51 protein-coding genes (1 of these 51 only partly in view) are annotated in these 56,754 nt (G+C 73.0%); 22 read left to right on the plus strand and 29 right to left on the minus strand.

Going from position 1 to position 56,754, the window contains the following annotated elements; translation table 11 throughout:
- Window positions 1-200 precede the first annotated feature (200 nt).
- The 5 genes from SMA5143A_RS18980 to SMA5143A_RS19000 all read left to right on the plus strand — a co-directional run bounded on the left by SMA5143A_RS18980 (window position 201) and on the right by SMA5143A_RS19000 (window position 6,605).
- Window positions 201-746, plus strand: a complete 546-nt coding sequence (locus SMA5143A_RS18980) for a hypothetical protein (protein ID WP_107464100.1) — start codon at window positions 201-203, stop codon at window positions 744-746.
- 129 nt (window positions 747-875) lie between these two features.
- Window positions 876-4,121 (plus strand): S41 family peptidase, encoded by a 3,246-nt coding sequence (locus SMA5143A_RS18985; RefSeq protein ID WP_107464165.1) that lies wholly within the window; start codon window positions 876-878, stop codon window positions 4,119-4,121.
- 177 nt (window positions 4,122-4,298) lie between these two features.
- Complete coding sequence (locus tag SMA5143A_RS18990; RefSeq protein WP_107464101.1) at window positions 4,299-4,652, plus strand: histidine triad nucleotide-binding protein; 354 nt, start codon at window positions 4,299-4,301, stop codon at window positions 4,650-4,652.
- 6 nt (window positions 4,653-4,658) lie between these two features.
- A complete protein-coding gene (locus tag SMA5143A_RS18995) occupies window positions 4,659-5,567 on the plus strand; it encodes a ribonuclease Z (RefSeq protein ID WP_107464102.1) in 909 nt (302 codons plus the stop codon).
- A gap of 48 nt (window positions 5,568-5,615) precedes the next feature.
- A complete protein-coding gene (locus tag SMA5143A_RS19000) occupies window positions 5,616-6,605 on the plus strand; it encodes an adenosine deaminase (protein ID WP_107464103.1) in 990 nt (329 codons plus the stop codon).
- A gap of 22 nt (window positions 6,606-6,627) precedes the next feature.
- Here SMA5143A_RS19000 and SMA5143A_RS19005 read toward each other — a convergent pair whose 3' ends face one another.
- From SMA5143A_RS19005 to SMA5143A_RS19025, 5 genes are all read right to left on the minus strand, one after another.
- Window positions 6,628-7,821, minus strand: coding sequence for an MFS transporter (locus SMA5143A_RS19005; RefSeq protein ID WP_107464104.1), 1,194 nt, complete (start codon window positions 7,819-7,821; stop codon window positions 6,628-6,630).
- A 257-nt stretch (window positions 7,822-8,078) separates the two neighbouring features.
- A complete protein-coding gene (locus SMA5143A_RS19010) occupies window positions 8,079-9,191 on the minus strand; it encodes a carbohydrate kinase family protein (protein WP_181361927.1) in 1,113 nt (370 codons plus the stop codon).
- 77 nt (window positions 9,192-9,268) lie between these two features.
- On the minus strand, window positions 9,269-10,129 hold the full coding sequence (locus SMA5143A_RS19015; protein ID WP_107464106.1) for a class I SAM-dependent methyltransferase: 861 nt from the start codon (window positions 10,127-10,129) through the stop codon (window positions 9,269-9,271).
- Window positions 10,130-10,210: 81 nt separating this feature from the next.
- Complete coding sequence (locus SMA5143A_RS19020; protein WP_107464107.1) at window positions 10,211-11,512, minus strand: glucarate dehydratase family protein; 1,302 nt, start codon at window positions 11,510-11,512, stop codon at window positions 10,211-10,213.
- A complete protein-coding gene (locus SMA5143A_RS19025; protein ID WP_308812039.1) occupies window positions 11,509-12,537 on the minus strand; it encodes a 5-dehydro-4-deoxyglucarate dehydratase in 1,029 nt (342 codons plus the stop codon). Before SMA5143A_RS19025 ends, SMA5143A_RS19020 begins: the two co-directional genes overlap by 4 nt.
- 106 nt (window positions 12,538-12,643) lie before the next feature.
- On the opposite strand from SMA5143A_RS19025, the gene SMA5143A_RS19030 reads away from it, so the two are divergent.
- The 5 genes from SMA5143A_RS19030 (at window position 12,644) to SMA5143A_RS19050 (ending at window position 16,821) form a co-directional block, all read left to right on the plus strand.
- The gene (locus tag SMA5143A_RS19030; protein ID WP_107464108.1) at window positions 12,644-13,435 is read left to right on the plus strand and encodes an IclR family transcriptional regulator; all 792 of its coding nucleotides are present in this window, start codon (window positions 12,644-12,646) and stop codon (window positions 13,433-13,435) included.
- Window positions 13,436-13,581: 146 nt separating this feature from the next.
- Window positions 13,582-14,649 carry a PhoH family protein gene (locus SMA5143A_RS19035; protein ID WP_107464109.1) on the plus strand — a complete coding sequence of 356 codons (1,068 nt, stop codon included), beginning with the start codon at window positions 13,582-13,584 and terminating at the stop codon, window positions 14,647-14,649.
- Between the two features lie 14 nt (window positions 14,650-14,663).
- Entirely contained in the window at window positions 14,664-15,161 is a 498-nt protein-coding gene (gene ybeY / locus SMA5143A_RS19040) for an rRNA maturation RNase YbeY (RefSeq protein ID WP_055516287.1), read from the plus strand.
- The gene (locus SMA5143A_RS19045; RefSeq protein WP_107464110.1) at window positions 15,158-16,465 is read left to right on the plus strand and encodes a hemolysin family protein; all 1,308 of its coding nucleotides are present in this window, start codon (window positions 15,158-15,160) and stop codon (window positions 16,463-16,465) included. The genes ybeY and SMA5143A_RS19045 overlap by 4 nt, the downstream gene beginning before the upstream one ends.
- On the plus strand, window positions 16,462-16,821 hold the full coding sequence (locus SMA5143A_RS19050; RefSeq protein WP_055539465.1) for an MmcQ/YjbR family DNA-binding protein: 360 nt from the start codon (window positions 16,462-16,464) through the stop codon (window positions 16,819-16,821). Before SMA5143A_RS19045 ends, SMA5143A_RS19050 begins: the two co-directional genes overlap by 4 nt.
- Here SMA5143A_RS19050 and SMA5143A_RS19055 read toward each other — a convergent pair.
- Window positions 16,783-18,225 (minus strand): MFS transporter, encoded by a 1,443-nt coding sequence (locus SMA5143A_RS19055; RefSeq protein ID WP_107464111.1) that lies wholly within the window; start codon window positions 18,223-18,225, stop codon window positions 16,783-16,785. The genes SMA5143A_RS19050 and SMA5143A_RS19055 overlap by 39 nt on opposite strands.
- Window positions 18,226-18,416: 191 nt before the next feature.
- Here SMA5143A_RS19055 and SMA5143A_RS19060 point away from each other — a divergent pair, with 191 nt between their 5' ends.
- The 3 genes from SMA5143A_RS19060 to SMA5143A_RS19070 all read left to right on the plus strand — a co-directional run bounded on the left by SMA5143A_RS19060 (window position 18,417) and on the right by SMA5143A_RS19070 (window position 20,550).
- Window positions 18,417-19,235 carry a helix-turn-helix transcriptional regulator gene (locus SMA5143A_RS19060; RefSeq protein ID WP_181361930.1) on the plus strand — a complete coding sequence of 273 codons (819 nt, stop codon included), beginning with the start codon at window positions 18,417-18,419 and terminating at the stop codon, window positions 19,233-19,235.
- Between the two features lie 38 nt (window positions 19,236-19,273).
- Window positions 19,274-19,627: a cytidine deaminase gene (locus SMA5143A_RS19065; RefSeq protein WP_107464113.1), complete on the plus strand. Its 354-nt coding sequence runs from the start codon at window positions 19,274-19,276 to the stop codon at window positions 19,625-19,627.
- A 446-nt stretch (window positions 19,628-20,073) separates the two neighbouring features.
- Entirely contained in the window at window positions 20,074-20,550 is a 477-nt protein-coding gene (locus SMA5143A_RS19070; RefSeq protein WP_107464114.1) for a hypothetical protein, read from the plus strand.
- Between the two features lie 80 nt (window positions 20,551-20,630).
- Here SMA5143A_RS19070 and SMA5143A_RS19075 read toward each other — a convergent pair whose 3' ends face one another.
- Window positions 20,631-20,969, minus strand: coding sequence for a P-II family nitrogen regulator (locus SMA5143A_RS19075; RefSeq protein ID WP_055539461.1), 339 nt, complete (start codon window positions 20,967-20,969; stop codon window positions 20,631-20,633).
- Window positions 20,966-22,300, minus strand: coding sequence for an ammonium transporter (locus tag SMA5143A_RS19080; protein ID WP_375136516.1), 1,335 nt, complete (start codon window positions 22,298-22,300; stop codon window positions 20,966-20,968). Before SMA5143A_RS19080 ends, SMA5143A_RS19075 begins: the two co-directional genes overlap by 4 nt.
- A 169-nt stretch (window positions 22,301-22,469) precedes the next feature.
- On the opposite strand from SMA5143A_RS19080, the gene era reads away from it, so the two are divergent.
- Complete coding sequence (era, locus tag SMA5143A_RS19085; protein ID WP_107464116.1) at window positions 22,470-23,432, plus strand: GTPase Era; 963 nt, start codon at window positions 22,470-22,472, stop codon at window positions 23,430-23,432.
- Between the two features lie 12 nt (window positions 23,433-23,444).
- Here the strand turns inward: era and SMA5143A_RS19090 are convergent, their stop codons facing one another.
- The 8 genes from SMA5143A_RS19090 to SMA5143A_RS19125 form a co-directional block, all read right to left on the minus strand.
- Window positions 23,445-23,924: a DUF4913 domain-containing protein gene (locus tag SMA5143A_RS19090; RefSeq protein WP_107464117.1), complete on the minus strand. Its 480-nt coding sequence runs from the start codon at window positions 23,922-23,924 to the stop codon at window positions 23,445-23,447.
- Between the two features lie 4 nt (window positions 23,925-23,928).
- Complete coding sequence (locus tag SMA5143A_RS19095) at window positions 23,929-27,918, minus strand: trypsin-like peptidase domain-containing protein (RefSeq protein ID WP_107464118.1); 3,990 nt, start codon at window positions 27,916-27,918, stop codon at window positions 23,929-23,931.
- A gap of 24 nt (window positions 27,919-27,942) precedes the next feature.
- Window positions 27,943-28,251, minus strand: coding sequence for a trypco2 family protein (locus tag SMA5143A_RS19100; protein ID WP_107464119.1), 309 nt, complete (start codon window positions 28,249-28,251; stop codon window positions 27,943-27,945).
- A 169-nt stretch (window positions 28,252-28,420) separates the two neighbouring features.
- Window positions 28,421-30,322: a protein-arginine deiminase domain-containing protein gene (locus tag SMA5143A_RS19105; RefSeq protein WP_181361931.1), complete on the minus strand. Its 1,902-nt coding sequence runs from the start codon at window positions 30,320-30,322 to the stop codon at window positions 28,421-28,423.
- Window positions 30,323-30,500: 178 nt separating this feature from the next.
- Window positions 30,501-31,754 (minus strand): MFS transporter, encoded by a 1,254-nt coding sequence (locus SMA5143A_RS19110; RefSeq protein WP_107464121.1) that lies wholly within the window; start codon window positions 31,752-31,754, stop codon window positions 30,501-30,503.
- Complete coding sequence (locus SMA5143A_RS19115; protein ID WP_107464122.1) at window positions 31,751-33,076, minus strand: GH1 family beta-glucosidase; 1,326 nt, start codon at window positions 33,074-33,076, stop codon at window positions 31,751-31,753. The genes SMA5143A_RS19110 and SMA5143A_RS19115 overlap by 4 nt, the downstream gene beginning before the upstream one ends.
- A gap of 88 nt (window positions 33,077-33,164) precedes the next feature.
- Window positions 33,165-33,431 (minus strand): protealysin inhibitor emfourin, encoded by a 267-nt coding sequence (locus SMA5143A_RS19120; RefSeq protein WP_099964456.1) that lies wholly within the window; start codon window positions 33,429-33,431, stop codon window positions 33,165-33,167.
- A 20-nt stretch (window positions 33,432-33,451) separates the two neighbouring features.
- On the minus strand, window positions 33,452-34,522 hold the full coding sequence (locus SMA5143A_RS19125; RefSeq protein ID WP_107464123.1) for a M4 family metallopeptidase: 1,071 nt from the start codon (window positions 34,520-34,522) through the stop codon (window positions 33,452-33,454).
- Between the two features lie 397 nt (window positions 34,523-34,919).
- Here SMA5143A_RS19125 and leuA point away from each other — a divergent pair, with 397 nt between their 5' ends.
- Window positions 34,920-36,641: a 2-isopropylmalate synthase gene (gene leuA / locus SMA5143A_RS19135; RefSeq protein ID WP_107464124.1), complete on the plus strand. Its 1,722-nt coding sequence runs from the start codon at window positions 34,920-34,922 to the stop codon at window positions 36,639-36,641.
- Window positions 36,642-36,824: 183 nt separating this feature from the next.
- Window positions 36,825-37,577 (plus strand): TerB family tellurite resistance protein, encoded by a 753-nt coding sequence (locus SMA5143A_RS19140; RefSeq protein WP_375136514.1) that lies wholly within the window; start codon window positions 36,825-36,827, stop codon window positions 37,575-37,577.
- A gap of 30 nt (window positions 37,578-37,607) precedes the next feature.
- On the opposite strand, the gene SMA5143A_RS19145 is transcribed toward SMA5143A_RS19140, so the two are convergent.
- The 5 genes from SMA5143A_RS19145 to SMA5143A_RS19165 are packed head-to-tail and all read right to left on the minus strand — an operon-like array spanning window position 37,608 to window position 44,256.
- Window positions 37,608-38,543, minus strand: coding sequence for a dihydrodipicolinate synthase family protein (locus SMA5143A_RS19145; protein ID WP_107464126.1), 936 nt, complete (start codon window positions 38,541-38,543; stop codon window positions 37,608-37,610).
- A gap of 9 nt (window positions 38,544-38,552) precedes the next feature.
- A complete protein-coding gene (locus SMA5143A_RS19150; protein ID WP_107464127.1) occupies window positions 38,553-39,626 on the minus strand; it encodes an oligopeptide/dipeptide ABC transporter ATP-binding protein in 1,074 nt (357 codons plus the stop codon).
- Window positions 39,623-41,647, minus strand: a complete 2,025-nt coding sequence (locus tag SMA5143A_RS19155; protein ID WP_107464167.1) for a dipeptide/oligopeptide/nickel ABC transporter permease/ATP-binding protein — start codon at window positions 41,645-41,647, stop codon at window positions 39,623-39,625. The genes SMA5143A_RS19150 and SMA5143A_RS19155 overlap by 4 nt, the downstream gene beginning before the upstream one ends.
- Window positions 41,648-41,666: 19 nt before the next feature.
- Window positions 41,667-42,626: an ABC transporter permease gene (locus SMA5143A_RS19160; protein WP_107464128.1), complete on the minus strand. Its 960-nt coding sequence runs from the start codon at window positions 42,624-42,626 to the stop codon at window positions 41,667-41,669.
- A 1-nt stretch (window position 42,627) separates the two neighbouring features.
- Window positions 42,628-44,256 (minus strand): ABC transporter substrate-binding protein, encoded by a 1,629-nt coding sequence (locus SMA5143A_RS19165; RefSeq protein WP_107464129.1) that lies wholly within the window; start codon window positions 44,254-44,256, stop codon window positions 42,628-42,630.
- Between the two features lie 313 nt (window positions 44,257-44,569).
- Between SMA5143A_RS19165 and SMA5143A_RS19170 the strand changes: the two genes are divergently transcribed.
- Window positions 44,570-45,325 carry a FadR/GntR family transcriptional regulator gene (locus tag SMA5143A_RS19170; protein WP_375136517.1) on the plus strand — a complete coding sequence of 252 codons (756 nt, stop codon included), beginning with the start codon at window positions 44,570-44,572 and terminating at the stop codon, window positions 45,323-45,325.
- Between the two features lie 15 nt (window positions 45,326-45,340).
- Window positions 45,341-45,781 (plus strand): protein-tyrosine phosphatase family protein, encoded by a 441-nt coding sequence (locus SMA5143A_RS19175; RefSeq protein ID WP_107464130.1) that lies wholly within the window; start codon window positions 45,341-45,343, stop codon window positions 45,779-45,781.
- Window positions 45,782-45,807: 26 nt separating this feature from the next.
- On the opposite strand, the gene SMA5143A_RS19180 is transcribed toward SMA5143A_RS19175, so the two are convergent.
- The 5 genes from SMA5143A_RS19180 to SMA5143A_RS19200 form a co-directional block, all read right to left on the minus strand.
- Window positions 45,808-46,044, minus strand: coding sequence for a hypothetical protein (locus SMA5143A_RS19180; protein WP_219923596.1), 237 nt, complete (start codon window positions 46,042-46,044; stop codon window positions 45,808-45,810).
- A 129-nt stretch (window positions 46,045-46,173) separates the two neighbouring features.
- Window positions 46,174-46,833, minus strand: a complete 660-nt coding sequence (locus SMA5143A_RS19185; protein WP_107464131.1) for a M15 family metallopeptidase — start codon at window positions 46,831-46,833, stop codon at window positions 46,174-46,176.
- Between the two features lie 411 nt (window positions 46,834-47,244).
- Window positions 47,245-50,355: an AfsR/SARP family transcriptional regulator gene (locus SMA5143A_RS19190; RefSeq protein ID WP_107464132.1), complete on the minus strand. Its 3,111-nt coding sequence runs from the start codon at window positions 50,353-50,355 to the stop codon at window positions 47,245-47,247.
- 212 nt (window positions 50,356-50,567) lie between these two features.
- Entirely contained in the window at window positions 50,568-51,155 is a 588-nt protein-coding gene (locus SMA5143A_RS19195; RefSeq protein ID WP_375136515.1) for an HD domain-containing protein, read from the minus strand.
- 15 nt (window positions 51,156-51,170) lie between these two features.
- Window positions 51,171-51,743, minus strand: coding sequence for an antibiotic biosynthesis monooxygenase (locus SMA5143A_RS19200; RefSeq protein WP_107464133.1), 573 nt, complete (start codon window positions 51,741-51,743; stop codon window positions 51,171-51,173).
- A gap of 290 nt (window positions 51,744-52,033) precedes the next feature.
- Here SMA5143A_RS19200 and SMA5143A_RS19205 point away from each other — a divergent pair, with 290 nt between their 5' ends.
- The 4 genes from SMA5143A_RS19205 to SMA5143A_RS19220 are packed head-to-tail and all read left to right on the plus strand — an operon-like array spanning window position 52,034 to window position 54,469.
- The gene (locus SMA5143A_RS19205) at window positions 52,034-52,264 is read left to right on the plus strand and encodes a hypothetical protein (protein WP_107464134.1); all 231 of its coding nucleotides are present in this window, start codon (window positions 52,034-52,036) and stop codon (window positions 52,262-52,264) included.
- A 53-nt stretch (window positions 52,265-52,317) separates the two neighbouring features.
- The gene (gene recO, locus SMA5143A_RS19210) at window positions 52,318-53,067 is read left to right on the plus strand and encodes a DNA repair protein RecO (RefSeq protein WP_055715195.1); all 750 of its coding nucleotides are present in this window, start codon (window positions 52,318-52,320) and stop codon (window positions 53,065-53,067) included.
- Window positions 53,068-53,110: 43 nt separating this feature from the next.
- Window positions 53,111-53,947 (plus strand): isoprenyl transferase, encoded by an 837-nt coding sequence (locus SMA5143A_RS19215; protein WP_055540198.1) that lies wholly within the window; start codon window positions 53,111-53,113, stop codon window positions 53,945-53,947.
- Between the two features lie 3 nt (window positions 53,948-53,950).
- Window positions 53,951-54,469: a YcxB family protein gene (locus SMA5143A_RS19220; protein ID WP_107464135.1), complete on the plus strand. Its 519-nt coding sequence runs from the start codon at window positions 53,951-53,953 to the stop codon at window positions 54,467-54,469.
- A 108-nt stretch (window positions 54,470-54,577) separates the two neighbouring features.
- Here the strand turns inward: SMA5143A_RS19220 and SMA5143A_RS19225 are convergent, their stop codons facing one another.
- The 3 genes from SMA5143A_RS19225 to SMA5143A_RS19235 all read right to left on the minus strand — a co-directional run.
- A complete protein-coding gene (locus SMA5143A_RS19225) occupies window positions 54,578-55,000 on the minus strand; it encodes a Fur family transcriptional regulator (RefSeq protein WP_107464136.1) in 423 nt (140 codons plus the stop codon).
- Window positions 55,001-55,070: 70 nt separating this feature from the next.
- A complete protein-coding gene (locus SMA5143A_RS19230) occupies window positions 55,071-56,015 on the minus strand; it encodes a metal ABC transporter permease (RefSeq protein ID WP_107464137.1) in 945 nt (314 codons plus the stop codon).
- Between the two features lie 13 nt (window positions 56,016-56,028).
- Window positions 56,029-56,754, minus strand: the 3' portion of a protein-coding gene (locus SMA5143A_RS19235) for a metal ABC transporter ATP-binding protein (RefSeq protein ID WP_107464138.1). It continues 42 nt past the right edge of the window; only the last 726 of its 768 coding nucleotides appear in the window; its start codon lies beyond the right edge, outside the window; its stop codon occupies window positions 56,029-56,031.

Consider the following 56,754-nt stretch of genomic DNA (forward strand, 5'->3'; position numbering starts at 1 on the left):
CCCCCACGCACCCGCACCCGCGAACGCACCCTCCGGCCCGAGTCCTTGGGCGCATATACACGGCCCCGCGGGGAACACCCCGGCTGGGGGAGCGTGGCTGCATGTGGTCTTTCGTCGTGGGGCCCAGTGGTGGGAGGCTGCCGTCTATGGGGGTTTTGGGACGAGTAAGGGTGAATCGGTCCGCGAGGCGCCGCACGTGGGTGCGCGCCGGACTCGGCATCGTGGCGATCGTCGCGCTCGCCGCCTGTGAAGGAGGTGGGCTCAACACCGGTGCCGTCGCCTTCACCACGGACCAGATGGGGACCAAGGAGCTGGAGCGGCACGGCGTCGACGTCCAGTGGCTCACCTGCACGGCCTCGTACGGCGACAGTGGCGGCGGCAGCCGTGGCGGCAGCGGTGACGGCAGCGGTGACGGCGGTGACAAGAAGACGTCCGCTTCGGCCTCCGCTTCCGTCGACACCGTGGCGAACGTCGACTGCGAGGGCGAGGACAAGAAGGGCCGCGACATCACCATCACCGGGAAGGTGACCAAGGAGGTCAACGGCAAGTGCGTCCGCGGTGACCTGACCGCCAAGGTCGACGGGAAGCAACGGTTCCACGTCGACGTGCTCGGCAACTGCAACGCCCCCGACCCCACCTCCGGGACACCGGACCAGCCGGGGCGGCCCGGCCCCACCGCGACGGTGACCGTCACCCAGACCATCTGGTGCCAGAAGGACCCGCAGTGCTGGCCGGAAGGGAAGTAGCCGGAGGGCAAAGGGTGTGAAAGGGGCAAGTGCGCTGCGTGGGGGGCGACATGATCCAAACGTCTCCCCAGATGCCCGTGCGCTGCTTACAGTGACCGGGTGACTCAGACCGCACCGTCCACGCCGTCCGTGCAGGCCGTCCAGTCTGTCCGGTCCGTTCCGTCCGCCCCGTCCGTTCAGTCCGCGTATCTCCGATTCCCGCATCTGCGCGGCGACTTGATCGCCTTCACCGCCGAGGACGACGTCTGGGTCGCCCCTCTCGACGGCGGTCGCGCGTGGCGCGTCAGCGCGGACAACATGCCCGTCAACCACCCGCGGATCTCCCCGGACGGCACGCTCGTCGCGTGGACCTCCACCCGGGACGGCGCCCCCGAGGTGCATGTCGCGCCCGTCGACGGCGGCCCCGCCAAGCGCCTCACCCACTGGGGCGGTTGGCGCACCCAGGTACGCGGCTGGACCCCCGACGGGCAGGTCCTCGCCCTCAGCACCCACGGACAGGCCAGCCTGCGGCAGAGCTGGGCACGGGCCGTTCCGCTGGACGGCGGACCCGCCACGACCCTGCCGTACGGGCCGGTCGGCCATGTCGCGTACGGCCCGGCCACCGTGCTGCTGTCCGCGCCGATGGGCCGCGAGGCCGCCTGGTGGAAGCGGTACCGGGGCGGCACGGCGGGCAAGCTGTGGATCGACCGGGACGGCGACGGCGAGTTCGTCCGCCTCCACGCCGACCTCGACGGGAACCTGGAGTACCCGCTGTGGGTGGGCGACCGGATCGCGTTCCTCTCCGACCACGAGGGCGTCGGCGCGCTGTACTCCTCGCTCGCGGACGGCTCCGACCTGCGGCGCCACACCCCGGTGGACGGCTTCTACGCCCGGCACGCGGCCACCGACGGCACCCGGGTCGTGTACTCCTCCGCCGGTGAACTGTGGCTGCTCGACGACCTCGACGGGGCCGAGCCGCGCAGGATCGACGTCCGGCTGGGCGGGCAGCGCGTCGACCTCCAGCCGTACCCGGTGAACGCCTCCCGCTGGTTCGGCTCCGCCTCACCCGACCACACCGCCCGCGGCAGCGCGGTCGCCGTCCGCGGCTCCGTCCACTGGGTCACCCACCGCTCCGGACCCGCTCGCGCGCTCGCCGCCGAGCACGGGGTGCGGGCCCGGCTGCCGCGCGCCTTCCGGGTGGAGGGCGAGGAATGGGTGGTCTGGGTGACCGACGCGGAGGGCGACGACGCGCTGGAGTTCGCCCCCTCGACGGGAGCCGGACCCGGCACCACACCGCGCCGGCTCGCCGCCGGACAGCTGGGCCGGGTCCTCGGGCTCGCCGTCGCCCCCGACGGCAGCCGGGTCGCCGTCGCCGCGCACGACGGGCGGGTCCTCCTCGTCGAGCGGGAGACGGGCGAGGTCCGGGAGGTCGACCGCAGCGAGGACGGGGAGGTGACCGGGCTCGTCTTCTCGCCCGACTCCGGCTGGCTCGCCTGGTCGCACCCCGGCGCGCGCCCCCTGCGCCAGCTCAAGCTCGCCAACACCGCCGACCTGTCCGTCACCGAGGCCACCCCGCTCCGCTTCCAGGACTTCTCCCCGGCGTTCACCCTCGACGGCAAACACCTGGCCTTCCTCTCCGCGCGCGCCTTCGACCCCGTCTACGACGAACACGTCTTCGACCTGCACTTCCTGAGCGGTGCCCGCCCGCACCTCATCACGCTCGCCGCGACCACCCCGTCACCCTTCGGGCCGCAGCGCCACGGCCGGCCGTTCGAGGCTCCCGACAAGGAGGAGACCCCGGACAGCGAGGGCGCCCCCGTCACCCGTATCGACCTCGAAGGGCTCGCCGACCGGATCGTGCCCTTCCCCGTCGAGGCGGCCCGCTACTCCACGCTCCGCGCGGCCAAGGACGGTGTGCTCTGGCTGCGCCACCCCGTCACCGGCGTCCTCGGCCACTCCCGGGCCACCCCCGACGACCCCGACCCGAAGACGTCCCTGGAGCGGTACGACCTCGCCCAGCGGCGCCTGGAGTACCTCGCCTCCGACGCCGAGCACTACGCCGTCAGCGGCGACGGCAAACGGGTGCTGCTGTGGACCGACGGCAAGCTCAAGGTCGTCCCCAGCGACCGGCGGGCCTCGGGCGACGACGACAGCGACAGCAACATCACCGTCGACCTCAGCCGTGTACGGCAGAGCGTCGACCCGGCCGCCGAGTGGCGGCAGATGTTCGACGAGACCGGCCGCCTCATGCGGGACAACTTCTGGCGCCCCGACCTCGGCGGCGTCGACTGGCAGGCCGTCCTCGACCGCTACCGGCCCGTCCTCGACCGGGTCGCCACCCACGACGACCTCGTCGACCTGCTGTGGGAGGTGCAGGGCGAACTGGGCACCTCCCACGCCTACGTCACCCCGCGCGGCGGCGGAGGCTTCGGCGACCGGCGGCAGGGCCTTCTCGGCGCGGACATCTCCCGGCACGAGGACGGCACCTGGCGCATCGACCGAGTCCTGCCCTCCGAGACGTCCGACCCCGACGCGCACGCGCCGCTCGCCGCGCCCGGTGTGGCCGTCCGGGCCGGGGACGCGATCGTCGCCGTCGGCGGACAGCCGGTCGACCCCGTGGCCGGGCCCGGACCGCTGCTCGTCGGCACCGCGGGCAAGGCCGTCGAACTGACCGTCCTGCCCTCCGGGGGCGGCGACCCGCGCCACGCCGTGGTGGTGCCCATCGCGGACGAGGAGCCGCTGCGGTACCACGCGTGGGTGGCGGACCGGCGGGCCTATGTCCACGAGAAGTCCGGCGGCCGTCTCGGCTATCTGCACGTGCCCGACATGGTCGGGTCCGGCTGGGCACAGCTCCACCGGGACCTGCGGGTCGAGGTGGCGCGGGAGGGCCTCGTCGTGGACGTCCGGGAGAACCGGGGCGGACACACCTCGCAGCTCGTCGTGGAGAAACTGGCGCGGCGGATCGTCGGCTGGGACCTGCCGCGCGGGATGCGGCCGACCAGCTACCCCGACGACGCGCCCCGGGGGCCCGTCGTCGCCGTCGCCAACGAGTTCTCCGGGTCCGACGGGGACATCGTGAACGCGGCGATCAAGGCGCTCGGGATCGGGCCGGTCGTGGGGACGCGGACGTGGGGCGGGGTCGTCGGCATCGACAGCCGGTACCGGCTCGTCGACGGGACGCTGGTGACCCAGCCGAAGTACGCGTTCTGGCTGGAGGGGTACGGGTGGGGCGTCGAGAACCACGGCGTCGATCCGGACGTCGAGGTCGTGCAGGCGCCGCAGGACCATGCGGCCGGGCGTGATCCGCAGCTGGACGAGGCGATCCGGATCGCGTTGGCGGGGCTGGAGGAGACGCCGGCGAAGACGGCGCCGGGGTTGCCGGGCGAGGGCGCCTAGTAGCTCGGGGGTGCGCGTTCGCATGGCGGGTGCGGGTTCGTCGTGGTTTCTCGCGCAGTTCCCCGCGCCCCTGGAGGGACGGGCCTGCGGCCCGCCCTCCCCGATACGCGGCGGGGGCGCACCTTGGTCGATACGATGGCGCGCGTAGTGATCACAGTGGCGGAGCGGAGGCGACGTATGGCAGGGGAGCCGCAGGACGACTGTCTGTTCTGCAAGATCGCGGCGGGGCACGTACCGGCGACGATCGTGAGGGAGACGGAGACGACCGTCGCGTTCCGGGACATCAACCCCCAGGCGCCGACCCACGTCCTGGTCATCCCGAAGGCGCACTATCCGGACGCCGCCTCGCTCGCCACCGCGGCCCCCGCGCTCGCCGCGGACGTCCTGCGCGAGACCCAGGCCGTCGCGGACGAGGACAAGCTGGAGAGTTACCGCATCGTCTTCAACACCGGCAGCGGCGCCGGTCAGACCGTCTGGCACGCCCACGCGCACGTCGTCGGCGGCCGCGGCCTCCAGTGGCCCCCCGGGTGAATTGCCGTGTCCTCACGTGAACTGGTGGTCCTCGGCACCGCCAGCCAGGTCCCGACCCGGCACCGCAACCACAACGGCTACCTCCTGCGGTGGGACGGCGAGGGCCTGCTGTTCGACCCCGGCGAGGGCACCCAGCGCCAGATGCTGCGCGCCGGTGTCGCCGCGCACGACCTGAACCGCCTGTGCGTCACCCACTTCCACGGTGACCACTCGCTCGGGCTCGCCGGAGTCATCCAGCGCATCAACCTCGACCGCGTCCCGCACGAGATCACCGCGCACTACCCGCGCTCCGGCAAACGGTTCTTCGACCGGCTGCGGTACGCGACGGCGTACCGGGAGACCGTGCCGATCGCGGAGGTCCCCGTCGACGGGGAGGGCGCCGTGCTGGCCGCCACCCCCGCGTACACGCTCGACGCGCGGGGGCTCTCCCACCCCGTGGAGTCGTACGGCTACCGGCTCGTCGAACCCGACGGGCGCCGCATGCTGCCCGAGCGGCTCGCCGAGCACGGCATCAAGGGGCCCGACATCGGGCGGATCCAGCGGGAGGGCAGCCTCGGCGGTGTGTCGCTGGACGACGTGAGCGAGCTGCGGCGCGGCCAGCGGTTCGCGTTCATCATGGACACCCGGCTGTGCGACGGGGTGTACGCCCTCGCGGACCGTGTCGACATGCTCGTCATCGAGTCCACCTTCCTCAACGAGGACATCGAACTCGCCGTGGACCACGGCCATCTGACCGCCGGTCAGGCAGCCTCCGTGGCCCGTGACTGTGGCGTACGGCACCTCGTGCTGACCCACTTCAGCCAGCGCTACACGGAGCCGGACGAGTTCGAACGGCAGGCGCGGGCCGCCGGATTCGAGGGGGAGCTGAGTGTGGCGCACGACCTGATGAGGGTGGCGCTGCCGAAACGACGGTGACGGCCGCGCGGATGCGGAATCGCGGCATGCCGGACGTACCATGCTTCGATGTCCCTCCCCAAAGCTGAACTGCACCTGCACATCGAAGGAACCCTGGAGCCCGAGCTGGCGTTCGAGCTGGCCGCGCGGAACGGGGTGACCCTGCCGTACGCCGACACGGACGCGCTCCGCGAGGCATACCGGTTCGAGGACCTCCAGTCGTTCCTGAACCTGTACTACGAGCTGATGGCCGTGCTCCGCACCGAGCGGGACTTCGCGGACCTCGCCGACGCCTATCTCACCCGGGCCGCGGCGCAGGGCGTGCGGCACGTGGAGATGTTCTTCGACCCGCAGGCGCACACCGCCCGCGGGGTCGCCATGGGCACCGTCGTCGAGGGGCTGTGGCGGGCGCTGGAGAAGAGCGAGGAGACCCACCAGATCTCCACCCGCCTGATCATGTGCTTCCTGCGTGACGAGTCCGCCGCCTCCGCCATGGAGACCCTTCGGGCCGCCCGGCCGTACCTCGACCGGATCACCGGCATCGGGCTCGACTCCGCCGAGGTCGGGCACCCGCCGGTCAAGTTCCGCGAGGTGTACGAGGCCGCCGCCGAACTCGGGCTGCGGCGGGTCGCGCACGCGGGCGAGGAGGGGCCCCCGGAGTACATCACCGAGGCCCTCGACGTGCTCGGTGTCGAGCGCGTCGACCACGGGCTGCGCTGCATGGAGGACCCGGACCTCGTCGAACGGCTCGTGCGCGAGCGGATCCCGCTGACGCTGTGTCCGCTGTCCAACGTCCGGCTGCGGACCGTCGACACCCTCGCCGACCACCCGCTGCCCGCCATGCTCGACGCGGGGCTGCTCTGCACGGTCAACTCCGACGACCCCGCCTACTTCGGCGGCTACGCCGGCGACAACTTCGACGCCGTCCACCGCAGCCTCGGCCTGAGCGAGGAACGGCTGCGCGAGCTGGCCCGCAACTCCTTCACCGCCTCCTTCCTGGAGGACGACGAGGAGCGGCGGGCCCGGTATCTCGCCGAGGTCGACGCGTACGAGTTCTGACGGGTGCCGTTCGCCCGCGGGCTCAGGCCGCCGGGCGGTACTCCGGTTGTTCGGTGGCCGTCCGGTCCCGGTAGCGGGCGTGCTCGGTCGTGGCGGTCGTGGTGCGCAGGGCCACGGCCGTCATGGGGGCGGCGATCAGGAGCAGGCCCACGGCCAGGATCGCGCCCATCGCCGGGAAACCGGCGTGCGCGGAGAGCAGACTGCCGGTGAGGGGGCCGGCGGCCGTGCCGAGCGAGGACGCGGAGCCGACGAGGACCGCCCAGCGGCCGCGCGGGTCGAGCGAGGCGGCAAGGCCGATCAGATACGACAGCACGACCGGGTAGAGCACGTTCCAGGCGATCTCGCCCGTGGCGAAGGTGGTGAGGTCGGTCGCCGAGGCGCTCAGCGCGATACAGCCCGCGATGAGCGCGGTGCCGCCGCCGATGGGCAGCGCCCGGCCCAGCCGCGCGCCCAGCGCACCCGCGCCGATCACCCCGAGCAGGCCCGCGCCGAGGGCCGCCGCGAAGACCGCGCCGACGGTGACCTCGGTGAGCCCGGCCTGGGTGGTGCCGACGCGGCCGCTCACGCCCCACAGGGAGTTCTGCGCGAGGGACCACAGCAGGAGGGTCGCGGCGAGGACCAGTCCCGAGCGGCGGTGGGGGAGTGGGCCGCGTTCCCCGCCGGTGGGGGCGGCGGCCACGGCGGTGGTGAGACGGCCGGTCGCCGGCAGGGTGAGCAGGGCCGTGACGGCGAGTGCGGCGAGCGGCACGCCGTGGCCGGGGCCCAGGTGGGGGATCGTCAGATAGAGGGCGCCGGCCAGCGCCGAGACGCCCAGCAGGCCCGTCGTGGACACCCGGTGGGGGTCGCGCTGGGCGGCGATGCCGGCGGCGGCCACGGCGGTCGCCGTGCCCGAGCCGAAGCCGCCGAGGACGGCTCCCGCGACGACCGCGGGGAGGCTGGTGGTGAGGGCGGCGGTGCCGTAGCCGACGGCCGCGAGCAGCAGGCCGGCGCGGGCGAGGCGGCGGGGGCCGAACCGCTCCACCTGTGCGGCGAGCGTGAAGCCGGCCGTGGCCGAACCCAGCAGCAGGGCGCTGCCGACGGCGCCGGCCTCGGTGGCGGTGAGGGGGAGGGCCGCGTCGAGCCGGCCGACGGTGGTCGGCAGGAGGTACGCGGCGAGGTACCCGGCCGTGAAAAGGGCGACGAGGGGCCAGGGCAGGGTGGGGGTGCGGGGGGACACGGGCGTTCCTGGACGTGCGAGGGTGTGGCTCCGGACCCCGACGACCGCGGCCCGGCAAGGGAATTGGGCGGCTGTCGACGGACAGGAACGCGCGGAGAATTTGTATCAAGGTCGCGGAGCACGAAAGAAACGCAAAGGGCGTGATGTGAGTCACGTTGCGTTTGGGGCGTGTGCGGTGGGGTATCCGCTCACGCCCCGGTCGCGCGGAAGGGCTCTCAACCGCCCTGCCGCGCGGGGGAGTTCACGTCAGAGGGGCCCTACGCCGAGCGGCGGAAGCCGATGGTGGGGACCGCGCGGCGCAGCGGCCAGGGGGCCACGGGCCCCTCGGGGAGGAAGTCCTCCAGGAAGGCGTAGCGGCGGAGGGCGGTGGGGTCCTGGACGTCGAGGGACCGCACCCGGCGCCACCAGGCGGCGATCTCGGACCAGCCGGGCGCCGACAGCGAACCCCCGATCTCCTGGACCGACAGAGCGGCGGTCAGCCCCGCGAAGGCCAGCCGGTCCGCCAGCGGCCACTCGGCGAGCGTGCCGGTGACGAAACCGGCCATGAACACATCGCCGGCGCCCGTCGGGTCCGTGGCCTCCACCGCGATCGCCGGTACCTCGGCCGTCTCGCCGGTACGGCCGTCCACGGCGTACGCCCCCTCCGCGCCGAGCGTCACCACGGCCACCGGGACGTGGTCGGTGAGGGCGCGGGCGGCGGCGCGGGGGCACTCCGCGCCGGTGTACCGCATGGCCTCCTCCGCGTTCGGCAGAAAGGCCTCGCAGTGCGCGAGGCCGACCAGCCCCGCCAGGTCCCAGGCGCCGGTCTCGTCCCAGCTGACGTCCGCGAAGATCAGGGAGCCGTTCCGCGCGGCCTGCGCGATCCAGGGGGCGTCCACGCCGGGCCCGAGGCAGGTGACGGCGGCACGCGCGTGCGGCGGGCACTCCGGGGCGAACGCCTCCTCGGGGGCGATGTGGCCGTGCGAGATCATCGTGCGTTCGCCCTCGTACGCCATGGAGACGGTGACCGGGGAGTGCCAGCCGGGGACGGTGCGGGAGGTGGACAGGTCGATGCCCTCGCCCTGCTCCAGGGCGTCCCAGCAGTACTCGCCGTAGTGGTCGTCGCCGAAGGCCGCGGCGAGGGAGGTCCGCAGGCCGAGCCGGGCCAGCGCCGTGGCCATGTTCGCCACGCCGCCGGGGCTGGACCCCATGCCGCGGGCCCAGGACTCGGTACCGCGGACCGGCGCGCAGTCGAGGCCGGTGAAGATGATGTCGTAGAAGACGGTGCCGGTCAGATACACGTCCCAGGGTGGGGCGTCCGGACTCCTCAGGGCCGACAGCGGGTCGACCTGGGGCAGGTGGTGTGGACGCTCCCCATTGAACGCGGTCACGATGTGCTCCCTGGCAGTGGTGCGTGGATCTGCCAGTGTGCATCAAAACGTTCCGCCGGGTGGACGGGGGCGCCAGTTCATCGCGGGGTGCGGGGTGTGCCGGGTCGCCCGCGCGGTTCACCGCGCCCCTCGCCGGGGCGGGGCGCGCGCCGGCCTTCGATCGCCCAGGCCCGGGCGGTGAGGGCGATCGAGCCGTCCGGCCGTGTGGGCACCGTCCCGCCGAGTTCGTCGCGCAGGCGGTCACGGGCGGGCGGCGCCAGGGCCGTGACGTAGCCGGGGGCGGGGCCCTGCCCGGCCAGGAACGGTTGCCAGAAGTCGGCGACGTCGGCGAAGACCGTGGGCACCTCGATCGGGGTGACCGCCACGTCGGTCAGCCCCGCCTCCGTCCACAGCGCGCGCAGCGGGTCCGGGCGGCAGACGGGGAAGCGGTGGGCCTCGTCCAGCGGGGCGGCCGACGGGTCCAGCGCGACCACGGCGTCCCAGAACCGCCGCAGGAACTCCATGCCCTCCGCGTAGTCCCACACGTACGCCGCGACCAGGCCGCCCGGCCGCACCAGCCGGGCCCACGCGGCCACCGCCGCGCCCGGCGCGGGGAGGAAGTTGAGCGTCAGCCCGCTGACCACCGCGTCGAACACCCCGTCGCGCACCGGCGGCGCCATCGCGTCGGCCACCACGAAGTGCGCGGGCGCGGGCGCGGCGGCACGGGCGGAGGCCACGAACCCGGCGGACCGGTCCAGCCCCACCACGGCGCGCGGACGGCAGCGGGCCGCCACCGTCGCGGTCAGCGCGCCGGTGCCGCATCCCACGTCCAGCCACCGCGCACCGTCCGGGAGGCCGAGCCACGCCGTGAACCGCTCCGCGACCGGACGGCTCCACCGGCCCATGTACCGCTCGTAGGCGTCACCGGCCGCCCACACGTCGCCACGCCTGTCGTCCATGCCCCCACCATGGCCCCGCCGGGCCGGAGCGGAACGGGGACACGCGGGCGTCCGGCGCCCTTCAGCAGGCGGTGGGGCCGTTCACCAGCGCGGCACCGACGGGGTGCTCCACGCCGGGTCCGCCACCCGCATCGCCGCCTCGTCGTCCCGGTCGTGGAGGGAGCCGTCGTCGGCCAGCCACCGCTCGTGGAGGAGGGCCAGCCGGGCGCGGTCCAGCTGGAGGCCCAGGCCCGGCGCGTCGGACACGCGTACGGCCCCGTTCTCGAAGGTGAGGCGCTCGGTGAGGACGTCCTCGGACTGCCAGGGGTAGTGGGAGTCGCAGGCGTGGTGGAGGTTCGGCACCGTGGACGCCACGTGGGTCATCGCGGCGAGGCTGATGCCGAGGTGGGTGTTGGAGTGCATGGAGACGCCGACGCCGAAGGTACGGCAGATCGCGGCCAGCTCACGGGTGTTGCGCAGGCCGCCCCAGTAGTGGTGGTCCGACAGGACGACCTGGACGGCGTCCTTCGTGAACGCCTCCTTGATCTCGGCGAAGGTCGTCACGCACATGTTGGTGGCGAGCGGCACCGGCGTGCGCGCCGCGACCTCGGCCATGGCGGGCGTGCCCAGCGCCGGGTCCTCCAGGTATTCGAGGACGTCGGCCAGGGCGTCCGCGACCCGCACGGAGGTCTCCACGGACCAGGCCCCGTTGGGGTCGAGCCGCAGCGGACGGCCGGGGAACGCCTCCGCGAGGGCGCGGACCGCGGCGATCTCCTCGTCCGGCGGGAAGACGCCGCCCTTGAGCTTGAAGGACGTGAAGCCGTAGCGCTCGGTGAACCTCCGGGCCTGCTCCACCACCCCGGCCGGGTCGAGGGCCGCGCCCCAGTCGTCCTTCTCGCAGGTGACGCCCTCGGGATGGTCGGCCCACTTGTAGAACAGGTACGCGCTGTACTCCACCGTGTCCCGCACCTTGCCGCCGAGCAGCGCGTGCACCGGCAGGCCCAGCGCCTTGCCGAGGGCGTCCAGGCAGGCCACCTCGAACGCGGAGACGACCGAGAGCCGCAGCTTGTCGGCGGTCTGCACCCCGCGCAGGCCACCCACGTCCACCTGGCCGGAGGTCCGCGACGCGTCGACCGCGACCTCGTCGGCGACGGCGAACAGCCCGTTCAGGTCGTCGACCGAGCGGCCCACCAGCCGCGTCGCGAACGGCCGCGCCAGCTCCAGGTACTTCGTGTCGCCGTACGTCTCGCCGACCCCCGTGGTCCCGTCGGCGGTCACGACCTCCACGATCAGCCGGGGCGTGTACGGCTGGTGCACGCCCTGTGTGTTCAGCAACGGCGGATCGGCGACCAGGATCGGGGTCAGCCGGACCTCGGCGACGGTCAGATCACGGGCGGCGGTCACAGGGCGGCTCCTACGGTGGGGGCGGCGGGCGCGGTGCCGCCGGACACCGCGCCGGAGGGGGCGGCGGGTGCCGTGGCGGCGAGGTCCGCGGCGAGGGCGAGACCGGTGTCCAGCAGTCGTTCCAGGTCGGCGAGGTCGGCGGCCGAGGGGTCGGTCAGCGGGGCGCGGACCGGGCCGACGGGACGGCCGCGCAGCCGGGCGGCCGCCTTCACCAGCGACACCGCGTACCCGGGCCGCCGGTCCCGCAGCTCGACGAGGGGGACGTAGAACGCACGCAGCAGCCTCTCCACCGCCGGGTCGTCACCGCGCCGCAACGCGCCGAAGAAGGCCCCGGCGATCTCGGGTGCGAAGGCGTGGACGGCGGACGAGTACGCCGGGACACCCACCGTGGCGTACGCGCGGGCCTGGACCTCGGCGGTCGCGGCGCCGTTGAAGAAGAGGAAGCCCTCGGGGGCGGCGAGGGTGAGGCGCTGGAGCCGGTCGAGGTCGCTGTGCCCGTCCTTCAGGCCGACGACGTTCGGGACGCGGGCGATCCGGCGGAGCGAGTCGGCGGTGAAGGAGACCTGGTCGCGCTGGTAGACGATGAGCGGCAGCCGGGTCCGCGCGGCGATCTCCTCCACCTGTGCGACCAGCCCGTCCTGCGGGGCGGCCACCAGATAGTGCGGCAGGACCAGCAGCGCGTCGGCGCCGGCCTCCTCGGCGATCCGCGCGAACCGCGCGGCCTGCGCCCACCCGTAGCCGATCCCGGCGACCACCGGCACCCGCCCGGCCGTCACCTCCACGGCGGCGGTCACCACCTGCCGGTACTCGTCCTCGTCCAGGGAGAAGAACTCGCCCGTGCCGCAGGCGGGGAAGACCGCGCCGGGGCCGGTGGCGACCTGCCCGTCGAGGTACGCGGTGAAGCCGTCGAGGTCGAGGGAGCCGTCGGCGCGGAAGCTGGTGAGCGGGAACGACAGGACGCCGTCCGCCATGCCGTCGCGCAGCCGCCGGACCGTGGCCGCGGGGAGGTCCGAGTCGAGGCCCACCTGAACGTCATCTCCCTATGTAGACGTCCTCCATGTATGAGGATGGAGGTTAGATATATGAATGACCGGCGTCAATGGGCAGGAACGGGCCGCTTACGATCGGCGTATGGCGGAGACAGAGGGCGCGGGGGGCGTCCGTGAGGTGAAATCGGCCGCGCGCACCCTCGACCTGCTGGAGCTGCTGGCCGCGCGCGGCGACCGGCCGGCCCGGCTCCAGGAACTGGCGGACGAGCTCGGGGTCCCGCGCAGCTCGATGTACGCGTTGCTCCAGACGCTGATCGGCCGGGGCTGGGTCCGTACCGACACCACCGGCTCCCTGTACGGCATCGGTATCCGCGCCCTGCTCACCGGCACCGGTTACCTCGACTCCGACCCGCGCGTGCGCACCGTACGGCCGTACCTCGACGAGGCGTCCGACGCCCTCGGCGAGACCATCCACCTGGCCCGCCTCGACGGCATGGACGTGGCCTACCTGGCCACCCGCGAGTCCCACGAGTACCTGCGCACGATCAGCCGCGTCGGCCGCCGCCTCCCCGCCCACGCCGGCGCCCTCGGCAAGGCCCTCCTCGCCGAGCGCCCCAACGAGGCGCTGCCCGAGGGCCCGTACGAGGCGCTCACCCCCCGCACCCGCACCACCCGCGCGTCCCTCGTCGCCGACCTCGCCGCCACCCGCGCCCGCGGCCACTCCGTCGACCGGGAGGAGGGCGTCCCCGGCATCGTCGGCTTCGGCTTCGCCCTGCGCTACGACACCCCGGCCCGCGACGCCATCAGCTGCTCGGTGCCGACCACCCGCCTGACCCCGGCCCACGAGGACCGCATCGTGCGGGTGATGACGGAGACCAGAGCCAGGATCGAGGCCGCGACCGGGGGCACGGCGGGCGCCCCGCTCTGGCGCTGAGCCACCGAGCCCCCGGAGCTCATCCGCACCGTCGAAAACTCCTACGGTGTTGTCGGTGCCCCGGCGTACCCTTGAATCGCAAGCGCAGCCCCCGCACAGGGCCTGCGAGCCGTTACAAGGAGGACGTGCGGCCCCAGAGCCGGCCCATGACTCAGACACCCACAGCTCACACCCCCGCGCAGGGCAAGGCGAGAGCGCAGTTCACCGTCCCCGCGGCGCACCCCATGGTGACCGTGCTGGGCTCCGGCGACTCCCTCCTGCGCGTGATCGAGAAGGCCTTCCCGGCGGTCGACATCCACGTCCGGGGCAATGAGATCAGCGCGGTCGGCGACGCCCCGGAAGTCGCTCTCGTCCAGCGCCTGTTCGACGAGATGATGCTGGTGCTCCGCACCGGACAGCCGATGACGGAGGACGCAGTGGAACGCTCGATCGCCATGCTGAGAGCGAGTGAGAACGGCAAGGGCGACGGCCAGGAGACCCCGGCCGAGGTGCTCACGCAGAACATCCTGTCCTCGCGCGGCCGCACCATCCGCCCCAAGACGCTCAACCAGAAGCGGTACGTCGACGCCATCGACAAGCACACCATCGTCTTCGGCATCGGCCCCGCCGGCACCGGCAAGACCTACCTGGCGATGGCCAAGGCCGTGCAGGCCCTTCAGTCCAAGCAGGTCAACCGCATCATCCTGACCCGCCCCGCCGTCGAGGCCGGCGAGCGGCTCGGCTTCCTGCCGGGCACCCTCTACGAGAAGATCGACCCCTATCTGCGCCCGCTGTACGACGCGCTGCACGACATGCTCGACCCCGACTCGATCCCCCGGCTCATGGCCGCCGGGACCATCGAGGTCGCGCCCCTGGCGTACATGCGCGGCCGCACGCTCAACGACGCCTTCATCATCCTCGACGAGGCCCAGAACACCTCGCCCGAGCAGATGAAGATGTTCCTCACCCGCCTCGGCTTCGACTCGAAGATCGTGATCACGGGTGACGTGACACAGGTCGACCTGCCGGACGGCACGAAGTCCGGTCTGCGCCAGGTCCAGGACATCCTGGACGGCGTCGACGACGTGCACTTCTCCCGGCTGTCGTCGCAGGATGTCGTCCGGCACAAGCTCGTCGGCCGTATCGTCGACGCGTACGAGCAGTACGACAGCCAGCACGGCACCCAGAACGGCTCCCACAAGAGCCGCGGCAGGGCCGGGCACAAGGGGAAGTAGACAAGCACAGCGCCATGTCGATCGACGTCAACAACGAGTCCGGAACCGAGGTCGACGAGCAGGCGATCCTCGACATCGCCCGCTACGCACTCGCGCGGATGCGCATCCACCCGCTCTCCGAACTGTCGGTGATCGTGGTGGACGCCGACGCCATGGAGCAACTGCACATCCAGTGGATGGACCTGCCCGGCCCGACGGATGTCATGTCCTTCCCCATGGACGAGCTCCGTCCGCCGTCGAAGGACGACGACGAGCCGCCGCAGGGCCTCCTCGGGGACATCGTGCTGTGCCCCGAGGTCGCCGAGAAGCAGGGCAAGGAAGCGGCCACGCAGCACTCCATGGACGAGGAGCTCCAGCTCCTGACCGTCCACGGAGTGCTGCACCTCCTCGGTTACGACCACGAGGAGCCCGACGAGAAGGCCGAGATGTTCGGTCTCCAGGCGGCCATCGTGGACGGCTGGCGCGCGGAGAAGGGCCTCACCGGCCCGTCCCCGGCCCCGACCGTGTCATGAGCGCATCCCTCGTCAGCGGTGCCGTCGCCCTGGTCGTCGTCGCCTGGCTCGCCGCCTGCGCGGAGGCGGGCCTCGCGCGGGTCTCCAGCTTCCGGGCCGATGAGGCCGTGCGGTCCGGGCGGCGCGGCAGCGCCAAGCTCGCCCAGGTCACGGCCGACCCGACCCGCTATCTGAACGTCGCGCTCCTGGTGCGCGTGGCCTGCGAGATGGCCGCCGCGGCCCTCGTCACCTACGCGTGCCTGAAGGAGTTCGACGCGACCTGGGAGGCGCTGGCCGTCGCCATCGGCGTCATGGTCCTCGTCTCCTATGTCGCCGTCGGCGTCTCCCCGCGCACCATCGGCCGCCAGCACCCCCTGAACACGGCCACGGCCGCGGCGTACGTGCTGCTGCCGCTGGCCCGGATCATGGGCCCCGTCCCGGCCCTGCTGATCCTCATCGGCAACGCGCTCACCCCCGGCAAGGGCTTCCGCCGCGGCCCCTTCGCCTCCGAGGCGGAGCTGCGCGCCCTGGTCGACCTCGCCGAGCAGGAGTCGCTGATCGAGGCCGAGGAACGCCGCATGGTGCACTCGGTGTTCGAACTCGGTGACACCCTGGTCCGCGAGGTGATGGTCCCGCGCACCGACCTCGTCGTCATCGAGCGGTACAAGACGATCCGTCAGGCGCTCACCCTCGCCCTGCGGTCCGGCTTCTCCCGCATCCCCGTCACCGGGGAGAGCGAGGACGACATCGTCGGCGTGGTCTACCTCAAGGACATGGCCCGCAGGACGCACATCAACCGCGACGCCGAGAACGAACTGGTCTCCACCGCCATGCGTCCGGCGGTCTTCGTCCCCGACACCAAGAACGCCGGCGACCTGCTCCGCGAGATGCAGCAGGAGCGCAACCACGTCGCCGTCGTCATCGACGAGTACGGCGGCACCGCCGGCATCGTCACCATCGAGGACATCCTGGAGGAGATCGTCGGCGAGATCACCGACGAGTACGACCGGGAACTGCCCCCGGTGGAGGAGCTCGGCGACGACCGCCACCGGGTCACCGCCCGCCTCGACATCACCGACCTCGGCGAGCTGTACGGCCTCGACGCCTACGACGACGAGGACGTGGAGACCGTCGGCGGTCTCCTCGCCAAGGCGCTGGGCCGGGTGCCCATCGCCGGTGCCTCCTCGGTCGTGGAACTGCCCGACGGGCGGGAACTGCGGCTCACCGCGGAGGCCGCGGCCGGCCGCCGGAACAAGATCGTCACGGTGCTGGTGGAGCCGATCGGCCCGGCCGAGCCCGCGGAAGAGGGGGCCAGGACGGAATGACCCCCGACGAACTGCGCGCCTTCTGCCTGTCCTTCGACGAGGCCGTGGAGGACTTCCCGTTCCGCCCGGAGATCTCCGTCTTCAAGGTCCTCGGCAAGATGTTCGCGCTGAGCTGGACGGAGCAGCGGCCCCTGAAGGTCAACCTCAAGTGCGACCCCGAGGACGCGGTCCGGCTGCGCGGTGAACACCCCGGCCTGATCGCCCCCGGCTACCACATGAACAAGCGCCACTGGAACACGGTGACGGTCGACGGCGACCTCCCGGACGCCGTTGTCCGGGAGCTCATCGAGGACTCGTACGACCTGGTCGTGGCCGGGCTACCGCGAGCCGAGCGGTTGCGCCTCGACCGTCCCTGACGCGCCGCGCCGCGCGCGCAGGCCCACCGCGACCAGGACCGCCGCCGCCAGGAGGATCGCCGTGTCCAGGGCGATGACCAGGTGGACCCCGGCGAGCAGATCGCCCGAGGTGGTGGCGAGGACGCCGAGGAGCGGGATGCCGACGGTGATGCCGACCTGCTGGGTGGAGGTGACCAGGCCGGTGGCGAGGCCCTGTTCGTGGTCGGGGACACCGGAGGTCACGGTCAGGCCGTAGGAGATGATCGCGCCCAGGTGGCACATGCTCGCCAGGGACACCGCGGTCACCGCGAGCCACACCGACCAGCCGGCCTCGCCGATCCCCAGCAGGGCGGCGGTCAGCAGGCCCTGGCCGGCCAGGGAGACGACCAGGGTGCGGCGGGCGCCGAAGCGGCCGATGACCCGGGGGGCGTACGTGCCGGCCACCGCCGACAGCACCCCCTGGGTGCCGAAGACCAGGCCCGTCTCGAACGCCGACAGCCCAAGGGTCTCCTGGAGGTAGAGCGTCAGCACGAAGACCACCGTCGACATCATCGAGAAGGTGACGAGACCGCCCAGGTTGCCCCACGCCACCGTCCGGCGCCGCAGCATCGGCAGGGACACCAGCGGCTCCTCCGCACGGGACTCGACGCGGACGAAGGCCACCAGCAGGGCGAGCCCCACGACGAGCGTGCCGATCACGTCGGTACCGCCGAAGCCGCGCTCCGCCGCCGTGGACAGGGCGTAGATGACGGCCAGCAGACCACCGGTGACCGTGATCGCGCCGGGCACGTCCAGCCGCGGGCGCTCCGGGGTGCGGGACTCGGGCAGCAGACCGGGGGCCAGCGGCAGCACCAGCAGCGCGAAGACGGCGAGCAGACCCATCGTGGAGCGCCAGCCGAGCGCGTCGGTCATCACTCCGCCGGCCACCATCCCGAAGGTGAAGCCGAGCGACAGCACGGTGCCCGAGACTCCAAGGGCACGGTCACGGGCCGGCCCCTCCGGGAACGTGGTCGTCAGCAGTGACATGCCGGTCGGCACGATCGCCGCCGCGCCGAGGCCCTGGAGCGCGCGGCCCGCCAGGAACGACGCCGGGTCCCAGGCGAACGTGGCCAGCACCGAGGCCGCGCCGAACAGGGCCAGCCCGGCGAGGAACAGCCGGCGGCGGCCGTACAGGTCGCCGACCCGGCCGAAGAGGAGCAGGAAACCGCCGGAGGGAAGCGCGAACGCCGTCACCGCCCACTGGAGCGCCGACGGGCTCATGCCGAGGTCGGGGCCGAGGAGGGGCAGTGCCACGTTCAGGACGGAGAAGTCGAGCGCGACCATGAACTGGGCGGCGCACAGGACGAACAGGACGAGACGGTCGCGTGGGGACAGGGAGGTGCCTCCGCCGGGGGCGGTGGTCGGGGACGTGGTGTCGATTGCCATGGGAAGACAGTGCGGCGGCCGGAATAGCCGTGGGGAGCGGGCAGTTGTCCTGGTGGTGGCACCACCACCCGCCGGTCGCCGGCCGGGTGGGTGCCGGCAGGCCGTCGAACCGGGGAGTAGGACACGTGACAGCGGTCGCGGGGACCGCGGCGGGCAGGACGCACCGCCGCACCGAACTGCGGGAGTTCCTGATGAGCAGGCGGGCCCGGGTCTCCCCGGCCGACGCCGGGCTGCCCGACGGCGGGGCCCGGCGCCGTACGCCCGGTCTGCGCCGTGAGGAGGTCGCCGTCCTCGCGGGCGTGGGCGCCTCCTGGTACCAGTGGCTGGAGCAGGGGCGGGACATCTCCGTCTCCCCGCAGGTCCTGGACGCCGTCGCCCGGGTGCTGCGGCTCAGCGGCGCCGAACGGCGGCACCTGTACCTCCTCGCCGGGCTCAACCCGCCCGTCCCCGAGGCCGAGCCCGAGCGGCGCGACATGTGCGACGGGCTGCGGCGGATGCTGGACGCGTGGATGCCGTACCCGGCGCACGTCATGGACCGGTACTACAACAGCGTCCTCCACAACGACGCGGCCGCCCTCGTCCTCGGGATGCGCCCCGGTGTCACCCAGAACTGCCTCCTGGACTTCTTCATCGACCCGATGTACCGCTCCCGCTCCCGGAGTTGGCAGGCGAACGCCTGCTCGGTCGTCGCCCAGTTCCGGGCGGCGTGCGCGGCGACGCCCGACGACGAGGGGCTGCGGGAGCTGCTGGGCCGGGTCATGGCGGCCAGCCCCGAGTTCGCGGCCCTGTGGGAGCGGCGGGACATCGAGGACGCCGGGCAGATCCGCAAGGAGCTGGACCATCCGGTGGCCGGGCTGCTCCACCTGGAGTCCAGCGCGATGAGGATGCCGGCCCGCCCCGATCTGACGATCGTGCTCCACACCCCGCTGGACGAGGACACCGCGGCCAGACTGGAGTGGCTGGTCTCGCCGGAGGGAAGGCGCGGGGCGCTGTACCCGGTGGCGGGGTGAGCGCGGATGGCGGCCGGGCGGCTACGTATGCTCGGATCATGACCGACAGCAGCGCGCTCGACCCCGAGGACCGCAAGATCGTCACCCTGGCCCGTTCCGCGCGGGCCCGAGGCGGCGTGCCCGAGGGCGCGGCCGTACGCGACGAGACGGGCCGGACGTACGTCGCGGGAACCGTCGCCCTGGACTCCCTGCGGCTCAGCGCGCTGCGCACCGCGGTCGCGATGGCGGTGGCCTCCGGCGCGAAGTCCCTGGAGGCGGCGGCCGTGGTGAGCGACTCCGACGCCGTCTCCGACGAGGACCGCGCGGCCGTCCGCGACCTCGGTGGCGCGGGAACCCCGGTGCTGCTGGCGGGCCCGGACGGCACGGTACGGGCGACGCTGACGGCGGGCTGAGCCCCGCCGGGGCGCACGTTCGCGCACCCGCGCAGTGATCTTCGGCGAAGGGGCCGGTGGTCTCCCGCAGGCTAGTGTTACGGCCGGTAACGTCCGGTCGGGTCGCGTGAGAATCACCCGCGGGCGAGTGGACACCCGGCCCCCGGCGCCGACAACTCGCGCGGCGCGGGACAGAACGCCTCGACATCGGCCCGCCGTGAAGTGGTTGAACCCGCAAGCGACATAAGGCTTCGGCCACTTTTGTCGACCCTGGGTGCGACCGGCGGAGCTTCTCTTGCAATCTCAGGCGCCGCGCGTCTCAATGGAGCCGTTCCTATGGCGGACCGTCAGATTCCGCCGCGCGGCCGCGCGTTGTTCCGCCCCCACATGGCAATGCCCGTACCGGGCCGCACGGAGCTGTCCCCAAGCCCCGTGCGACTCCCGTGCAAGGGAAGGGAAATCGCTCGATGAGACGCATACGACTCGGAGTCGGCGCGGCGTTCGCCGCGGGGACGCTCGCCGTCACCGGCCTCGCTCTCGCCCCCAGTGCCGCGGCCGTCACCCCGCAGTCCGCGACGATCAACGCCAGCTGTGCGATCGGCGGCTCCGGCGCGGCCACGCTCACGGCCACCCAGGACGGCACGTCCGCCACCGTGACCCTCTCCTCCTCGGAGATCACCGCACCGATCGCCTTCGCCGAGGACTCCATCCGGTCCACGCTCACCTTCGTGAAGGCGGGCGGCGGCACCACCTCCTTCACCGGCACCGAGAACCCGGCGCTGGCCGCCGGCGACGGCATGGTCGTCGGCCCGCTCACCGGCACCGTCGCCCCCGGCGACAGCCTGGAGGCGTACGGCGGCTCCCTGCAGATGGTCGTCTTCGGCTTCCCCGTGAACTGCACGGCGAGCGGACCGCAGTCGCCCGGCCCGTTCGTGTTCGACTGATCCGCGGAACGTGAACGGCTGAGGGGTGGTGCCGCCCGTCCGGCGGCACCACCCCTCACCCTCGCTCTAGGCCCCGCGCGTCAGAGCGCGTCCGGGCCCCGCTCGCCGGTGCGGACCCGCACCACCGTCTCGACGGGCAGCGCCCACACCTTGCCGTCGCCGATCTTGCCGGTCTGCGCGGCCTTCACGATCGCCTCGATCACGGCCTCGGAGTCCGCGTCGTCGACGACGACCTCGATCCGCACCTTGGGGACCAGGTCGACCTGGTACTCGGCGCCGCGGTAGACCTCGGTGTGGCCGCGCTGCCGCCCGTAGCCGCTGGCCTCGCTGACGGTCAGACCGTTCACGCCCATCTCCTGGAGGGCGGTCTTGACCTCGTCGAGGCGGTACGGCTTGACGATCGCGGTGATGAGCTTCATGCCTTGGCCTTCTGCGTGGAGGAAGTGGACGGGACGGACGCGGAGACCGGGGCGCCGTGGCCCAGGACGCCGTGATCGTATGCCGTCTCGGCGTGGACCGTAAGGTCGAGGCCGGTGTGCTCGTGCTCCTCGTCCGCGCGGAAGCCCAGCAGCCGGTCGATCAGCCTGCCGACGCCGTACGTCACGAGGAACGCGTACGCCCCGACGGCGACCACGGCCACCAACTGCCTGCCCAACTGGCCCAGCCCGCCGCCGTGCAGCAGGCCCTCGGGGCCGCCGGTCATCGACTCGACGGCGAAGACACCGATGAGCACCGTGCCGATGATCCCGCCGACCAGGTGGACGCCCACCACGTCGAGGGAGTCGTCGTAGTTCAGCCTGAACTTCCAGCTCACCGCGTAACTGCACACGACGCCGGCGGCGAGGCCGATGACCAGCGCGCCGAGCAGCGACACCGAGCCGCAGGACGGGGTGATCGCGACGAGACCCGCGACGGCGCCGGAGGCCGCGCCCAGCGTCGTCGGGTGGCCGTCGCGCCGCTGCTCCACGAACAGCCAGCCCAGCAGGCCGGTGCAGCCGGCGGCGAGGGTGTTGAGGAACACGACGGCGGCGAGACCGTTCGCGCCGAGGGCGGACCCGGCGTTGAAGCCGAACCAGCCGAACCACAGCAGACCCGCGCCCAGCACGACCATGGGCAGGTTGTGCGGGCGCATGGCGTCCTTCTTGAACCCCAGGCGGGGGCCGAGGACCAGACACAGCGCGAGGCCCGAGGCGCCGGAGGTGATCTCCACCGGCAGACCGCCCGCGAAGTCCAGGGCGCCGAGGTCGCTCACGATCCAGCCGCCCGGACCCCACACCCAGTGGGTGACCGGAACGTATACGAGCAGCGCCCACACCGGTACGAAGATCAGCCACGCCCCGAACTTCGCCCGGTCCGCGACGGCGCCGCTGATGAGGGCGGCCGTGATGATCGCGAAGGTCAGCTGGAAGGTGGCGAACAGCAGGGTGGGCACGGTGCCCTGGACGCTGTCCGGCCCGAGGCCGGCCATGCCGAGGTGGTCGAGGTTCCCGACGAGACCGCCGAACGCGTCGTCGCCGAACGCGAGCGTGTACCCGGCCGCCAGCCACACCACGGTGACCAGGGCGATCGACACGAAGCTCATCATCAGCATGTTGAGGACGCTCTTCGTCCTGACCATGCCGCCGTAGAAGAGGGCCAGGCCCGGGGTCATCAACAGTACGAGCGCGGTGGCGGCGAGCAGCCAGGCGGTGTCGCCGGTGTCGATGCCTTTCGCGGCGAGGGGCGCGGCGAGGGGCGCGGCCAGGGTCACGGTCGTCACGGCCTTTCTCCAGCGGGTACGGGTGCGGGGCTCGTCAGAGGGTCACCGGCATGCGTTTCCGGTTGCGTACGGGTGTGTTTCCGTGACGTTTCGTTGCGTGAGGGTTTCGGAAAGCTCACCGGACACGTCCGGTACGGGGCGGCTCCGGGGATCAGGGAGAATGGGCGCCATGAGTGTTCGTACCCAGTCATCCGAGGAGCCGGCCGAGGCCGCCCACCGCGCCGGTTTCGCCTGCTTCGTGGGACGGCCCAACGCGGGCAAGTCCACCCTCACGAACGCTCTGGTCGGCCAGAAGGTGGCGATCACGGCGAACCAGCCGCAGACGACGCGGCACACGGTCCGTGGCATCGTGCACCGGCCGGACGCCCAGCTGATCCTGGTCGACACCCCCGGCCTCCACAAGCCGCGCACACTGCTGGGCGAGCGCCTCAACGACGTCGTCCGCACGACGTGGGCCGAGGTCGACGTGATCGGCTTCTGCCTCCCCGCGAACGAGAAGCTCGGCCCCGGTGACCGGTTCATCGCCAAGGAGCTGGCGTCCATCAAGAAGACGCCGAAGATCGCGATCGTCACCAAGACCGACCTCGTGGACAGCCGGCAGCTCGCCGAGCAGCTCATCGCGATCGACCAGCTCGGCAAGGAGCTGGGCTTCGAGTGGGCCGAGATCGTGCCGGTGTCGGCCGTCGGCGACAAGCAGGTGGACCTCCTCGCCGACCTGATCGTCCCCCTCCTGCCGGAGGGCCCGGCCCTCTACCCCGAGGGCGACCTCACCGACGAGCCCGAGCAGGTCATGATCGCCGAGCTCATCCGGGAGGCCGCGCTGGAGGGCGTCCGCGACGAGCTGCCCCACTCCATCGCCGTCGTCGTCGAGGAGATGCTGCCCCGTGAGGGCCGGCCCGCCGACAAGCCCCTCCTCGACATCCACGCCTTCGTCTACATCGAGCGCCCCAGCCAGAAGGGCATCATCATCGGCCCCAAGGGCAAGCGCCTGAAGGACGTCGGCATCAAGTCCCGCAAGCAGATCGAGGCGCTGCTCGGCACCCCGGTGTTCCTGGACCTCCATGTGAAGGTCGCCAAGGACTGGCAGCGGGACCCCAAGCAGCTGCGCCGCCTCGGCTTCTGACCCAGCCGCCCGTCAGTCCAGGGCGAACGGGTTCCTCGACGTCGGCAGACGCTGATCGACGAACAGCTCGGCGGGGGGCGTCTCCACGGGGAGCGGCTCCGGGGAGCTGTGGCCGTCCACGCAGCGTGCGAAGGGGCCGGTGACGGGGTCGAGCAGGGCCCGTACCGTCGGGTCGAGGTGGTGGACCCACCAGTTGGACATGCCGAGGCCGGCGTCCCAGCGAAGCGCCTCCCAGGCCCGCCACAGCGAGTCCAGCCGGGACAGCGCCTCGGCGTGCCGGTACCACTCGGGGCACCACACCCGTCCGGAGCCAGGGGCCGGGCGGGAGACGAAGTGGACGAAGCGTTCCGTGACGAACTCGCCGACATTGCCGTAGAACAGCTCCGCCGGCCGGGCGGCGCTCTCCTCGTCCCGCCGGATGTCCTCGACGGATTCCTCCTGGAACTCCTCCGGGAACTCCTCCCGCCCGGTGCCGGCCGACGGTGATGTCATCGCGTCATACTCCTCTTCGCAGCTGTACGTCGACGGCCTCCGCATGGCGGCCGACCCGCTCCAGGGCCCTCGCCAGCCCCTCGACGATCCACCTGAGCCCGTTCTGCTTGCTCGGGTCCCCCGCCACCACGTCCCGGTAGAGACGCAGGGCCCGCCGGGCCGGCCGCAGCGCCCGGGCGGCCCGGCGTATGTCGTGCCGCCCGCACAGGCTCAGCGTCTCGCCCAGCCCGTGCAGCAGCCACGCGGCGTCCTCCGGCGGCTGACCGGGGCGCGCGAGCAGCGCCGCGCACGCCTCCTCCGCCTCCAGCGCGGTCCGCCAGGCCGCCGCGTCCTCGCCCGCTTTCGCCCGGCTGTTGGCCAGCCGCAGCAGGGCGAAGCAGTGGGGCCACTCCTGGCCGTCCCGGTCCGCGGCGAGGAACCCGCGCCGCAGCCGCACCTCGTGCTCCGCGACCCGCACGGCCTCGGGAAAGACGCTCGCCTTCAGCAGGGCCCGGCACAACTCCGCGCAGGTCGCGGCCAGTTGCTCTTCCTGGGCCGGGTCGGAGGCCGCCAGCTCTCCCCGCAGCCGGTACGCCTCGCGCAGCGCGGTCACCGCCCGGTCGGCCAGCGCCCAGGACGTCCCGTAGCTGGAGCCGAGGTCGTGCAGACACTCGGCCAGCCCCCGTCGCGCGCCCTCGTCGACCCGGGCCAGCCGCCGGTAGTGCGGCAACGCCTGGCGCAGCACGATCCGTACGGCGATCTGCCGGTCGTGGCGCCAGTACAGGTCGGACAGGTCGTGGAGCGCGGTGGCGTACCCCTCGGTGTAGAGGCTCGGCGCGTACTCGCTCAGCCGCCGCCGGACGGCGAGCCCCTCGTTCAGCGCGTCGAGCGCCTCGGCGGGGCGGCCCAGGACGTCGTAGGAACGGGCGAGGCCCAGAGCCGTGCCGGACCGCGAGTTCAGATCGCTGGCGCTGAGCGGTTCGGCGCGCGCGTAGACCTCCAAAGCCTCCCGCGCACACTCCGCCGCCGCCTCGTGGTCGCCGGCGCGGGAGAGGAACGTGGCGCGGGTGCCGAGCGACTGGGCGAGGTCCGGCACCGCCGTCCCGTACGGTTCCCGCGCCATCGCCCGGCGGTGCTCGATCGCCTCGTCGACACACGCCCGCGCGGCGGCGTCGTCGCCCGACGAATGGCGTTCCCAGGCCAGGTTGTGCAGCATCCGCGCCAGGGTGGGCCGGTGGACGGCGGGTAGCTCCTCGGCCAGCGGGCGCATCAGACCGATGGCCTCCCCCAGCAGCGCCATGCACTCGGTGTGCGGGCGTCCGGCGGAGTCGAGGTCGACGGCGAGGCTCATCAGGGCGCCCGCGAGGTCGGCGGTGTACGCGTCGGGGTTCTCCCCGGCCAGCCGGCGGGACGCCTCGACCGCCTCCTCGCTCAGCGACACCGCCTCCGGATGCCGCTGGAAGCGCCACAGGCTCGCGCCCCGCTCCGCGAGCGCCCGGGTGAGCAGCAGCGGATCGAGATCGGGCCGCCGCGCCACCAGGTCCCGGGCCCGGCGGACGGCCTCGGCGCTGTGGTCGTCGGACCGGGCGACCTGGTCGAAGCCGAGCGCGCTCGGGTCGAGCCGCCAGACCACCTGGGACTGGTGGATGAGGGCCCGCACGAGTCCGCTCGCGCGTCGCTCGCCCTCCTCACCGCCCGCTTCGCCGCCCGCTTCATCCGCTTCATCCGCTTCCTCCACGAGCGCGCGGAACAGCTCCAGCGCCCGGCCGCCGACGTCGTGCGCCCGCTCGGGGCTCCCCGTCATCCGCAGGGCCTGGGAGAGCATCAGCAGCGAGTCGGCCCACTCCGTGCGGTGGGTCGCGCTCCCGTCGGCCGCGAGCCGCTCCCGCAGTTCCGCCGCCGCGGCGGCCGCCTCCCGGGCCCGCGCCCAGTCACCGACCGCCGACTGCCGTTCCGCCAGGTTGTGCAGTGCCCACGCCCGGTCGCGCGGGGCCCGCGGATCGTCCCCGGCGGCCCCGCACAGCCCGCTCAGCGCGCGGGCGACGTCGAGGGCGTACTCCCGCAGCACATGGGACTGTTCGGGCAGCGTGTCGGAGTGCGCGCGCAGCACGGCCGCGGTCAGCGGCGCGTCGGCGGGCACCGAGCGCAGCGTCCGGCGCAGCCGGCCGATGACGGTGTACGCCTCCTCGGCACGACCCGCGCCCGCGTGGGCGACGGCCGCGCGGGCCAGCACGGTGAGGGTCTGCACCCGCTGGTGGTCCGGCGCCCGGTCGAACAGCAGCCCGAGCAGCCGGGGGTCGAGGAGAATCTGCTCGCAGGCGTGGGTCTCCGCCAGCCGGTCGGGCTCCAACTGGCCCCAGTAGCGGTCGTCGGCCGACGGGTACAGGTCGCGCAGCCAGGCGGCGACCTCGGCGATCAGCAGCGGCGACTCGGCGGGCAGCAGCCGCGCCACGGTCGCGTGCGCCTCCGTCTCACCGAGCGCGGGGCACAGGACGGCCGCCGCCACCGCCCGGGCGAGCAGCCCGTCGCCGAGCCGGCCGAGCCCCCGGCGGTCGGCGCTCTCGTGCCAGTACTTCGTCTCGTGCTCCAGCAGCTCCGCCTCCAGGCTCTCCCCGTCCTGCGAGGGGAGCCGGACCCGGCGCAGCAGCGCCGCGAGGGCCGCCATCTGCACGGTCAGCGCCGTCTCGGTGCCCGGGGCGGCCGTGGCCCGGCGGGCCGGCAGGGTCTCGGCGAGCCCGGCCCAGTCGACGTCCGGGTCCCCGGTGGCCTCGGCGAGCCGGCGGGACAGGTCACGGGCCGCCGTGCGGAAGGCGTGTTCGCGGTCGGGTGCGGCGGGGCTGAGCGCGTGCAGCCGGATCTCGCGCAGACCGCGGGCGGCCCGGGTCTGCCAGGTGCCGAGGGAGCGGGCGAGCAGCAGCAGCCGCACCGGGTGACGGGCCTGCTCGGTGCGCTGCCGCAGCTGCCTGACCAGCTCGGGCCGGGTCTCGGCGTAGTCGACGACCAGCAGCAGCGGATGCCGGACACCGCGCAGCACGTCGAGGTCGGGCGGGTCGTGGACCACCTGTCCCGCCACCCAGCCCAGGTCCCGCATACGGGCCGTCAGCCGCCGGGCCAGCCGGGTCTTGCCCTGACCGCCGGGAGCGGTGATCACCCGGACGGCGGGGAAACCACCCGAGTCCGTCAGACACCACCGCTCCAGCTGTTCGAGGGTGTCCTCCCTGCCGTGGAACGACACGACCTCGGCGTCGGCCCGCAGCAGCATGCTGGGCGAGCCGATCTCCCGTTTGGGCGGTGCCTGCTCCAACAGCCGGGCCAGCTCGGCGGGTTCGGCCTGCGGGTCGACGGAGGTCGCCTGCCTCACCACCGCCCGGAACCCGTCGAGGGCCAGCAGGTCCTCGCTGCGCGTGTACGTCAGCCGGGTGCCCTGGCCGGGCCGGCGGTCGTACCGCACCACCCCGAGCAGCAGGGCCCCGCCGTCCGCGAAGACGGCCGCGCCCGACATCCCGGACCACGAGGTGGTGCGCGCGGCGGTCGTACCGTCGAGTCCCGAGAGGTCCGCGCGGAGGGGTCCCGCGTCGTCGAGGATCTCGTGGGGCGGGCCGGCGTGCGGGCGTACCCGGCCGATCAGCACCTCCCGGTCCCGGCGGCCGGCCGCGGTCCGCTGCTGGCGGGGGAAGCCCAGGGCGGCGACCGGGATCTGAGTGCCGACGGTGACGCACCGGCCCCAGCGCTGCGGGCGGCGGCCGAAGGCCCCGCGCAGCGTGCTCGGCGGCGACCACCGCCCGTCGTCGGCGGGGATCTCCAACAGCGCGGCGTCCACGGTCTCCCCGTCGTCCCGCCGCCACCGCACCACCACCGGGAACCGCTCCGTCCCGCCGGGCAGGGACACCGTGATCGCGCCGTCCGCCTCCGGGGGCACCAGATGCGCGGCGGTCAGCACCAGCCGGGGCGCGACGAGATAGCCGCTTCCGAAGCCCGCGCCGGCGCGGACCTGGACGACCTGCGTCTCCTCCACCGTTCGGCCCCCGCGCGCCCCGGCCTACTCCACGTCACCCACGGCGACGTCGCCGCCGCCGTCGTGCTCCGGCTTCAGCGTCAGGGTCACCCGCTGCACCGACCGCCTCGCGCGCTCCGTGCGGGCGTCGGCCTCCACGACACCGAACCGCAGCGCCCCGCCGCCGTTGCGGGTCCGCACCAGCTCGACCTCGAACTCCGCGGTGATCTCCCCCACCACGAACCGCAGCGGGGACCCCTGTCCGCGCCGCTGCGCCTCCGCGAGCTGTGTCCGCAGCACCTCGACGGCATCGGCCAGGTCCAGCCAGTCCTCGTCCCGACCACCGCTCGCCATGACCCGCCCTCCGTCACCCCGTCACGTTGCGCGCCCATCCTAGTGGCCCCGCCTCAGGAGCCCCCGGCGGCAACCCACTTCACCTCCCCGATGCCGGAACACGAATGTGCCGTCACCCCCCCGGCAGCCAGGGGGTGACGGCACGTTCAGGCCGGGTGCGCGGGGTCCGTTAGCGCGTCCACCAGGCGGCCGACGCGTCGCGCAGGGTGTTCGTACCGCAGTGGATCTCGCCCATGCCCTGGTGGTACGTCTCCCAGTCGTCGATGTACGACACCTTCATGCCGGCGGCGGTGTACGCGGCCGTCACCGCCTCGGTGAAGATGTCCTTGCCGCCGATGACGGGGCCCCACTGGCGCGGTGCCAGGTAGTGGGTGCGGCTGAGCACGATGCCGTTGACGGCACCGGGAACGTACGCGCTGGTCATGACCGACGGGGCGGGCGCGGCGGGGCTGCCGACGGCGCCGTTCGCGGACGGGGCGGCGCTGCCCGGCACGGCCCGGTCGAGATTCCGCTGCTGGCCGTGGTCGCGGGCCACGTCGGGGAGTTCGGCGCCCGCGCCGAGGCGGCTCAGCCGGGGCAGGCGGAGCTTCTCGTCACCCGACTCGCCCCGCTGCTCCCGGCCCTGGGTGAACAGCGCCGGCACGCGCACGACCTCGGCGTCCGTGACGCCCGTCTCACGCTTGAGGATCGCGAGGTTGGCCTCGATACGGCGCGTGGCGAGGTTGTTGTCGGAGACCAGCGTCTTGGAGGCGAGGGCCTCGTTGATCGTCTCGGTCGGGCCGACCGGCAGCGAGAACATCCGCTTCGCACCGTGCCCGGCGGCCTTGGCGTCCCGCAGCAGCTTCAGGCCCGCCTCCGGGTCCGCGACGGCGAGCTTCCAGCCGCGCGGGGTGTCGGCGGGCAGGAACTGCACGAACTCGTCGACGTGACCCACGTGCAGCCAGGAGGTGTCCAGGAACAGCGGGTCCTGAAGCCCCTGCGACTTCAGGAACGTCCGCATCACCTTGGCCGGCTTGGAGCCGCTGTCGGGGCGGTGCCCCATGATGATCCGGCCCGCCGGGAAGGACCGGTCGCCGTGGGCGTAGGGCGGGATGGTCTCCACGTTGCCCATGGAGTTGAGCGTCCACTCCTCGGAGGGGCGGGCACCGGTCACCTGGACGGCGCCGACGTTCGGTCCGCGCAGCTTCTCGAACAGCTCCCGGCCCGCCTCGCGGTCCATCTGCGCCGAGCGCAGCAGCACCCGCATGACCTGCCGCCGCCCGTCCGCGCCGGTCATGCTGACATAGCCGGGCTCCACGAAGTCCTGCGCCCAGACGTCCTCGTACTTGGTGAAGTTGATCGTCGGCTTGGTGATGCCGGCGGCCCGCGCGGCCTTGTCCAGGCCCTCGCGGAAGACGCGGTTGCGCTTCGCGTAGCCCTCGGTGCCGGCGATCTTGGTGACCATCAACTGCTGGGTGTTCTGCAAGTGGTGGTGGGTGAGGACCGGCGCCACCCGCAGGGTCACCGTGTCGGAGGACGTGCCCGCGGAGGACTTCACGGTCAGCCGGATCCGGGCGGTGCCGTCCCACTTGGCGGTGTCCCGGATGACGTCCCGCGCCTCGACGCCGAACTCCACGCCCGCCCGCAGCTCGGCACGCGTCAGCCGGGTCTTCGAGGTGACCGGCACCCAGGTGCCGGCCCGCTTCAGGAAGACGCGGGCCTTGTCGGCGCCGGCGGTCACCTTCACTGTGCCCTGCGCGCCGGCCGGCAGGCTCGCCATCGGCACGGAGCGGATCCGCGCCAGGTCGGCGGCGTCGGCCGTGCCGTTCACCTTGGTGTCGGAGGCGTCGTTGCAGGCGGCCAGCTTGGCGTCGGACAGCGGCTTGCCGCCCGCCGCCTTGGTGGGGCAGCGCTTGGTGTCGTCGTCGATGTTGGGCAGCATCAGCGCGCCGCGCCCGACCGTCCAGCCGTTCTCACCGGCGTTGTCCGTGGTGCCGGTGACGTCGACCTGGCCGTCCCGGTTCGCGTCCACCCGCAGATCGGTCGGCGGCGCCCCGTCCGCGAACGCGACGGGCGCCGCGAGCGACGGCATGGCGAGCAGGGTGCCGGAGACGGCGAGCACGGCTATCGCACGGCGTGCGGGGCGGGTGAGGGCGGATCTCGGTGAACGCGTGGGCACAGGGCGTCCCTTCAGCAACGTGGGTGGTCGTCACAGAAGAGGGCCGAACCGGGGGATCCGTTCCCTGTGCGCCGGCTGTGCGTCGGGTGATCTACTCCACTCCCCGGATGCGCCCCACGAACACCGCCCCCGCCAGGCCGATCACCGCGGCCACGAGGTACAGCGTCCGGTAGCCGCCGAGGTACGTCACGATCGGCGCGGCGATCACCGGGGCGACCACCTGGGGAAGGGAGTTGGCGATGTTGATGACGCCGAGGTCCTTGCCCCGGTCGCGCGCCTTCGGCAGCACGTCGGTCATGAGGGCGAAGTCGACGGAGGCGAACACACCGAAGCCGAGCCCGAGGAGCGCCGAGGCGACGATCGCGCCGGGCCAGGTCGGCCACCCGGCGATCAGCGCCGTCGCGACCGCCATCAGCAGCCCCGACCAGTACACGAACGGCTTGCGGCGCCCCACCCGGTCCGACCACACCCCGGCCACCACCACTGTCGCCAGCAGCATCGCCGCGTTCACCGCCGTGAGGATCAGCACCCCCTGCTCGGGGTCGTGGTACCCGACGCGGTCCCGCAGGTAGAACAGCAGATAGAGCAGGCCGATGCCGTTGCTCAGGTTCACCAGGAAACGCGTCAGCCACGCCCACGCGAAGTCCGGGTGGCGGCGCGGGCTCAGCCAGAACCCGGCGAGGAAGCCCCGCCACGACCACACCGGCCGGTCCGCCACCGACAGCCGCGGATCGGGGTGGCGCAGGACGTAAGGCAGCACGCCCGCCAGCGTGAACACCGCGCACGCCGCGTACCCCGCGCCGACACCCCCGCCGAGCGTCGCGAGCCCCGTGCCGCCGACCACGCCCAGAATCTGCGCGGCGCCCAACCAGCCGCCGACGGCACCCCGTTGGAGCCTGGGCACCCGGTCCGGCACCGCCGCGGTGACCGCCGCCCAGGACGCGTTGAGGGTCAGCTGGACCAGACACCAGCCGGCCGCCATCGTCCACAGCCCGCCCGCGCCCGCAAGGAGCAGCAGCGCCACCGCGCCGCCCGCCGCGCCCGCCACGATCCACGGCGTACGGCGCCCCCAGCGGGACGTCGTACGGTCCGACAGCGCGCCGAACAGCGGGGTGGCGACCAGGGAGACGACCGCGCCGGCGCCCGTCACCCAGGCCAGCATCGACTCCTTCGACATCCCGGCACCCGGCGCGAAGCGCTCCGCCTGGGAGGCCAGCAGGATCTGCAGCGGGCCGTACCAGCCCACCCAGATCGCCGCGTTGGCCAGTGCCAGCGTGGTGGTCCAGCCCCCGCCGACCCGGGTGACGGGTTCGGCGAGGGCGTCGACCGGCTGCGTCGTCGTCATGCCCGGCGCTGCGCTCTCAGCAGGTCCCGGTACCACCCGTACGACGCCTTGGGCGTCCGCTCCAGCGTCGCGTAGTCGACGTGGACGAGCCCGAACCGGCGGGCGTAGCCCTCCGCCCACTCGAAGTTGTCGAGCAGCGACCACACGAAGTACCCGCGGACGTCGACGCCCGCCTCCACGGCCCGGTGGAGCGCCCGGACATGGCCGTCCAGATAGGCGATGCGCTCCTGGTCGTCGACGCCCTCGTACGAGCAGCCGTTCTCGGTGATGACCACGGGCGGCAGCCGGTCGCCGTACCGGTCCCGGAAGGCGGTGAGGAGGTCCGTCAGGCCCGACGGCACCACCGGCCAGCCGAAGTCCGTCGTCGGGACGTCCTCGATCTCCTTGACGGTGAAGGGCAGTTCGGCGGGGATCGTCACACCGCCGAACTCGATGTCGGTGCCCTCGGGGGCACCCACCCGGGTCGGCGCGTAGTAGTTGATCCCGTACCAGTCGATCGGCTCGGAGATCACCTTCAGGTCCGCCGAGACGTCGTCGCCCGGCATCAGCTCGCCGATCCCGTCCGGGTACTCGCCCAGCAGCACCGGCTCCGCGAACAACCGGTTCAGCAGCAGGTCGTAGAAGGCCGCCGCCTCCACGTCCGGCTGCTGTGCGGACGCGGCCCACGTCGGCCCGTGCGAGTTGGCGATGCCGATGTCGAAGGCCCCGGCAGCACGCAGCGCCCGTACGGCCAGACCGTGGCCCAGCAGCTGGTGGTGGGCGGCGGGCAGGGCGTCGAACATCAGCTGCCCGCCCGGCGCGTGGGTGCCCAGCGCGTGGCCCAGCAGGGTGTGCTCGGCGGGCTCGTTGAGAGTGATCCACTTGGTGACCCGGTCACCGAGGCGGTCGGCGACGACGGCGACGTACTCGGCGAACCGCTCGGCGGTGTCCCGGTTCAGCCAGCCGCCCGCCTCCTGGAGCGACAACGGCAGGTCCCAGTGGAAGAGGGTCGGCACCGGGCGGACGCCCGCGCCGGCCAGCTCGTCCACCAGCCGGTCGTAGAAGTCCAGTCCGCCGGGGGCGTTCACCCGGGGCCAGGACACCGAGAAGCGGTACGCGTCCACGCCCAGCTCGCGCAGGAGGGCCACGTCCTCGGGGTAGCGGTGGAAGTGGTCGCACGCCACGGCCGCGTTCGAGCCGTCCTTGACGCGGCCCTCCTCGGCCGTGAAGGCGTCCCACACGGAGGGCTCGCGCTGGTCCGCGGCCCCCTCGATCTGATGCGCGGAGGTCGAGACGCCCCACAGGAAGCCGGCCGGGAACTGGGGGATCGGGTTCGTCGCCATGCGCGGATCATCCGTACCACGGGTAACGGAAGTCAACGGCCGCGAACGATTGCCCCGTTACCGCCGGGTATCAGCAGGGGCCCGCACCTCACGCCCCTTCCTTGAGCACCCTTCTGATCAGCTCCCGCTGCTCCTCGGTCAGTCCGGGATCCGCGCAGTGCACGGTCCGCCCGTCGACCGTGATCGCGTACGAGAACCCGTCCGGCACCCCCGGCGGGGCCGCGCCCCGGCCGCCGGCGAGTGCCCCCTCGGCCAGAGCGCGCCATTCCAGGGCATCGGGCCGCCCCGCGGTGTCCACCACCGCGTGCCGCTCGATGCCCGCGAAACCGCCCGTGCGCCGCACCTCAATCCGCATGGGTCATGTCTAGTACGGAACTACAGCGTGCGCACGCCCACCTGTTCCCAGGCCTTGAGCACGGCCGTCAGCTCGTCGCCCTGCCCGTACCGGTCCTTCGTGGCCTTCACCGTGAGCGTCGCGAAGTCCACGAACAGCGCCTGCTGCTTGAGTTCGCCGCCGGTCAGCACGTCGTACCAGATCTGTCCGGCCCGCTCCCAGGCGTAGCCGCCGAGGGCGGTCGCCACCAGGTAGAACGCGTGGTTGGGGATACCGGAGTTGATGTGCACGCCGCCGTTGTCGCGGCCCGTGCGGACATAGCCGTCCATCGTCGCCGGCTGCGGGTCCTTGCCGAGCACGTCGTCGTCGTACGCCGTGCCCGGGGCCTTCATCGAGCGCAGCGCGACCCCCGTGACACGCGGCGCGAGCAGCCCCGCCCCGATCAGCCAGTCCGCCTCGGCGGCGGTCTGACCCAGCGTGTACTGCTTGATGAGGGAGCCGAAGACGTCCGACATCGACTCGTTGAGCGCACCCGGCTGGCCGAAGTACGTGAGGTTCGCAGAGTACTGGGTGAGACCGTGGCTGAGCTCGTGGCCGATGACGTCGATCGGGATGGTGAAGTCGAGGAAGATCTCGCCGTCGCCGTCGCCGAACACCATCTGCTCGCCGTTCCAGAAGGCGTTGTTGTAGTCGCGGTCGTAGTGCACGGTCGCGTCCAGCGGCAGCCCGCTGCCGTCGATCGAGTCGTGCCCGTACGCCTTGAGCAGCAGCTCGAACGTCGCGCCCAGGCCCGCGTAGGCGCGGTTGACCGTGGCGTCCCTGCCGGGCTCCTCGCCCTCGCCGCGCACCTGGTGGCCGGGCAGGGTGGTGCCGTGCCGGGCGTCGTAGATGGTGCGGTGGGGTGTGCCGGGCTCGGCGCCGACGGGCGCGGTGATCGCCGGGGCGCCGATGACGGTGGTCAGCCGGCGGCGGGTGCGTTCGAGTGCGTCGCGCTCCAGGGTGCGGCGGGCGGCGCCGGAGAGCGCGGAGTCCTCGGCCTGGGCGAGCTTGTCGAGGACGTGGGGCGGTACGACTGTGCAGAAGACGGGCTCGTGGCCCCCGTTTGTCGTCATGAGTCGCACGATTGCACTCCGTTAGGGGCGTGTCACTAGGGGCAACCTTGATTGGTGAAATGTCGCCGTATGGGTTGCGAATCGTCACCACCGTGTTACTGAGGGTGTCCTTCGGGGTGCGGGTGCGTGGGGGTTGATCGCGCAGTTCCCCGCGCCCCTTCGGTTGGCCGGTGTGGTCTCGCGCACCTTTTGCCCCTATTGATTCCTTGGTCCCGCATACTGATACGACCCCGCGCGACAGAAGAGACTCGGCTACGCTGCTCCGCATCATGCGTTTCGGGCTGCTTCTCCTTAGCTGCCGCGGCGAGGGCCTGTAGTCGAGGCCGACCCCCTCCCCGCGGTGCTCTGGCGTTGCGTTGTCGGCCGTCCTTTCGGACCATCGAGGAGCCCACGCATCATGGCGAACCGCCAGCAGCCCACGTCCATGCCGATCCACAAGTACGGGCAGTACGAGCAGGTCGACATCCCCGGCCGCACCTGGCCGGACAACCGGATCACCGTCGCCCCCCGCTGGCTCTCCACCGACCTGCGCGACGGCAACCAGTCCCTGATCGACCCGATGTCGCCCGAGCGCAAGCGCCGGATGTTCGACCAGCTGGTCAAGATGGGCTACAAGGAGATCGAGGTCGGCTTCCCGGCGTCGGGGCAGACCGACTTCGACTTCGTACGGTCGATCATCGAGGAGCCGGGCGCCATCCCGGACGACGTCACGATCTCCGTACTGACCCAGGCCCGTGAGGACCTGATCGAGCGGACCGTGGAGTCGCTGAAGGGCGCCAAGCGGGCCACCGTGCACCTGTACAACGCCACCGCCCCCGTCTTCCGCCGGGTCGTCTTCCGCGGCTCCAAGGACGACATCAAGCAGATCGCCGTCGACGGCACGCGGCTGGTCATGGAGTACGCCGAGAAGCTGCTGGGCCCCGAGACCGAGTTCGGCTACCAGTACTCGCCGGAGATCTTCACCGACACCGAGCTGGACTTCGCGCTGGAGGTCTGCGAGGCGGTCATGGACGTCTGGCAGCCCGGCCCGGGTCGCGAGATCATCCTCAACCTGCCCGCCACCGTGGAGCGTTCGACGCCGTCCACGCACGCCGACCGCTTCGAGTGGATGGGCCGCAACCTGTCCCGCCGTGAGCACGTCTGCCTGTCGATCCACCCCCACAACGACCGCGGCACGGCCGTCGCCGCCGCCGAGCTGGCCCTGATGGCCGGCGCCGACCGCGTCGAGGGCTGCCTGTTCGGGCAGGGCGAGCGCACCGGCAACGTCGACCTGGTCACCCTGGGCATGAACCTGTTCTCCCAGGGCGTCGACCCGCAGATCGACTTCTCCGACATCGACGAGATCCGCCGCGTGTGGGAGTACTGCAACCAGATGGAGGTCCACCCGCGCCACCCGTACGTGGGCGACCTGGTCTACACGTCCTTCTCCGGCTCCCACCAGGACGCCATCAAGAAGGGCTTCGACGCCATGGAGGCCGACGCCGCCGCCAAGGGCGTCACCGTCGACGACATCGAGTGGGCGGTCCCGTACCTGCCGATCGACCCCAAGGACGTCGGCCGCTCCTACGAGGCCGTCATCCGCGTCAACTCCCAGTCCGGCAAGGGCGGCATCGCCTACGTCCTGAAGAACGACCACAAGCTGGACCTGCCGCGCCGGATGCAGATCGAGTTCTCGAAGATCATCCAGGCGAAGACGGACGCCGAGGGCGGCGAGGTCACCGGCTCCGACATCTGGGCCGTCTTCCAGGACGAGTACCTGCCGAACCCGGACAACCCGTGGGGCCGCATCCAGGTCCGCAACAACCAGTCGACCACCGACAAGGACGGCGTGGACACGCTGACCGTGGAGGCCGAGGTCGACGGCGCGCGGACCACCCTGGTCGGCACCGGCAACGGCCCGATCTCCGCGTTCTTCCACGCGCTGCAGGGCATCGGCGTCGACGCCCGGCTGCTGGACTACCAGGAGCACACGATGAGCGAGGGAGCCTCCGCACAGGCCGCCTCGTACATCGAGGTCGCCATCGACGGCAAGGTCATGTGGGGCATCGGAATCGACGCGAACACGACCCGCGCCTCCCTGAAGGCCGTCGTCTCCGCCGTCAACCGCGCGGCGCGCTGACCAGCCTCACCGGCGGTTTGAAAGCCCCGTTCGCCGCATTCCGGCGGGCGGGGCCCGTCGTTTACCGGCCAAACCCTGTGGAGGTCACGGGAAGGCATCGTCCGGAGTACTGACTGCGCCTCACCGATGTGGCTAACATCACGCAAGCGCGGCGATGTTGCCGTGGAGCTACGGAGGTGCGACGTGCTGCCAGGACGGGGACCAATCGGCCGTGCCGCCGGGCTCGCGCGCGGCGGGGAGGCCGGGAACGCCGGGCCGACCGGAGGCGCCGCGCGGCTCACGCGTCTCATGGGCACCCGGATCGCGTGGACCGGCGTCGGCGACGGCGAGTTCTTCTGCCCCGGCTGCGGAGGCGACCGCAACTACCAGCGCCTCACCGGACGCCGCCGCTTCACCCTCCTCGGGGTCCCCGTGCTCCCGCGCGGCGAGACCGGCCCCGTCGTGGAGTGCGCGGCCTGCCGCCACCACTACGGCACGGAGGTCCTCGACCACCCCACCACCGTCCGCCTCTCGGCGATGCTCCGCGACGCCGTCCACACCGTCGCCCTGGCCGTCCTCGCGGCCGGCGGCACCCGCACCCGGACGTCCCTGAGCGTCGCCGCGGGCGCCGTGCGCTCCGCCGGCTTCGACGACTGCACCGAGGACCAGCTCGACGCCCTCGTCGAGGCCCTCGCCGCCGACACGGGCCGCCTCTTCGGGGAACCCTGCGGGGCGGCCGGGCTGTCCATAGAGCTGCACGAGGCCCTCGACCCGCTCGCCCCGCACCTCGCCCCCGCGGGCCGCGAGGCGATCCTCCTCCAGGGCGCCCGGATCGCCCTGGCCGACGGGCCCTACACCCCCGCCGAACGCGACGTCCTGTCCACCGTCGGCGCGGCGCTCACCATCTGCGCGGACGAGGTGACCCGACTGCTGGCAGCGGCCCGCACCCCGTCCTGACACCCGCCCCGTCCTGACACCCGCCGCGCCCTACAGCAGTCCCGCCGCCGCCAGGAACTTGCCCACCCGCTCGACCTCGTCGTCCGACAGCGGCACCTGCGGCTCCGCCGTCACCGGGCACGCGATGACGCCCCGCAGATGCAGGGCCGCCTTGAAGGCGCCGAGCGCGGCGGAGCCGGTGCCCATGCGCCGGGGGTCGCCGACGCGGACCATGCCGAAGAGGGCGCACAGCCGCTCCTGCTCGGAGCGGGCCCGGTCCCGGTCGCCCGACCGGCACAGGCGGTGCAGCCGCACGTAGCCGGCGGGGTCGACGTTGGCGAGGCCCGGCACCGCGCCGTCCGCGCCGAGGGCGAGCGCCGCGTCGACGAGCAGCTCGGAACCGGTGAGGACGGCGAAGCCGGTGACCCGGGCGTCGTCGCGGGCGCCCGTGACGACCGTACGGAAACCGGCCAGGTCCCCGCTGGAGTCCTTCAGCCCGGCGATCACCCCGTCCGCGGCCAGCTCCAGCACCACCTCGGCGGGCAGCTTGGTGTGCACGGCCGACGGGATGTCGTACGCGAGGACGGGGACCGGGGAGCGGGAGCCGAGCACACGGTAGTGGCGGGAGATCTCCGCCGGATGGGTGGCCGTGTAGAAGGGCGCGGTCGCCACCACCGCCTGCGCCCCGGCCGCCGTCACGGCCCGGACGTGGTCGAGGACGCGGGGCGTCGTCATGTCGATCGCCCCGGCGAGCACCGGGAGCTGACCGCCGACATGCCCCACCACCGTCTCCACCACCGTCCGCCGCTGCGCGTCCGTCAGGAACGCCGCCTCCGACGACGTCCCCAGCACGAACAGCGCGTCCACCCCGCCCGCCACCAGATGGTCGACCAGACGGACCAGCGAGGCGACGTCCACCTCGCGGTCGGGTGTCAGAGGGGTGCAGACGGGCGGGATGACACCGGTCAGCGGGGCGGGGACGGTCATGGCTGCTCCCTAGATGTCTCGTACGGCGCGCTCCTGCACGGCCATGGCGGTGGCCGGGGACACGGACGCCGACCGGGACGCGGCCTCGGCGACCAGGTCCCCTGTCCACTCCGTCTCCTGCACAGGATGGTGGCAGCGGAAACGGTGTCCGGGGGCCGACGCGGCCGCGAAGTCCGGCATCACCTCCGCGCACACCTCGTCCGCGCGCCAGCAGCGGGTACGGAACGGGCAGCCGCTCGGCGGCCGCGTGGCCGACGGCACCGGGCCCGTCAGCGGGATCGGGTCGATCGGGTCCAGCAGCCCCGGCGTCGCCGAGAACAGCGCCCGCGTGTACGGGTGCCGCGACCGTCCGGTGACGGCGGCGGCCGGCGCCTCCTCCACGATCCGCCCCAGATACATGGTGATCACCCGGTCGCTCATCCGCCGTACCGTCTGGATGTCGTGCGACACGAAGACCAGCGCCAGCCCGAGCCGCTCCTTCAGGTCGAGCAGCAGGTTCAGGATCTGCGCGCGCACCGACACGTCCAGCGCGCTCGTCGGCTCGTCCGCCACCACCAGGCCGGGGTCGAGGGCGAGCGCACGGGCGATCGCGACGCGCTGCCGCTGCCCGCCCGACAGCCTGCCCGGCAGCCCGTCGGCCAGCACGGGGGGCAGCCCGACCAGCGCCATCAGCTCCCGCACGCGTTCCTCGCGTTCGGCGGGCGTGCCGCGCCGGTGCACATCGAGCGGGTCGCGCAGGATCCGGCGGACGGTCAGCCGGCGGTTCAGGGCCGTGGAGGGGTCCTGGAAGACCATGCCGGTGCCGCCGCCCACGGTCGCCCGCCGCTCGTCGGGCGTCATCGACCACAGGTCCCGCCCCCGGAAGGAGACCGTCCCGGCCGTCGGCCGCTCCACGCCCACCAGCACCTTCGCCAGCGTCGACTTCCCGCACCCCGACTCGCCCACCACGCCCACCGTCTCGCCGGGCGCGATCGTCAGATCGGCGCCGGTCAGGGCGTACACCCGGTCCCGGGTGAACAGGCCGCCGCCGCGTGCCCGGTGGACCACATGGGCGCCGGAGACCTGTACGAGTGTGTCACTCACCGGGTCACCTCGTTCTCCGTCGCGGTCAGGTCCACCGCCGGGTGGTGGCAGGCCGCCGTGTGGGTGGGGGAGCCCAGCAGCGCCGGGACGGTCGTACGGCACACCTCGCTCGCGCGGGGGCAGCGGTCGGCGAAGCGGCAGCCCGCCGGGAAGTCGGCGGGGGAGGGGACGACCCCCGGGATCTGCGTCATCCGCTCGGCCGCCGACTCCAGCGACAGGACACTGCCCAGCAGACCGCGCGTGTAGGGATGGGCCGGTGACTCCACGAGGTCCGCCGTCACACCCGTCTCGACGATCCGCCCGCCGTACATCACGGCCACCCGGTCGGTGACGTCCGCGACGAGCGCCAGGTCGTGCGACACGAGGACGAGGGCGAAGCCCAGGTCCGCGCGCAGCCGTAGCAGCAGCTCGATGACCTGCGCCTGGACCGTCACGTCCAGGGCCGTGGTCGGCTCGTCGGCCACGATCAGCCTCGGGTCGCGGGACAGGGCCATCGCGATCAGCACGCGCTGGCGCTGACCGCCGGAGAGTTCGTGCGGATAGCTGCGGAGGGTGCGGCCGGGGTCGAGGCCGACCATCTCCAGCAGCGCGGCCGGGGTGCGCCCGCCGCCCCGCCGGACGACCTGCCTCAGCTGGGCGCGGATCGTCATCGCCGGGTTCAGCGACGACAGGGCGTCCTGGTAGACCATCGCCATGTCGTGGCCGAGCAGCCGGCGCCGCACCCGCATCGGCACGCCCACCAGCTGCCGCTCCCCGAACACGACCCGGCCGCGCACCCGCGCCCCCTTCGGCTCAAGACCCATCACGGTCAGCGCGGTCAGCGACTTGCCGCACCCCGACTCGCCGACCAGACCGAGCACCTCACCGGCCCGGACGTCGAAGCTGATCCCGTCGACGATGTCCACGCCCCGGTGCCGCTTCTCGAAGCCGATCGCCAGGTCCTGAACCGCCAGTACCGGCGGCCCGGCGGGCAGGGGCCGCGCCCGTGCCCGCAGCCGCCGCGTCGCCTCCGCCAGCCCCGGCAGCGCGGTCTCGTCGCCCACGGCCTCCCGGTGGTCCTCCGCCGGAGCGTCGCGCTCCGCCCCGGGGGCCGCCGGGCGGGCCGGCTCCCCGCCGCCGTCCTCCGCCCGGCGCTCCGCGTCCCGGTCCGCCGGTGCCGCCCAGGCGTCGGAGACGCCCTCGGAGAGGACGTTCAGGGACAGCACGGTGACCAGCATCAGCAGACCGGGGAACACGGTCGCCCACCAGCCGCCGGTCAGCACCATGTTCTTGCCGTCCGCGATCACGCTGCCCCAGGACGGGTCCGGCGGCCGTACGCCCGCGCCGATGAAGGACAGGGACGCCTCGAACACGATGGCCTCGGCGACCTGCACCGTGCAGAACACCAGGACGGGGGCGGCACAGTTGACGGCCACATGGCGGACCACGATGTGCCGGGTGCGGGCCCCGATGACCCGCTCGGCGGTCACATAGTCCTCGCCGTACTGGTCGAGGACGTTGGCCCGTACGACCCGGGCGACCGGCGGCGTGAACAGGAACGCGATCGCGCAGATCAGCACCTCGATGCCGCCGCCGAAGACCGCGACGAGCACGGCGGCGAGCGCGATGCCGGGGAACGCCATGACGACGTCCAGACAGCGCATCAGGGTCTCGTCGACCGCCTTGCGCGACGTCGCGGCCACGGCCCCCACGAACGCGCCCACGAGCAGGGCCAGCGCGGTGGCCCCCAGCCCGATCGCGAGCGACCAGCGCGCCCCGTGCATCAGCCGGCTGAGGATGTCCCGGCCGAGGCTGTCCTGGCCCATCCAGTGCTCGGCGGAGGGCGCTCCGGTGCCGCCGACGAGCGTCTGCTGGTCGAGCGGGTCGTGCGGGGCGAGCACCGGGGCGAACAGGGCGGTGAGGACCACGACCGAGAGGAAGCACACGGCGATCCGCGACAGCGGCGGCAGCCCCCGCCAGGCGCGCAGCCGCAGACCGGGCCGGGACAGGGCGTCCGTCAGGCGTTCGCGGGTGGTCACCATCAGGCCGAACATCAGCGCATCAGCTCGCATCCCTCAGTCGTGGGTTGACCAGCAGATGGAGGACGTCGATGACGAGGTTCACCACGACGAACCCCGCGGCCGTGGTCAGGACGACGCCCTGGACGACCGCCGGGTCGCCGTTCTTCACCGCGTCGATCATCAACTTGCCCATGCCGGGCAGCGAGAAGATCGTCTCGATGACGACGGCGCCGCCCAGCAGATAGCCGACGCGCAGCCCGAGCACCGTGAGCGGGTTGATCAGCGCGTTGCGCAGGACGTTGCGGCCCACCACGACCCGTGGCGGCAGCCCGCTCCCGATCGCCGTCCGCACGTAGTCCTTGTCCAGCTCCTCCACCACGGCCGTCCGCACGATCCGGGTGAGCTGCGCGGCCACCGGCAGCGACAGGGCGAACGCGGGCAGGGCCATCGTCTTCAGCCACCCGGTGAAGGAGTCGGCCGGATTGACGTAACCGCCGGTCGGGAACCACCCGAGGTCCACCGCCAGGTACTGGATCATCAGCAGCGCCAGCCAGAAGCCGGGCGCCGCGACCCCGGTCAGCGACACCACCCGGATGACCTGGTCCGGCAGCCGGTCCCGGTGGATCGCCGCGGTGATCCCGCCGAGCAGGGCCAGCACCACCGCGATCCCCAGCCCCAGGAAGGTCAGCTGGAGGGTGAGCGGAAGGGCGGTGGTGACCTGCTCGACCACCGGGGCCCGGGTGAGCGCGCTGGTGCCCATGTCGCCGTGGAGCAGATCCCCGACGAAGCCGGCGTACCGCACGGGCAGCGGGTCGAGGAGCCCGTTCTCCTCCCGGAACTCGTGCAGTTGCTCCGGGGTGGGATTGGCGCCCTGGAAGAACGCGGACGCCGGGTCGACGTCCGAGAACCGCATGACGACGAAGACGAACAGCACGATCCCCAGCAGGAGCGGGAGCAGCAGGGCGATCCGCCGCAGCAGGACGCGCAGGACAGCGATCACGCTAGACCCACTTGGCCTGGAGCAGGTTGATCCCCGGATAGGGCTGCGCCCTTATCCCCGACAGCCGCTTCGGGTCCCACGCCGTCATCAGCTCGTTGTGCACCACCGGGTAGAGCACGGCCTGTTCGGCGACGACGTCGAGGTAGTCCTGGACCATCGCCTTCTTCCGGTCGGCGTCCGGCTCCTTCGTGGCCCGGTCCATGTCCGCGAAGAGTTTCCTGGCCACCGGGGCGTCGGCCCAGCGCGCGTACCGCATCCACAGGTTCTGCGGGCCGTAGTTGTACCGCATGATCAGGTCCGCGTCGAGGCCGAACTGGTTGGGGTTGGAGGCGGCGGCCACGACCTGGTAGTCCTGCTTCTGGTCCATCTTCGTGAACACCGCGGTCGTCTCCTGCGGCGAGAGCGTCGTCTCGACGCCGATCGCGTCCCAGGACGCCTTGAGGGTCGGCAGGCAGTCGACGACCCAGCTCACGTTCACCGCGAGGATGTCGACGCGCAGATCGCGCACGCCCGCCTCGGCCAGCAGCGCCTTCGCCTTCTCCGGGTCGTACCCGTACACCGTCTTCGCCGGCCGGTAGCTGGGGTTTCCCTCGTTGAGGAAGGAACTCGCCGGTTTTCCGTGCCCCTTGAGGGCGACCTCGATCATCTTGTCGCGGTCGACGGCGTGGTGCAGGGCCTGCCGGACGCGGACGTCGTCGAAGGGCTTGTGCCGGGTGTTGAACATCAGGAAGAGGTTGTTCATGCCGGAGCCGCCCTGGACGGTCATCCCGCCCTTCTCCAACTGCCCGATGTCGGCGTACGGGATGTTGTCGGCGATCTGCGCCCCCGCGCTCGCCCCGGAGATCTTCGCGACCCGGGGCGCCGCGTCCACGATGGTCAGCCAGTTCATCTTCCGGAACGCGGCCGGACGGGGCCCGTTGTAGTCGGCGTACGCCTCGAACGTCGTGTTGGACTTCGGGTGGTGGGCCGTCTGCCGGTACGGACCCGACCCGATCGCCCTGCCCTTGATGGCCTCCTCCCAGGCGCCGGGCCGGGAGAAGACGTGCTTGGGCATGATCTTCGCCAGGGTCAGCCGTGCGACGCCGTCGGGGAAGGGGAACTTGAGGACCAGCTCGACGGTGCGCGCGTCGACCTTCCGGACCTCCTTCAGCCAGCTCGCGAAGAACCCCTTGGCGAGGGTCTGGGTGCCGGGGTCGAGGATCCGCTCGTAGACGAAGACCACGTCGTCGGCGGTGACCGGTTTCCCGTCGTGGAACGTGGCGCCGGGCCGCAGCTTGAACTTCCACGAGGTGCCGCCGAGGTCGCCGGGCACGGCCGTCGCGAGTGCCGCGTACGGCTCGCGGGACAGCGGGTCGGTGTCGAGGAGGCCCTCGTAGATGTGGTTGTTGGCGGCCATGCAGAACGCGGACGCGGTCTGGGTCGGGTCCCAGCTGCCGTCGTTGCCGTAGCCGATGACGGCGGTCAGGGTGCCGTTCCGTCCGCCGCCACCGCCGGTGTCGTTGGTGGACGCCGGCCCGGCCGAACAGGCGGCCAGGGCGGGCGACAGGGCAGCGGCGGCGCCCAGCGCGCCGGAGTGCCTGAGGAACGACCGTCGGGCCGGTGCCGGGGCGTCATGGGTCACATCGCGCACGGTTCCTCCAAGGAGGCAGCGGGGGAGCGAAGCGGTGGGGGCTCGATGACGGAGGTACGACGTCCTACGTCCTACAGGGGGCAGCGTGACCTTAGGAGCGCCCGTGGGGGCGGTCAAGGGATCGCACACGAATGGCGTAGCCGCCAGAGGTACGACCAATGACGGGGCAACACCGGTAGGAAACAAGGAGGGTTGAGGTGCCGTTGGGGGAGAATTCGCCGGGGCGGCCACCCGGTGTTCACCTGGTGTTCCCCCGGTCCCTTCCCGTGGTTCCCGTCCGGAGGTGGGTCGTCGGATGCCCGGCGAGCGTACGATGCGGCGCATGTCAGAGGAGAGCGGCGGCCGGCGCCGGCCCGAGCGGCGGGTGAGCGGCCAGGTCCAGCGGGCGGTGACGCAGCTGATCCTCGACCGCAAACTGCGGGCGGGGGCGCCGCTGCCCACGGAGACGGAGCTGATGGAGGACCTCGGGGTCAGCCGCAACTCCGTGCGCGAGGCCCTCAAGGCGCTCCAGGCCCTCGACATAGTCGACATCCGGCACGGCTACGGCACCTATGTCGGCGAGGCGTCCCTGACGCCGCTCGTCGACGGCCTGACCTTCCGTGCGCTCGCCCGGCCCGACGGCGACACCGCCGCGCTCGCCGAGGTCCTCCAGATCCGCGAGGTGCTGGAGGAGGGGCTCGTCCGCCGGGTCGCGGGCACGCTCACCGAGGCGGAGCTGGACGCCCTCGCGGCCGTCGTCGACCGGATGGAGGCGGCCGGCCGGGCGGGCGAGCCCGTCGCCGAACTCGACCGCGACTTCCACGAGCTGCTCTACGCCTCCCTCGGCAACGCGCTCGTCCCCCAGCTGCTCGGCGCCTTCTGGACGGTCTTCCTGCGGGTGGCCGGGGCCCGCGGCTGGACCGACGACCCCACGCCGGAGCTGACCGTCCGCCGCCACCGCGACATCGTCGCCGCCCTGCGCGCCCGCGACGTCGAGGGCGCCCAGCGGGCGATGTCGGAGCACTTCCGCGGCATCGAGGCCCGCGCGGCGACGGCTTCCCCCGAGCACACCGTGGGCCGGGACGCGTGACCCTAAGCTGACCGGATGACCGACACCGACGAATCCTGGAGCCCGGACGCCCCCGGTGTGCTGCGGCTGCCGTCCGGGCGGCTGGTGCGCGGGCGGGGCCTGAGGCATCCGCTGCCCGACGGTCCCGCGCCGACGTACGCGGTGTATCTGCTCGACAAGGAGCCGCCCGAAGTGCCCTGGGAGGCCCGCTGGTTGCGGTGGCCCGACTTCCGGCTGCCCGCCGACCGGGCGGAGGCGGCAGAGGTGTTCCGGGACGTCCGGGAGCGGGCGGCCGGGGAACGCGTCGAGGTCGCCTGCGGCGGCGGCCGGGGCCGCACCGGCACCGCGCTCGCCTGCCTGGCGGTCCTGGACGGCGTACCGCCCGAGGAGGCCGTCGCCTATGTGCGCCGGCACTACGACCGGCACGCCGTGGAAACCCCGTGGCAGCGGCGCTACGTACGCCGCTTCACCACCTGACGCCCGCGAGCCCAACGGCGGCGCGGTCAGGGACACCGGGCGCGGAAGCGGAGAGGGCCGCCGTCCTCGTGCACGGCCACGGCCACCTCCGTGGAACCCGCCGCCTCCAGCCGGGCGGGGAGCGCCGCCGGGGCGACGACGTTCATCGTGTCCCGGATGTGGAGCAGCCGGAACCGGAGGCTGGACCGGTCGGCGGCGGGTGGCTGCGCACACGGCGAAGCCCCCGCCGTCCCTGCCCGCCCCATCCGCAGGGTGCTGCCCATGAGCCCCCGCTACGGGGTTTGCCGCCGAGGCGACAACAGGGGTTCGGGTACAGCCCTCGGGGATGGGACGGGTAGGGACGGCGGGGGCGGGAGAGGGTCCCGGGCCCCCAGGTCCCCGGACCCTCCCGGCTACGGGCCGCCGAACTCGGCCGGCCCGTAGAGCGCGCCGGGCGCCCCGGTCATCAGCGCCCAGTAGCGGTCGCCGTACGACCAGTGCCACCACTCGGTGGGGTAGTTGACCAGTCCGGCCGTGCTGAGCGCCGCCGAGAGGATACGGCGGTTACCCCGGGCCGCCTCGGAGATGTGCGGCGCGTCGGTGTAGCAGGCGTCGTCGCTCTCCTCGGGGCTGGCGTCGACCGCCGTCCCCATGTCGAGCTCCTCGCCGGTGGCGGTGCACAGGGTCAGATCGACGGCCGCCCCCGCGACATGCGGCCCGATCTCCGGCGGGGAGAGGGAACGGCTGGTCTGCTCGCGCAGATACTCCTCCGGCCAGTCCGGGTTGGCGAGCCGCAACTCGGCCGCGTACGCCTCGAAGTACTCGATCTGCAGGGCCAGTGGCCGGTACCCCTCCGTCACCAGCAGCCGCAGCCCGTCCGGCAGCAGCCGGGCGGCCCTGGCCAGCCGCCAGGCCACGCCCTCGCGCAGGTGCGCGAACGCGCCCGCCGCGTCGGCCTGGCGCGGGTCGACCACCACGAAGGGCAGTTCCCTCAGATCGACGAGGGGTTCACCGCAGTCCCGGACCGGGACGCGGGCGACCTCGGGGTCGCTCATCAGGATGATCGAAGGCATGCGTCGTCTTCCACAGGGTCCACGAGTCCCGAGTGCTTCCTGGGCCTCGTACCGGAGGTGTGTCGCGGGGGATGAGGCTGCGCCCCGGGGAGGGACCTGATCCCCTGATGTCCCTCCCCGGGGGCTTCCCCCCTTGAGTGGTGGTCTGTGGCCTGGCGACGGTCGTACGACCCGTCCGTTCTGCCGATCCGATCCCACTGTGTTCATGTTCCCGCCGGTCCGTCCCCTGTGCGTTCCGGTGGGCCGACCGGCCGGGCGGTGGTCGCCCGGCCGATCCGTTGTTCCCCCGAGAACCACGAGAATGCCGGGCTCCGCTGGAAGTTCTCTGCAAGTCGGCCGCAAGCGAGTTCAAGCCGCGCCGAAGCAGCCGCCCGGCCCCGCGGCCACCGCCCTGACCGGCCCGGACGGGGGTTACGCCGACGCCCCCGGCCACGGTTCGTACCGCTCCCGGGCCTCGCACGCCTCGAAGACCGCCATGGCCTCCGCGCGCAGCGCGGCGGCGCCCTCCGGGTCACCGAGCGCGGCCCGCACCGCGGACAGGTTCCGCAGCGCGCGGGCACGGGGCAGGGGCAGGGCGAGGACCTCCCAGAGGGCCGCCGAGGCGGTCAGCAGACCGTCCGCGTCCGCCGTCCGGCCCTCGGCGAACGCGCACTCGCCGAGGGTGCGCAGCGTCAGCGCCTCACCGAACCGGTCCTCGTGGACCCGGCAGACCTCCAGGATCTCCCGCAGCTCCGCCTCCACCCCCTGTGTGCGCCCCAGCCGCAGCCGGGCCTTGGCGCGGGCCCGCAGGGCGTACGCCGCCATGTGCGGGTCACCGAGGGCGCGCAGGATCTCCAGCGCCTGCTCGGCCACCCGCGCCGCCTCCTCGTACGCGCCGAGCGAGCGGTGCACCAGGCTGAGGGTGCGCAGCGCCAGCGCCTCACCGCGCCGGCTGCCGAGCCGCCGGTAGGCCCGCAGCGACTCGTCGAGCAGCGGGAACGCCCCCTCCTGGTCGCCGAGTTCGAGCCGTACGGAACCGCCGTACCGGCAGGCGACCCCGACCCCGGTGTCGTCGCCGACCCGCCGGAAGCCGTCGGCCGCGTCGGTCAACGCGCGTTCCGCCTCGCGGAGTTCGCCGACCTCACGGCAGGCGCTGCCCAGCCCGGCGAGCGCGGCGGACCGGCCCCGGACATCGCCGAGTTCGGTGCAGATCCGCTCGGCGGTGCGGAAGTACTCCTGGGCCTCCGCGATGCGGTCCTGCTCGTACCGCAGCTGCCCGAGACCGATGATCAGCAGGGCCTCGCCCGAACGGTCCTCGGCGCGGCGGGCCGCCGCGAGCGCCGCGTCGTGGCTGCGCCACCACGCGTCGAAGCGGTTCTTGATGGCGAACGAGGAGGAGCACAGGGCCGCCGCCGCCTCACAGGCGAGGGTGTGCAGACCCATCGCCGCCGCCCGCTCCACCGCGGAGGTCAGGGCGTCCGCCTCCGCGTCGAACCAGGAGAAGGGGTCCTCCAGGGCGAGCCGGGTGGTGCGGGCGCCCACGGGGGGAGGGGTCTCGGCCTGCCCGCCGTCACCGGCTCGCGGGCACCCCCGTGACGGGGCCGCGCTCGGGACGGTCCCGCGCCCCTTGAGGGCGAAGCCCTGTCGGAGGACCACCGCGCCCGAGGGCGCCGCCTTCGTCACCCGGTCCATCAGCCACAGCCCCGCGGACAGCGCCCGGCCCACCGCCGCCGTACGGTCACCGGGCGGGTCCTCCGCCTCGGCGCGTTCGGCGGCGTAGACACGGACCAGGTCGTGGAGGCGGTAGCGGGGCTGCCCGACATGGTCGGTGCCGGGGCAGTCGATCAACTGGGCGTCGAGGAGCCGCTCCAGGATCTCCTCCGCCTCGTCCTCCGGGGTGTCGGCGAGCGCGGCCACCGCCCACACGGCCACATCGGCCGAGCCCAGCGTGGCGATGCGCCGCAGCACCCGGCGCGCGCACCCGTCCAGCGCCTCGTAGCTGAGGCCGAGGCTGGCCCGTACCGCCAGGTCCCCGACCGCGAGCTCGTCGAGCCTGCGGTGCTCGTCGGCGAGGCGCTCGGCGAGCACCCGCGGCGTCCAGTGCCGCCGCGTCGCCAGCCGGGCTCCCGCGATCCGCAGCGCCAGCGGCAGCCCGCCGCACAGCTCGACGATGCGCCGGGCGGCGGCCTCCTCGCGGGGATCGCCGGGCGTGCGCTCCGGGCCGGTCACCCGGGTCAGCAGCTCCAGGCCGCGCACGTCGTCCAGGACGCCGAGGTCGGTGCGCCGCGCCCCGATGAGGCCGCCGAGTCGGGCCCGCGAGGTGACCAGCACCCCGCAGGTCGCGCTGCCCGGCAGCAGCGGCCGGACCTGCGCCTCGCCGCCCGCGTCGTCCAGCACCAGCAGGATCCGCCGCCCCGCGACCAGGGAGCGGAACAGATCACCGCGCTCCGCGGTGTCCTCCGGCGGATCGGCGCCGAGGGCCCGCAGCAGCCGGCCCAGCACCTCGGCGGGCGGCACGGGCTCGCTGAAACCGTGGAGTTCGGCGTAGAGCTGCCCGTCGGGGTACGCGCCCGCCACCCGGTGCGCGGCCTGCACGGCGAGCGCCGACTTCCCGACCCCGGCGGCCCCCGACACCACCACGACGGGCATCGCCTCCCGCTCCCCGGACAACCCCGCGACGACCGAGGCCAGTTCCTCCTCCCGCCCGGTGAAGTCCCCGATGGCGGGCGGCAGGAGGGACACCGTCCGGGGCACGGCGGCGCCCCGCGAGGCGGCGGCGGTGGCGCCGGGCGCCAGCAGCTCCGGATCGGCCCGCAGGATCGCCTCGTACAGCCCGGTCAGTTCCGGGCCGGGGTCCAGGCCCAGCTCCTCGGCGAGCACCGCCCGCCCCTCCGCGTGGACGGCGAGCGCGTCCGCCTGCCGGCCCAGCCGGTACAGCCCCAGCATCAGCTGTCCCCGCAACCGCTCCCACGTCGGATGCGCCCCCACCAGCGCGGTCAGCTCGGTGACCAGCTCCGCCTCGTGCCCCCCGGCCTCCAGCTCCGCGGCGATACGTTCTTCCAGCGCCGCCTGCCGGGCCTCCTCCAACCGCCCGGCCTCACCCCGCAGCGCGTCCCCGACCCCGCCGAGCGCCGGACCGCGCCACAGCGCCGCCGCCGCCCGCAGCAGCAGCGCCGCCCCCTCGTGGTCACCGGCGGCGGCGGCCTGGCGGCCCTCCGCCGTCAGCGCCTCGAACTCCGCCAGGTCGACCCGCCCGACCCCGAGCCGCATCAGATACCCGGGCGGCCGCGTCTCGATGGCGTCCGCCGCGTCCCCGGGCAGCGCCCGCCGCAGCGCCGACACATACGTCTGCACCAGCGCCCGCGCGGTGTCCGGGGGATCCTCGCCCCACACCGCGTCCACCAGCACGTCCGCGGGCACCACCTGCCCGGCCCGCAGCAGCAGCACGGCCAGCAGGGCGCGCGGCTTGGGGCCGCCCAGCCGCAGAGGTCTCCCCGCATGCCACGCCTCGACCGGGCCGAGCAGTCGGAATTCCAGCTCCACGGGTCCCCATCTTCCGTGCCGTCGGACCGCCGGGACAGCGGCTGCTCACGCAGTGTTCGACGCTCATGCACGCCGAGTGGTTTCCCAGGACGCATGATGCGCCAGAGAGTTGTCGTAAAACGGGGTAACCACAGGGAATCTTAGGTGGACGACACGGAGATTCGACATGCCCTCGTGGGCGAGCTGTGCGAGTGATGTGGCGGAGGCGAGGATTACGGGCGTACGGGATACGCCGCCTGGAAGGCGAGCCTCCGCTCCGCGTCGGCGCCCAGGGCCGAGAGCAGGTCGTCCAGGGCCAGGAACTCCTCCCACACGGGGCGCCCGCTCACCCCGGCCAGCCGGCCGACCACCAGGTCCTCCAGCCCTGACACCCGTTTGTTCTTCCACACCTTGTCGGCCAGGGCGACCAGCAGGTCCTCGAAGCCGATGGCCGGGTCCGCCGCCCACGCGGCATGGGTCCCCGCGAACCGGGCCAGTTCCGGCTCCACGCCGCGGTCCAGCAGCAGCCGGCGTCCGGCCTCCTCGTGCGCGGAGCCGGGGCCGGACAACTCCTCGACGTGCGCCGTCTTCCCGATGTCGTGCGTGGCCGCCCCGAACAGCACGGCCGCCCGGTCGAACGGCAGCCCCGGGTGCCGCCGCTCCACCCAGTCGGCCAGCTCGACCGCCACGTCGTGCACGAGCCGGAGGTGCGCGGCGAGCCGGGGCGGCGCCCCGAGGTCGCGCAGCAGGGCGGCGGCCCGCTCGGGCAGGGGGCGCAGAGGAGGCTCGGCGGCGGCGGTCAGCGGATCGGCGACGGTCACGCGGGCCAGTGTGCGTCATCGCGTGGACGACGGTGACGGATACAGCCATCTCCGCAGCAGTCTGCTGAGGAACGGCATGACCGCGAATGTCAGCGTCGGCAGCAGCACCAGGGGGAAGAGCGCCGCGCGCAGCGGCAGCGGCCAGCCGGCGGTGTGCGGGGCCACCAGCCACTGGATGAGCAGCGTGAAGGGATACGCGCCCAGGAACGTCGTCAGCGCCATCTTCCAGCGCGGCGGCGCCGGCCCGTTCGTGCCCGGCAGATCGAACCAGGTCTCCATGCCGGTGGTGGACTGCCGTTCACTGCTCACCTCCGTGGCGACGCCGTCGATGCGCGCGTGCCAGCGCGCCCGCTCGTCGGAGGTCAGCCAGGCGCCCAGCCGCTCCGTGTCGGAGAAGCGCAGCACCGCGTGGAACCGGTGCCCCTCCTCGGGCCGCAGCCAGGCGACGCCCTCGTTGCCGGGGAACCGGGAGGCGCTGCGCGTGACGCCCTTGGTCCACTCCTCGAAGACGTCCTCCTTGCCCGGCCGCACCTGCCAGGTGAACACGGTGGTGACGGGCTCGTCGCACCGGACTCGCGAGGTCTGCATGAGGACGTGGTGCCACGCCCGGCGCCGATCATGCCCCGTCGACGGCTCCCGCGGGCGTGGAGCACAGACTCCCGCCGAGTCTAGACACAGCGGGTCACCGTCAGGACGCGAAGAGTGAAAGTCGATGCGGCGGGGGTAGCACCGTGAAGGCAATGGGCGAAGGGCTCGGGGGACGAGACCCGGCGCGGTGCGTCGAGTGAGGCGGAGGACACGGTGGAGGAATTGCGGCGGGGACCCGCGAGAACCGCGGGAGCACGGCCCGCGCACCGGCACCCGGCGGCGGCCCCGCGGTGAACGGCAACGGCAGGAAGCCGCCGATCGGCACCTACGCGGTGGACACCCGCACCGGGCAGGTCGGCCGCGTCATGGGCCACGAGGGGCCCTACGTCCAGCTGCGGCCCGTGGGCGGCGGACGGGAGTGGGACTGCCCACCCCGGTCCGTACGGGCCGCGACGACGACGGAGCGGCTGCGCGCCGTGACCGCCCACGAGAACGCCCGCAGCCGGGGGGAGGTCCCTTGAAGTACGGCCCCTGAGCGGTCCGTCACGGCGCCGTCGTAGGCGAGAATGGGCCCATGAGTCTGTTCCGCGACGACGGCATCGTGCTGCGCACCCAGAAGCTGGGCGAGGCGGACCGGATCATCACGCTGCTCACCCGCGGTCACGGACGCGTACGGGCCGTGGCCCGGGGGGTGCGGCGCACCAAGTCGAAGTTCGGGGCGCGGCTGGAGCCGTTCTCCCATGTGGACGTGCAGTTCTTCGCGCGGGGCAGCGAGTTGATCGGCCGCGGGCTGCCCCTGTGCACCCAGAGCGAGACGATCGCCCCCTACGGCGGCGGCATCGTCACCGACTACGCCCGCTACACCGCCGGGACGGCCATGCTGGAGACGGCCGAGCGGTTCACCGACCACGAGGGCGAGCCCGCCGTGCAGCAGTACCTGCTGCTCGTCGGCGGCCTGCGCACCCTCGCCCGCGGCGAACACGCCCCGCATCTCGTCCTCGACGCCTTCCTGCTGCGCTCCCTCGCCGTCAACGGCTACGCCCCCACCTTCAGCGACTGCGCCAAGTGCGGTCTGCCCGGACCCAATCGGTTCTTCTCGGTGGGGGCGGGGGGCTCCGTCTGCGTGGACTGCCGGGTGCCCGGCAGCGTCGTACCCTCTGCGCAGGCCCTGGAACTCCTCGGCGCGCTGCTGACGGGGGACTGGGCGACCGCGGACGCCGCCGAGCCGCGGTACGTCAGGGAGGGGAGCGGACTGGTGTCCGCCTATCTGCACTGGCATCTGGAGCGCGGCCTGCGCTCCCTTCGGTACGTGGAAAAGTCCTGAGCGGCCACAGCGCCGCAAGCACCACAGAGGAGACGAGAAGCACATGGTGGTACGCGGGTTCCTGGGGCGTCAGCGCCGCGAGTACAAGACGCCCGAGCCGCACCCGTCCGGTGCCCGCGCGCCCAAGCTCCCCGGCGAACTCGTCCCCCGGCACGTGGCGATCGTCATGGATGGCAACGGCCGCTGGGCCAAGGAGCGGGGCCTGCCGCGCACCGAGGGCCACAAGGTCGGCGCCGAGCGCGTCCTCGACGTCCTCCAGGGCTCGATCGAGATCGGCGTGCGCAACATCTCCCTGTACGCCTTCTCCACCGAGAACTGGAAGCGCTCGCCCGACGAGGTCCGCTTCCTGATGAACTTCAACCGCGACTTCATCCGCAAGACCCGCGACCAGCTCGACGAACTCGGCATCCGGGTCCGCTGGGTGGGCCGGATGCCCAAGCTGTGGAAGTCCGTCGCCAAGGAACTCCAGGTCGCCCAGGAGCAGACCAAGGACAACGACCTGCTGACCCTGTACTTCTGCATGAACTACGGCGGCCGCGCCGAGATCGCCGACGCCGCGCAGGCCCTCGCCGAGGACATCCGCGCCGGGCGCCTCGACCCCTCCAAGGTCACCGAGAAGACCTTCGCGAAGTACCTGTACTACCCCGACATGCCGGACGTCGACCTGTTCCTGCGGCCCAGCGGCGAGCAGCGCACCTCCAACTACCTGCTCTGGCAGAGCGCGTACGCGGAGATGGTCTTCCAGGACGTCCTCTGGCCGGACTTCGACCGCCGTGACCTGTGGCGCGCCTGCGTGGAGTTCGCCTCCCGCGACCGCCGCTTCGGCGGTGCCATCCCGAACGAGGAACTGCTGGCCATGGAAGGGCGACAGGAGGACTGACCCGTGGCCGAGGCCGGTGGGGAGCACGTCGAGCTGGTGTACCGCGCGACGGTCGGGGACTTCCGTGAGGCGCTGCGCGTCGCCACGCGCGCCTCGGCCGCCGGCCGCTGGGGGCGGGGCCTGCTGTTCTTCGCCGCGGGCGCGGGCGCCCTGGTCACGGCGGTCTCCCTGGCGCTCGGCGGCACCCCGGGCGCCCAGGGCCTCGTGGGCCTGGGCGCCGCCCTCGTGGGCCTGGTCGTGCTGCCCCGGGCCCAGGCCCGCCGTCTGCACCGCCGGGCGGAGGCCAGGGGCGTGCACCGCACGGTGCTGGACCTCTGGGGCGTGACGACCACCACGGACCGGGGCGCGCCCCGGATGTCCCGCTGGAGCGAGATCACCCGTTACGCGGAGACCCGCGGCACGTTCGTCCTCCTGGACGCGCACGAGTACGCCCCGGCGCCCATCCTGCTCCCGAAGCGGGTCACGAGCGATGTGGCGGCTCTCCGGGCACTTCTGAACCAGAGGCTCGGCTTGCCCACCTAGGGGCGCGGGGCTGTGACACATGCGGCTCCGCCGCGTGGGCGCGCCCAGCCCCCACGAACCCGCGGTCGCGAACGGCGCTCACCGGGCACCCACGGATGCGAACGGCGCTTATTCCGCACCCGCGGACGCGCTCGCGCACTCCGCGCACGTGCCGAAGATCTCCACCGTGTGGGCCACGTTCACGAACCCGTGCTCCGCCGCGATCGCGTCGGCCCACTTCTCCACCGCGGGCCCCTCGACCTCGACGGCCTTGCCGCACATGCGGCAGACCAGGTGGTGATGGTGCTCCCCGGTGGAGCACCGCCGGTACACGGACTCCCCGTCGGACGTCCGCAGGACGTCGACCTCGCCCGCGTCCGCGAGGGACTGCAACGTGCGGTACACGGTGGTGAGCCCCACCGAGTCGCCACGGTGCTTCAGCATGTCGTGGAGTTCCTGCGCGCTGCGGAACTCGTCGACCTCGTCGAGTGCCGCGGCCACGGCGGCCCGCTGCCGGGTGGAACGACCTCGTACAGGTCCAGCGGTCGTCACCGTTGCCTCCTCACGTCGCGGTCTTGCCGGGCCATTGTGCCAGCCCGGCGGCACCCCGGTCAGACGCCGGTCACCCGGCGGACCCCTCGGCGGAGCCCCGGCCGGCCGGAATCGTGTCCCTGGCGGCCCCCGCCCCGGCGGCCTCGGCGGCCCCCGGGATCACACACTCCGCGGGGTCGGCCGCCGCCGTCACCGCCGCCTTCGCGCGTCGCCGGGCCAGCGGCGTCGCCAGGGCTGTGAGCAGCATGAACGCGGCGATGGCGAGCAGCACGATCGTCGCGCCGGGCGGCACGTCCTGGTAGTACGAGGTGACGGTGCCGCCGATCGTCACGGTCACCCCGATCGCCACGGCGAGCGCGAACGTCGCCGCGAAGCTGCGGGTGAGCTGCTGCGCCGCCGCGACCGGCACCACCATCAGCGCGGAGACCAGCAGCAGGCCGACGACGCGCATGGCCACCGTCACGGTCACCGCCGCCGTGACCGCCGTGAGCAGGTTCAGCGCCCGCACCGGCAGACCGGTGACCCGCGCGAACTCCTCGTCCTGGCTCACCGCGAACAGCTGCCGGCGCAGCGCCAGCGTCATCACGATCACGAAGGCGGCCAGGACACAGATCGCGGTGATGTCCTCCTGCGACACGGTCGACAGCGAGCCGAACAGGAACGACATCAGGTTGGCGTTGGTGCCGCCGGGCGCGAGGTTGATGAGCATCACACCGCCGGCCATGCCGCCGTAGAAGAGCATGGCGAGGGCGATGTCGCCGCGGGTCCTGCCGTACCAGCGGATCAGCTCCATCAGCACCGCGCCCAGCACGGACACCAGGGTCGCCATCCACACCGGCGACCAGGACAGCAGGAAGCCGAGGCCGACGCCGGTCATCGCGACATGGCCGATGCCGTCGCCCATGAGGGCCTGGCGGCGCTGGACGAGATAGACGCCGATCGCGGGGGCGGTGACGCCCACGAGGACGGCGGCGAGCAGGGCCCGCTGCATGAAGGCGTAGTTCAGGAGTTCCATGAGGGGTGCCTTCTCAGCTCAGCAGACCCGTGCGGACCGGTTCGGTGCCGGGCGCCGCGTGCGGGTGGACGTGGTCGTGGCCGGGCAGCGCGTGCTGGCCGACCGCCTTCGGGGGCGGGCCGTCGTGCAGGACGCAGCCGTCGCGCAGGACGACCGCGCGGTCGATCAGCGGCTCCAGCGGGCCGAGCTCGTGCAGGACGAGCAGCACGGTGGTGCCGCGGGCGACCTCGCCCCGCAGGGTGCGTGCCAGGACCTCCTGGCTGGCGAGGTCGACGCCCGCCATCGGCTCGTCCATGATCAGCAGTTCGGGTTCGGAGGCGAGGGCGCGGGCGATGAGGACGCGCTGGTGCTGGCCGCCGGAGAGGGCGTTCACCGAGTCCCTGGCCCGGTCGGCGAGGCCGACGAGGTCGATGGCCCGGCGGATCGCCTCGTGGTCGGACCTGCGGAGGATGCCGAGGCGGGCGCGGGAGAGCCGGCCGGAGGCGACGACCTCCGTCACCGTCGCGGGCACCCCGCCCGCGGCGGTGGTGCGCTGCGGTACGTAGCCGAGCCGCCGCCAGTCACGGAAGCGGCGCCTCGGGGTGCCGAACAGTTCGATCTCGCCGTCGGTGACCGGCACCTGGCCGATCACGGTGCGCACGGCGGTGGACTTGCCGGAACCGTTGGCGCCGAGCAGGGCGACGACCTCACCGCGGTTCACGGTGAGGTCGATGCCGCGCAGGACCGTGCGCGAGCCCAG

Origin of the sequence: Streptomyces sp. MA5143a (genome assembly GCF_900290235.1) — a bacterium.
Classification (GTDB): domain Bacteria; phylum Actinomycetota; class Actinomycetes; order Streptomycetales; family Streptomycetaceae; genus Streptomyces.

What these genes read in the sequence shown, in the direction of transcription:
- SMA5143A_RS18990 (WP_107464101.1), top strand. Translation starts at nt 4,299, where the DNA reads ATGGCAGGGGAGCCGCAGGACGACTGTCTGTTCTGCAAGATCGCGGCG.
- SMA5143A_RS19000 (WP_107464103.1), top strand. Translation starts at nt 5,616, where the DNA reads ATGTCCCTCCCCAAAGCTGAACTGCACCTGCACATCGAAGGAACCCTG.
- SMA5143A_RS19015 (WP_107464106.1), bottom strand. Translation starts at nt 10,129, where the DNA reads ATGGACGACAGGCGTGGCGACGTGTGGGCGGCCGGTGACGCCTACGAG.
- SMA5143A_RS19030 (WP_107464108.1), top strand. Translation starts at nt 12,644, where the DNA reads ATGGCGGAGACAGAGGGCGCGGGGGGCGTCCGTGAGGTGAAATCGGCC.
- SMA5143A_RS19035 (WP_107464109.1), top strand. Translation starts at nt 13,582, where the DNA reads ATGACTCAGACACCCACAGCTCACACCCCCGCGCAGGGCAAGGCGAGA.
- ybeY (WP_055516287.1), top strand. Translation starts at nt 14,664, where the DNA reads ATGTCGATCGACGTCAACAACGAGTCCGGAACCGAGGTCGACGAGCAG.
- SMA5143A_RS19045 (WP_107464110.1), top strand. Translation starts at nt 15,158, where the DNA reads ATGAGCGCATCCCTCGTCAGCGGTGCCGTCGCCCTGGTCGTCGTCGCC.
- SMA5143A_RS19050 (WP_055539465.1), top strand. Translation starts at nt 16,462, where the DNA reads ATGACCCCCGACGAACTGCGCGCCTTCTGCCTGTCCTTCGACGAGGCC.
- SMA5143A_RS19055 (WP_107464111.1), bottom strand. Translation starts at nt 18,225, where the DNA reads ATGGCAATCGACACCACGTCCCCGACCACCGCCCCCGGCGGAGGCACC.
- SMA5143A_RS19060 (WP_181361930.1), top strand. Translation starts at nt 18,417, where the DNA reads ATGAGCAGGCGGGCCCGGGTCTCCCCGGCCGACGCCGGGCTGCCCGAC.
- SMA5143A_RS19065 (WP_107464113.1), top strand. Translation starts at nt 19,274, where the DNA reads ATGACCGACAGCAGCGCGCTCGACCCCGAGGACCGCAAGATCGTCACC.
- SMA5143A_RS19070 (WP_107464114.1), top strand. Translation starts at nt 20,074, where the DNA reads ATGAGACGCATACGACTCGGAGTCGGCGCGGCGTTCGCCGCGGGGACG.
- SMA5143A_RS19075 (WP_055539461.1), bottom strand. Translation starts at nt 20,969, where the DNA reads ATGAAGCTCATCACCGCGATCGTCAAGCCGTACCGCCTCGACGAGGTC.
- era (WP_107464116.1), top strand. Translation starts at nt 22,470, where the DNA reads ATGGGCGCCATGAGTGTTCGTACCCAGTCATCCGAGGAGCCGGCCGAG.
- SMA5143A_RS19090 (WP_107464117.1), bottom strand. Translation starts at nt 23,924, where the DNA reads ATGACATCACCGTCGGCCGGCACCGGGCGGGAGGAGTTCCCGGAGGAG.
- SMA5143A_RS19100 (WP_107464119.1), bottom strand. Translation starts at nt 28,251, where the DNA reads ATGGCGAGCGGTGGTCGGGACGAGGACTGGCTGGACCTGGCCGATGCC.
- SMA5143A_RS19105 (WP_181361931.1), bottom strand. Translation starts at nt 30,322, where the DNA reads ATGCCGTCGCTCGCGGCGCCCGTCGCGTTCGCGGACGGGGCGCCGCCG.
- SMA5143A_RS19110 (WP_107464121.1), bottom strand. Translation starts at nt 31,754, where the DNA reads ATGACGACGACGCAGCCGGTCGACGCCCTCGCCGAACCCGTCACCCGG.
- SMA5143A_RS19115 (WP_107464122.1), bottom strand. Translation starts at nt 33,076, where the DNA reads ATGGCGACGAACCCGATCCCCCAGTTCCCGGCCGGCTTCCTGTGGGGC.
- SMA5143A_RS19120 (WP_099964456.1), bottom strand. Translation starts at nt 33,431, where the DNA reads ATGCGGATTGAGGTGCGGCGCACGGGCGGTTTCGCGGGCATCGAGCGG.
- SMA5143A_RS19125 (WP_107464123.1), bottom strand. Translation starts at nt 34,522, where the DNA reads ATGACGACAAACGGGGGCCACGAGCCCGTCTTCTGCACAGTCGTACCG.
- leuA (WP_107464124.1), top strand. Translation starts at nt 34,920, where the DNA reads ATGGCGAACCGCCAGCAGCCCACGTCCATGCCGATCCACAAGTACGGG.
- SMA5143A_RS19145 (WP_107464126.1), bottom strand. Translation starts at nt 38,543, where the DNA reads ATGACCGTCCCCGCCCCGCTGACCGGTGTCATCCCGCCCGTCTGCACC.
- SMA5143A_RS19155 (WP_107464167.1), bottom strand. Translation starts at nt 41,647, where the DNA reads ATGGTGACCACCCGCGAACGCCTGACGGACGCCCTGTCCCGGCCCGGT.
- SMA5143A_RS19170 (WP_375136517.1), top strand. Translation starts at nt 44,570, where the DNA reads ATGCGGCGCATGTCAGAGGAGAGCGGCGGCCGGCGCCGGCCCGAGCGG.
- SMA5143A_RS19175 (WP_107464130.1), top strand. Translation starts at nt 45,341, where the DNA reads ATGACCGACACCGACGAATCCTGGAGCCCGGACGCCCCCGGTGTGCTG.
- SMA5143A_RS19180 (WP_219923596.1), bottom strand. Translation starts at nt 46,044, where the DNA reads ATGGGCAGCACCCTGCGGATGGGGCGGGCAGGGACGGCGGGGGCTTCG.
- SMA5143A_RS19185 (WP_107464131.1), bottom strand. Translation starts at nt 46,833, where the DNA reads ATGCCTTCGATCATCCTGATGAGCGACCCCGAGGTCGCCCGCGTCCCG.
- SMA5143A_RS19200 (WP_107464133.1), bottom strand. Translation starts at nt 51,743, where the DNA reads ATGCAGACCTCGCGAGTCCGGTGCGACGAGCCCGTCACCACCGTGTTC.
- recO (WP_055715195.1), top strand. Translation starts at nt 52,318, where the DNA reads ATGAGTCTGTTCCGCGACGACGGCATCGTGCTGCGCACCCAGAAGCTG.
- SMA5143A_RS19215 (WP_055540198.1), top strand. Translation starts at nt 53,111, where the DNA reads ATGGTGGTACGCGGGTTCCTGGGGCGTCAGCGCCGCGAGTACAAGACG.
- SMA5143A_RS19230 (WP_107464137.1), bottom strand. Translation starts at nt 56,015, where the DNA reads ATGGAACTCCTGAACTACGCCTTCATGCAGCGGGCCCTGCTCGCCGCC.